The sequence below is a fragment of the Thalassobaculum salexigens DSM 19539 genome (genome assembly GCF_000423805.1).
In the GTDB taxonomy this organism is placed as follows: domain Bacteria; phylum Pseudomonadota; class Alphaproteobacteria; order Thalassobaculales; family Thalassobaculaceae; genus Thalassobaculum; species Thalassobaculum litoreum.
Genome location: NZ_KE384093.1, coordinates 633985 through 688809, shown reverse-complemented (window position 1 = coordinate 688809; position 54825 = coordinate 633985). Strand labels below are relative to the sequence as shown.

At 67.9% G+C, this 54825-nt stretch carries 59 protein-coding genes (2 of these 59 cut by a window edge); 15 read left to right on the top strand and 44 right to left on the bottom strand.

All coding sequences use genetic code 11. From position 1 onward, the window contains the following. The 14 genes from G578_RS0107545 to G578_RS25235 form a co-directional block, all read right to left on the bottom strand. Positions 1-762 carry the 5' portion of an HpcH/HpaI aldolase/citrate lyase family protein gene (locus G578_RS0107545; RefSeq protein ID WP_028793718.1) on the bottom strand. Its footprint begins 135 nt before the window's first position, so the window shows 762 of its 897 coding nt (coding positions 1-762); it begins with the start codon at positions 760-762; its stop codon lies beyond the left edge, outside the window. Then, positions 762-1970, bottom strand: coding sequence for a CaiB/BaiF CoA transferase family protein (locus tag G578_RS0107540; protein ID WP_038013845.1), 1209 nt, complete (start codon positions 1968-1970; stop codon positions 762-764). The genes G578_RS0107545 and G578_RS0107540 overlap by 1 nt, the downstream gene beginning before the upstream one ends. Positions 1971-2051: 81 nt before the next feature. Then, positions 2052-3152, bottom strand: coding sequence for a mandelate racemase/muconate lactonizing enzyme family protein (locus G578_RS0107535; RefSeq protein ID WP_028793716.1), 1101 nt, complete (start codon positions 3150-3152; stop codon positions 2052-2054). Between the two features lie 10 nt (positions 3153-3162). After that, the gene (locus G578_RS0107530) at positions 3163-3882 is read right to left on the bottom strand and encodes an SDR family oxidoreductase (RefSeq protein ID WP_028793715.1); all 720 of its coding nucleotides are present in this window, start codon (positions 3880-3882) and stop codon (positions 3163-3165) included. Next, positions 3879-4418: a hypothetical protein gene (locus tag G578_RS28275; protein WP_028793714.1), complete on the bottom strand. Its 540-nt coding sequence runs from the start codon at positions 4416-4418 to the stop codon at positions 3879-3881. Before G578_RS28275 ends, G578_RS0107530 begins: the two co-directional genes overlap by 4 nt. 197 nt (positions 4419-4615) lie before the next feature. Next, a complete protein-coding gene (locus G578_RS0107520) occupies positions 4616-5284 on the bottom strand; it encodes a dienelactone hydrolase family protein (protein ID WP_028793713.1) in 669 nt (222 codons plus the stop codon). 24 nt (positions 5285-5308) lie between these two features. Then, positions 5309-6412, bottom strand: coding sequence for a redox-regulated ATPase YchF (ychF, locus tag G578_RS0107515; protein ID WP_028793712.1), 1104 nt, complete (start codon positions 6410-6412; stop codon positions 5309-5311). Between the two features lie 4 nt (positions 6413-6416). Further along, positions 6417-7067, bottom strand: a complete 651-nt coding sequence (gene pth, locus G578_RS0107510) for an aminoacyl-tRNA hydrolase (protein WP_028793711.1) — start codon at positions 7065-7067, stop codon at positions 6417-6419. A 122-nt stretch (positions 7068-7189) separates the two neighbouring features. Beyond that, positions 7190-7867 (bottom strand): 50S ribosomal protein L25/general stress protein Ctc, encoded by a 678-nt coding sequence (locus tag G578_RS0107505; RefSeq protein ID WP_028793710.1) that lies wholly within the window; start codon positions 7865-7867, stop codon positions 7190-7192. Between the two features lie 115 nt (positions 7868-7982). Further along, positions 7983-8930 (bottom strand): ribose-phosphate pyrophosphokinase, encoded by a 948-nt coding sequence (locus G578_RS0107500; protein WP_028793709.1) that lies wholly within the window; start codon positions 8928-8930, stop codon positions 7983-7985. 102 nt (positions 8931-9032) lie between these two features. Beyond that, positions 9033-9677 carry a hypothetical protein gene (locus tag G578_RS25240; protein WP_139189095.1) on the bottom strand — a complete coding sequence of 215 codons (645 nt, stop codon included), beginning with the start codon at positions 9675-9677 and terminating at the stop codon, positions 9033-9035. A 67-nt stretch (positions 9678-9744) separates the two neighbouring features. Continuing rightward, entirely contained in the window at positions 9745-10563 is an 819-nt protein-coding gene (proC, locus tag G578_RS0107490; protein ID WP_028793708.1) for a pyrroline-5-carboxylate reductase, read from the bottom strand. A gap of 42 nt (positions 10564-10605) precedes the next feature. Next, complete coding sequence (locus tag G578_RS0107485) at positions 10606-11109, bottom strand: type III secretion system chaperone family protein (RefSeq protein WP_028793707.1); 504 nt, start codon at positions 11107-11109, stop codon at positions 10606-10608. 310 nt (positions 11110-11419) lie between these two features. Next, complete coding sequence (locus G578_RS25235) at positions 11420-11788, bottom strand: accessory factor UbiK family protein (RefSeq protein WP_038013840.1); 369 nt, start codon at positions 11786-11788, stop codon at positions 11420-11422. A gap of 150 nt (positions 11789-11938) precedes the next feature. On the opposite strand from G578_RS25235, the gene rfaD reads away from it, so the two are divergent. The 3 genes from rfaD (at position 11939) to G578_RS0107465 (ending at position 15020) form a co-directional block, all read left to right on the top strand. Then, positions 11939-12922, top strand: coding sequence for an ADP-glyceromanno-heptose 6-epimerase (gene rfaD / locus G578_RS0107475; RefSeq protein ID WP_028793706.1), 984 nt, complete (start codon positions 11939-11941; stop codon positions 12920-12922). Positions 12923-12941: 19 nt separating this feature from the next. Next, positions 12942-13766 (top strand): metallophosphoesterase family protein, encoded by an 825-nt coding sequence (locus G578_RS0107470; protein ID WP_028793705.1) that lies wholly within the window; start codon positions 12942-12944, stop codon positions 13764-13766. Between the two features lie 117 nt (positions 13767-13883). Continuing rightward, positions 13884-15020 (top strand): zinc-dependent alcohol dehydrogenase family protein, encoded by a 1137-nt coding sequence (locus G578_RS0107465; RefSeq protein WP_028793704.1) that lies wholly within the window; start codon positions 13884-13886, stop codon positions 15018-15020. A 53-nt stretch (positions 15021-15073) separates the two neighbouring features. Here the strand turns inward: G578_RS0107465 and G578_RS0107460 are convergent, their stop codons facing one another. From G578_RS0107460 to G578_RS25230, 7 genes are all read right to left on the bottom strand, one after another. Then, on the bottom strand, positions 15074-15685 hold the full coding sequence (locus tag G578_RS0107460) for a PAS domain-containing protein (RefSeq protein WP_028793703.1): 612 nt from the start codon (positions 15683-15685) through the stop codon (positions 15074-15076). A 357-nt stretch (positions 15686-16042) separates the two neighbouring features. Beyond that, the gene (locus G578_RS0107455) at positions 16043-16573 is read right to left on the bottom strand and encodes a nuclear transport factor 2 family protein (protein WP_038013835.1); all 531 of its coding nucleotides are present in this window, start codon (positions 16571-16573) and stop codon (positions 16043-16045) included. 353 nt (positions 16574-16926) lie between these two features. Then, on the bottom strand, positions 16927-18048 hold the full coding sequence (locus G578_RS0107450; RefSeq protein ID WP_028793701.1) for an FAD-dependent monooxygenase: 1122 nt from the start codon (positions 18046-18048) through the stop codon (positions 16927-16929). A 390-nt stretch (positions 18049-18438) separates the two neighbouring features. Further along, positions 18439-19329, bottom strand: a complete 891-nt coding sequence (locus G578_RS0107445; protein WP_028793700.1) for a LysR family transcriptional regulator — start codon at positions 19327-19329, stop codon at positions 18439-18441. 73 nt (positions 19330-19402) lie between these two features. After that, positions 19403-20374: a thioredoxin-disulfide reductase gene (trxB, locus tag G578_RS0107440; protein ID WP_028793699.1), complete on the bottom strand. Its 972-nt coding sequence runs from the start codon at positions 20372-20374 to the stop codon at positions 19403-19405. A 154-nt stretch (positions 20375-20528) separates the two neighbouring features. After that, on the bottom strand, positions 20529-22454 hold the full coding sequence (locus G578_RS0107435; protein WP_028793698.1) for a hypothetical protein: 1926 nt from the start codon (positions 22452-22454) through the stop codon (positions 20529-20531). An 84-nt stretch (positions 22455-22538) separates the two neighbouring features. After that, positions 22539-23537, bottom strand: coding sequence for a mitochondrial fission ELM1 family protein (locus G578_RS25230; RefSeq protein ID WP_038013832.1), 999 nt, complete (start codon positions 23535-23537; stop codon positions 22539-22541). Between the two features lie 129 nt (positions 23538-23666). On the opposite strand from G578_RS25230, the gene G578_RS0107425 reads away from it, so the two are divergent. After that, the gene (locus G578_RS0107425; protein WP_028793697.1) at positions 23667-24179 is read left to right on the top strand and encodes an Lrp/AsnC family transcriptional regulator; all 513 of its coding nucleotides are present in this window, start codon (positions 23667-23669) and stop codon (positions 24177-24179) included. Positions 24180-24393: 214 nt separating this feature from the next. Here the strand turns inward: G578_RS0107425 and greA are convergent, their stop codons facing one another. The 3 genes from greA to carA form a co-directional block, all read right to left on the bottom strand. Beyond that, on the bottom strand, positions 24394-24867 hold the full coding sequence (greA, locus tag G578_RS0107420; RefSeq protein ID WP_028793696.1) for a transcription elongation factor GreA: 474 nt from the start codon (positions 24865-24867) through the stop codon (positions 24394-24396). Positions 24868-24975: 108 nt separating this feature from the next. Further along, entirely contained in the window at positions 24976-28233 is a 3258-nt protein-coding gene (gene carB, locus G578_RS0107415) for a carbamoyl-phosphate synthase large subunit (RefSeq protein WP_028793695.1), read from the bottom strand. Continuing rightward, the gene (gene carA / locus G578_RS0107410) at positions 28233-29399 is read right to left on the bottom strand and encodes a glutamine-hydrolyzing carbamoyl-phosphate synthase small subunit (protein WP_028793694.1); all 1167 of its coding nucleotides are present in this window, start codon (positions 29397-29399) and stop codon (positions 28233-28235) included. The genes carB and carA overlap by 1 nt, the downstream gene beginning before the upstream one ends. 378 nt (positions 29400-29777) lie before the next feature. Here carA and G578_RS0107405 point away from each other — a divergent pair, with 378 nt between their 5' ends. Continuing rightward, entirely contained in the window at positions 29778-30233 is a 456-nt protein-coding gene (locus G578_RS0107405; RefSeq protein ID WP_028793693.1) for a GatB/YqeY domain-containing protein, read from the top strand. Positions 30234-30375: 142 nt separating this feature from the next. Here the strand turns inward: G578_RS0107405 and G578_RS0107400 are convergent, their stop codons facing one another. The 5 genes from G578_RS0107400 to G578_RS0107380 all read right to left on the bottom strand — a co-directional run bounded on the left by G578_RS0107400 (position 30376) and on the right by G578_RS0107380 (position 35494). Continuing rightward, the gene (locus G578_RS0107400) at positions 30376-30927 is read right to left on the bottom strand and encodes a cytidine deaminase (protein ID WP_051244241.1); all 552 of its coding nucleotides are present in this window, start codon (positions 30925-30927) and stop codon (positions 30376-30378) included. A 2-nt stretch (positions 30928-30929) separates the two neighbouring features. Beyond that, positions 30930-31373, bottom strand: a complete 444-nt coding sequence (gene hisI, locus G578_RS0107395) for a phosphoribosyl-AMP cyclohydrolase (RefSeq protein ID WP_028793691.1) — start codon at positions 31371-31373, stop codon at positions 30930-30932. Beyond that, positions 31370-32527 (bottom strand): M20 family metallopeptidase, encoded by a 1158-nt coding sequence (locus tag G578_RS0107390; RefSeq protein WP_051244238.1) that lies wholly within the window; start codon positions 32525-32527, stop codon positions 31370-31372. The genes hisI and G578_RS0107390 overlap by 4 nt, the downstream gene beginning before the upstream one ends. A 264-nt stretch (positions 32528-32791) precedes the next feature. Then, entirely contained in the window at positions 32792-33274 is a 483-nt protein-coding gene (locus G578_RS0107385; protein WP_028793689.1) for a peroxiredoxin, read from the bottom strand. A 78-nt stretch (positions 33275-33352) separates the two neighbouring features. Next, positions 33353-35494 carry a protein-disulfide reductase DsbD family protein gene (locus G578_RS0107380; RefSeq protein ID WP_028793688.1) on the bottom strand — a complete coding sequence of 714 codons (2142 nt, stop codon included), beginning with the start codon at positions 35492-35494 and terminating at the stop codon, positions 33353-33355. A 116-nt stretch (positions 35495-35610) separates the two neighbouring features. Here G578_RS0107380 and G578_RS0107375 point away from each other — a divergent pair, with 116 nt between their 5' ends. Beyond that, entirely contained in the window at positions 35611-36219 is a 609-nt protein-coding gene (locus tag G578_RS0107375; RefSeq protein ID WP_038013828.1) for a YqgE/AlgH family protein, read from the top strand. A gap of 118 nt (positions 36220-36337) precedes the next feature. On the opposite strand, the gene G578_RS0107370 is transcribed toward G578_RS0107375, so the two are convergent. From G578_RS0107370 to G578_RS0107360, 3 genes are read right to left on the bottom strand one after another with little or no spacing between them, the layout of a single operon-like run. After that, a complete protein-coding gene (locus G578_RS0107370; protein ID WP_028793686.1) occupies positions 36338-37027 on the bottom strand; it encodes a DUF899 domain-containing protein in 690 nt (229 codons plus the stop codon). Further along, positions 37024-37512 carry an SRPBCC family protein gene (locus tag G578_RS28270; protein WP_051244235.1) on the bottom strand — a complete coding sequence of 163 codons (489 nt, stop codon included), beginning with the start codon at positions 37510-37512 and terminating at the stop codon, positions 37024-37026. The genes G578_RS0107370 and G578_RS28270 overlap by 4 nt, the downstream gene beginning before the upstream one ends. Continuing rightward, positions 37509-37823, bottom strand: a complete 315-nt coding sequence (locus tag G578_RS0107360) for an ArsR/SmtB family transcription factor (protein WP_028793685.1) — start codon at positions 37821-37823, stop codon at positions 37509-37511. The genes G578_RS28270 and G578_RS0107360 overlap by 4 nt, the downstream gene beginning before the upstream one ends. A gap of 92 nt (positions 37824-37915) precedes the next feature. Between G578_RS0107360 and G578_RS0107355 the strand changes: the two genes are divergently transcribed. Beyond that, the gene (locus G578_RS0107355) at positions 37916-38527 is read left to right on the top strand and encodes a glutathione S-transferase family protein (protein WP_028793684.1); all 612 of its coding nucleotides are present in this window, start codon (positions 37916-37918) and stop codon (positions 38525-38527) included. A 3-nt stretch (positions 38528-38530) separates the two neighbouring features. After that, positions 38531-38890 carry a TfoX/Sxy family protein gene (locus G578_RS0107350; protein WP_028793683.1) on the top strand — a complete coding sequence of 120 codons (360 nt, stop codon included), beginning with the start codon at positions 38531-38533 and terminating at the stop codon, positions 38888-38890. Here G578_RS0107350 and G578_RS0107345 read toward each other — a convergent pair. Together G578_RS0107345 and G578_RS0107340 are read right to left on the bottom strand one after the other, a co-directional pair. Further along, positions 38887-39675 carry a class II aldolase/adducin family protein gene (locus G578_RS0107345; protein ID WP_038013824.1) on the bottom strand — a complete coding sequence of 263 codons (789 nt, stop codon included), beginning with the start codon at positions 39673-39675 and terminating at the stop codon, positions 38887-38889. The two genes, G578_RS0107350 and G578_RS0107345, sit on opposite strands and share 4 nt — an antisense overlap. A 38-nt stretch (positions 39676-39713) precedes the next feature. After that, positions 39714-40637 (bottom strand): LysR family transcriptional regulator, encoded by a 924-nt coding sequence (locus G578_RS0107340; protein ID WP_028793681.1) that lies wholly within the window; start codon positions 40635-40637, stop codon positions 39714-39716. Positions 40638-40773: 136 nt separating this feature from the next. On the opposite strand from G578_RS0107340, the gene G578_RS0107335 reads away from it, so the two are divergent. The 3 genes from G578_RS0107335 to G578_RS0107325 all read left to right on the top strand — a co-directional run bounded on the left by G578_RS0107335 (position 40774) and on the right by G578_RS0107325 (position 42838). Continuing rightward, positions 40774-41205, top strand: a complete 432-nt coding sequence (locus tag G578_RS0107335) for a DoxX family protein (protein ID WP_028793680.1) — start codon at positions 40774-40776, stop codon at positions 41203-41205. 77 nt (positions 41206-41282) lie between these two features. After that, positions 41283-42065, top strand: a complete 783-nt coding sequence (locus G578_RS0107330) for a DODA-type extradiol aromatic ring-opening family dioxygenase (protein WP_028793679.1) — start codon at positions 41283-41285, stop codon at positions 42063-42065. 17 nt (positions 42066-42082) lie between these two features. Continuing rightward, positions 42083-42838, top strand: coding sequence for an SDR family NAD(P)-dependent oxidoreductase (locus G578_RS0107325; protein ID WP_028793678.1), 756 nt, complete (start codon positions 42083-42085; stop codon positions 42836-42838). Positions 42839-42854: 16 nt separating this feature from the next. On the opposite strand, the gene upp is transcribed toward G578_RS0107325, so the two are convergent. From upp to G578_RS25220, 3 genes are all read right to left on the bottom strand, one after another. Next, positions 42855-43508, bottom strand: a complete 654-nt coding sequence (upp, locus tag G578_RS0107320; protein WP_028793677.1) for a uracil phosphoribosyltransferase — start codon at positions 43506-43508, stop codon at positions 42855-42857. A gap of 160 nt (positions 43509-43668) precedes the next feature. Then, positions 43669-43962, bottom strand: coding sequence for a 50S ribosomal protein L28 (gene rpmB / locus G578_RS0107315; RefSeq protein ID WP_028793676.1), 294 nt, complete (start codon positions 43960-43962; stop codon positions 43669-43671). A gap of 162 nt (positions 43963-44124) precedes the next feature. After that, positions 44125-44637 (bottom strand): Lrp/AsnC family transcriptional regulator, encoded by a 513-nt coding sequence (locus G578_RS25220; RefSeq protein WP_038013820.1) that lies wholly within the window; start codon positions 44635-44637, stop codon positions 44125-44127. 263 nt (positions 44638-44900) lie between these two features. Here G578_RS25220 and G578_RS30290 point away from each other — a divergent pair, with 263 nt between their 5' ends. Then, on the top strand, positions 44901-45356 hold the full coding sequence (locus G578_RS30290; RefSeq protein ID WP_084618743.1) for a ribbon-helix-helix domain-containing protein: 456 nt from the start codon (positions 44901-44903) through the stop codon (positions 45354-45356). A gap of 21 nt (positions 45357-45377) precedes the next feature. Here the strand turns inward: G578_RS30290 and G578_RS0107300 are convergent, their stop codons facing one another. The 3 genes from G578_RS0107300 to G578_RS0107290 form a co-directional block, all read right to left on the bottom strand. Continuing rightward, complete coding sequence (locus tag G578_RS0107300; RefSeq protein WP_028793675.1) at positions 45378-46253, bottom strand: TIGR01459 family HAD-type hydrolase; 876 nt, start codon at positions 46251-46253, stop codon at positions 45378-45380. A 26-nt stretch (positions 46254-46279) separates the two neighbouring features. Further along, the gene (locus G578_RS25210; RefSeq protein WP_139189339.1) at positions 46280-47365 is read right to left on the bottom strand and encodes an EAL domain-containing protein; all 1086 of its coding nucleotides are present in this window, start codon (positions 47363-47365) and stop codon (positions 46280-46282) included. A 140-nt stretch (positions 47366-47505) separates the two neighbouring features. Then, positions 47506-48579 carry a quinone-dependent dihydroorotate dehydrogenase gene (locus G578_RS0107290; protein WP_028793674.1) on the bottom strand — a complete coding sequence of 358 codons (1074 nt, stop codon included), beginning with the start codon at positions 48577-48579 and terminating at the stop codon, positions 47506-47508. A 140-nt stretch (positions 48580-48719) separates the two neighbouring features. Here G578_RS0107290 and G578_RS0107285 point away from each other — a divergent pair, with 140 nt between their 5' ends. From G578_RS0107285 to G578_RS0107275, 3 genes are read left to right on the top strand one after another with little or no spacing between them, the layout of a single operon-like run. Beyond that, positions 48720-49577 carry a branched-chain amino acid aminotransferase gene (locus tag G578_RS0107285; RefSeq protein WP_028793673.1) on the top strand — a complete coding sequence of 286 codons (858 nt, stop codon included), beginning with the start codon at positions 48720-48722 and terminating at the stop codon, positions 49575-49577. Between the two features lie 27 nt (positions 49578-49604). Further along, on the top strand, positions 49605-50285 hold the full coding sequence (locus G578_RS0107280) for a DUF1028 domain-containing protein (protein WP_028793672.1): 681 nt from the start codon (positions 49605-49607) through the stop codon (positions 50283-50285). Next, positions 50282-50602: a hypothetical protein gene (locus G578_RS0107275; RefSeq protein ID WP_028793671.1), complete on the top strand. Its 321-nt coding sequence runs from the start codon at positions 50282-50284 to the stop codon at positions 50600-50602. The genes G578_RS0107280 and G578_RS0107275 overlap by 4 nt, the downstream gene beginning before the upstream one ends. A 171-nt stretch (positions 50603-50773) precedes the next feature. On the opposite strand, the gene G578_RS0107270 is transcribed toward G578_RS0107275, so the two are convergent. The 4 genes from G578_RS0107270 to G578_RS0107255 all read right to left on the bottom strand — a co-directional run. Then, positions 50774-52369 carry a lysine--tRNA ligase gene (locus G578_RS0107270; RefSeq protein WP_028793670.1) on the bottom strand — a complete coding sequence of 532 codons (1596 nt, stop codon included), beginning with the start codon at positions 52367-52369 and terminating at the stop codon, positions 50774-50776. A 101-nt stretch (positions 52370-52470) separates the two neighbouring features. Beyond that, the gene (locus tag G578_RS0107265; RefSeq protein ID WP_028793669.1) at positions 52471-52893 is read right to left on the bottom strand and encodes a MarR family winged helix-turn-helix transcriptional regulator; all 423 of its coding nucleotides are present in this window, start codon (positions 52891-52893) and stop codon (positions 52471-52473) included. A gap of 7 nt (positions 52894-52900) precedes the next feature. After that, entirely contained in the window at positions 52901-54685 is a 1785-nt protein-coding gene (gene aspS / locus G578_RS0107260; protein ID WP_028793668.1) for an aspartate--tRNA ligase, read from the bottom strand. Between the two features lie 119 nt (positions 54686-54804). Then, on the bottom strand, positions 54805-54825 hold the 3' end of the coding sequence (locus G578_RS0107255; protein ID WP_028793667.1) for a hypothetical protein. The gene runs 1452 nt beyond the window's last position; only the last 21 of its 1473 coding nucleotides appear in the window; the start codon falls outside the window, past its right edge; its stop codon occupies positions 54805-54807.

Here is a 54825-nt window from a genome sequence, read left to right as displayed (position 1 = left end):
CTCGGCATTGGCGATCTCCTCCTCGCTCGGCGTGAAGGCGGCGTTCAGCACCGGGATCTGCGCCGGGTGGATGCCCATCCCGCCTTCCGAGCCGTTGCGCCGTCCCTGCTCCGCGCCGCGGCGGAAGGCGTCGAGATCGCTGAACTCGGCGATCGAACCGGGATAGCCGAGCGGGATGATGCCCGCCTCCCGCGCCGCCAGCCGCACCAGCGCATCATAGGGATCGAGCACGGCGGGGTCAGGCTCCGGCAGGCCGAGATCGGCGGCCATGTCCTCGCCCCCCAGGGTGATCGCCGCCACCCGCGGGCTGGCCTTGGCGATGGCCCGGGCCTCGTGCACGCCCTTGGCGGTCTCCACCAGCACGGCATAGCGCACATGGCCGACCGGCAGGCCCCGCTCGGCCTCCAGCTCGCCGACCACCTCGTCGATGGCGCGGATATGGTCGGCGCTGTCCACCTTGGGCAGGCAGAGCGCGTCCAGGCCCGGGATCACGGCGGCCTCCAGGTCGGCGATCGCCAGCCGCCAGGGCCGGTTGATGCGGACCATGACCTCGACCGTCCCCGCCTTGGCCACGGTGGCGATGGAGCCCGGCAGAGCCGCCCGTGCCTCTTCCTTGCGGTCCGGCGGGATCGAGTCCTCGACATCGAGGATCACCACGTCCGCACCGCGTTCGCCTGCCTTGGCGACGAAGCGGTCGGCATTGGCCGGGACGTAGAGCAGCGACCGCCACAGAGGTGCCGCGCGGGAAGATTCAGCGGTCATCAGATCAGTCCTTTCGCCCGCAGGGCATCGGTTTCGTGGCCGAGTGCGGGCCAGATTTCCTCGTTGTGCTCGCCCAGTTCCGGCGCCGGCGTGCGGAGCTGCGCCGGGCTGCCCGACATGCGCGGGATCACGTTGTGCATGGCGATCCGTCCGGCATCGGCATCCGGCATGGAGACGATGGCCTCCCGGTCGATCGGATAGGGATGTTCGGCGAGTTCGCCCACATCCGGCACCGCACCCACGGTGACGCCCGCCTCCTCGAAGATCGCCAGGTTCTCCGCCTGGGTCCGCTCGGCCATGAAGGCGCCGACGATGGGGTCCAGCTCGTGGCGGTTGGCGACCCGGTCGGTATTGGTGCGGAACCTCGGGTCGTCCACCAGATCGCCGCGGCCGATGGTGCGCAGCAACCGCTGCGCCATGGCCTGCATGGACGCGCTGAGCGCCACGTACTTGCCGTCCTTGCAGCGGTAGACGTTGCGCGGGGCCGACTGGTTCGACAGCGACCCGGTGCGTTCGGGGACCGTCTGCGTGAGGTCGTAATTGGCGACGATCGGGCCCAGCACCGAATGGACCGGCTCGAACAGCGACAGGTCGATCACCTGCCCCGGCCCGTTCTTCACCTCGATCTCGCGGATCGCGACCATGGCGGAGAAGGCGCCGTAGAGGCCGGCGATCATGTCGGCCAGGGCCAGCGGCGGCAGCACCGGCGGCCGGTCGGCGAAGCCGTTCATGGCGGCGAACCCGCTCATCGCCTCGACCAGCGAGCCAAAGCCCGGGCGATGCGACCACATCCCGTCCTGACCCCAGCCGGAGATCCGGATGATGATCAGGTTAGGGTTGCGCGCCAGCAGCACGTCCGGACCGAGCCCCATCTTCTCCAGCGTGCCGGGCTTGAAGTTCTCCACCAGCACCCGCGCCGAGGCGACCAGATCGAGCATCAGATCGATGGCGCCTTCCTGGCGGAAATTCAGGGTCACGCTCTTCTTGTTGCGGCAGATCACCTTCCAGTGGGTCGTGACCCCGGCGGTGTTCCAGGCCCGCAGGTCGTCGCCGCCGTCCGGCTTCTCGATCTTGATGACCTCGGCCCCGTGATCAGCCAGCAGATGGGTCACCGCGTTGCCCGCGACCAGGCGCGACATGTCGAGGACACGAATTCCATCCAGGGCGCCGGGAACGTCGCCCACCCACTCCTTCTCGACGCCACTCATGCGTCCATTTCCTCCAGATTCCGGATTATCGCGGCGGCGGAGAACCCGCCGACCCGTCTCAATCTCTTCAGCTTATGTTTTTCATCCCTGGGCCCGGCGGTCCAGTGCATACCTTTCCACCGCATCCGGATCGAACCGGAAGCCCAGACCCGGCACGTCGGGGATCAGCAGGTCGCCGTCCACCAGCTCAACCTGCTCGCTGAACAGCGGCCGGAACCAGGGCATGTGCTCGGCGTAGCTGATGTTCGACACCGCGCCGCAGATCTGCAGGCAATGCTCGGTGAACAGATGCGGGCTGACCGGCACGTCGTAGGACGCCGCCATGTTGGCGACGCGGATCCATTCGGTGATGCCGCCGACCCGCTCCAGATCCGGCATCAGCACGTCGGCCGACTTGCGCTCGAGCATGTCGCGGAAACCGTAGCGGCCGTATTCGGTCTCGCCGCTGGCGATCGGCGTGTCGATCTCCGCGGCCACCCGGGCCGAGCCCTCCAGGTCGTAGGCCTGCACCGGCTCCTCGAACCAGACCAGGTTGAAGTCCTCCAGCCGCCGGCCGAGGCGGATGGCATGGGGGACGCTCAGGCCCTGGTTGGCGTCCGCCATCAGGTCCACCTTCGGTCCGATAGCGTCGCGCACGACGGCGACCCGCTCGATATCCTCGCCGATATCCGGCTTGCCGATGCGCATCTTCATGGCCTGGAAGCCCTGGTCGAGGAAGTCGCGGGCCTGGGCCTGGAGTTCGGGGATCGTCATCGACGCCCAGAGCCCGCCCGAGGCATAGGTCCGCACCCGGTCGCGCCGGCGGCCGAGCAGGCGGGACACCGAGGCGCCGAGCGACTGGCCGAGGATGTCCCAGCAGGCCCAGTCGATCGCGGCGATGCCGAACAGCGACACGCCCTTATGGCCGAGGAAGTTGATCTCGCCCCACATCTCGTCGAACCGGGCGGTGGTGTCGCGCGGGTCCTTGCCGATCATCCGCTCGCCCAGCATCCGGGTGATGGCGTCGAGCACCGGCAGGCGGTGGGCGCCGATGGCCCAGAGATAGCTTTCCCCGGTGATGCCCTCGTCGGTGTCGAGCCAGACCAGCAGGCCGGCCACTCCCTCGATGCGATGGATGGCGGTGCCGATCGGTTTGTCGAACGGAATCTCGATGGCGCGGGTGCGCAGGCCGGTGATCTTCACGGGGGTCTCCTCAGACGTTCTGGCCGGACGGCAGGACCATGATCCGCGGGATCAGCACCGAGGCCGGCTGCTCCACCGCGAAAACCACCGCCCGGGCGACGTCGGCCGGGGTCAGCGGCTGCGGGACGCTTTGCGCGATCTCCGGTCGGACCTCGTAGTCGCGGTGCAGGTCGGTGCGCACCAGCCCCGGCTCGACCACCGCGACCCGGACGCCGGTTCCCGCCAGTTCCATGCGCAGGGATTCCGCCAGCGCCTCGACCGCGTATTTGGTCGCCGCATAGGGGCCGGCATTCGGCCGGGTCTTGGTGCCCAGCACCGAGCCGGTGAACAGCATGTCGCCGCCGCCGGCCTTCTTCATGTGACGCAGGGCGGTGTAGGCGAAGCGAAAGGTGGCGTCGATATTGACCCGCAGCATGTCGGACATCGCGTCCAGGTCGATGTCGTCGACCGGGCCGCTGGCGATCAGCCCGGCATTGGCGAAGGCGATATCCATCCGACCGAAGCGCGTCATCGCCAGATCGACCAGGGCGTCGGGTGTAGCCGGATCGGCGATGTCGCCGGCCAGCACGTCGCAGTTCGGCAGACGGGCGGCATGGGCCTGCAGGATCTCGCCGCGGCGGCCGTGCAGCACCAGCTTCACGCCGCGTTCGGACAGCGCCTCGGCGGTGGCGAGGCCGATCCCGCTGGTCGCGCCGGTGATGACGGCGACCTTGCCTTCAAGACCGCTCATGGTCCCTCCCTGGGTTTGGTTTGTTCTTTGAGCGGTGCCAGAATGGCCGAGATCAAGGGCTCGTGCCAACGCATGAACTGCGCGGTCTCGGCATCGATCTCGACGCGACCGGTCCGGCGGAAGGCGTCGGCGACCGGATCGAGCCGCGCGGCGAGCTCCACTGCCTCCGGCGACCCCTCCCGGCGCAGGGCGACGATCAGCATGCGCAGACGGGCCAACTCGCGAAAGCCGAGCAGATGGCCCGCGGCGCCGGCAACCATCGGCGGCGTCCACGGCCCCCATTCGGCGCGCAGCCGGTCGCTGACGACCGGGCCGGCCCCGTAACAGTCATACGCGCGGCAGATCGGGAAGCCTTCCGCCTCCAGGCGCTCGAAGACAGAGCAGCGGAAGTCGTCGTTCAGGTGACAGCAGACAGTATCGGACGCCTTGACGGCCGGAAACCCGGCCGCCGGCTGATGAGCAAGCGCGACGCAGCACAGACCAAAGCACTGGGCGCAGTCGGTCGGCCACCCGCCGTCCTCGGCACCTCTCCCCATGCGCCCATTCTAGAGCCAAATCCGACCGTATCGACTCATTTCATGATTCAATACGGTCGGTGAATTTGTCTCTAAAACAATAAGATCGAGCAGGTTCACGCACGCTGACGCGATCACGAAGCGATCCCGTCACCGCACGATCTGCTCTAGGCGGCAGGGGCAGTCGATGGAACCGGTTTCGAAGAGGCGGCGGGACCTCAGCCCATATGCTGCTTGAAGAACTCCAGGGTGCGCTCGCGGGCGATCTCCGCACTCTTCGGCTCGTAGCTGCCGCGGGCGTCGCAGTTGAAGCCGTGGCCGGCCGGGTAGACATGCACCGGCAGGTCCGGATGCGCCTGGCGCAGCTTCTCGACCTCATCCATCGGGATCGCGTGGTCCTGCTCGCCGAAATGGAAGATCACCGGGCATTTCGGCTGCAGGTCGACCAGACCGCCGATGCCGCCGCCGTAATAGCTGGAGGCGACGGAGAAGCCGTCGAGCTTGGTCGCGGCGAGCCAGGTCAGGGTACCGCCCCAGCAGTAGCCGACCACGCCGACCCGGCCGGCCGAGCGCACGGCATCGGCGGCGGCGGCGATGTCCAGCAGCGGATCGTCGTTGCCGACCTTGGCCCGGATCTCGCGGCCCTCGGTGACATCGTCCTCGTCATAGCCGAGGTCGATGCCCGGCTTGTAGCGGTCGTACAGGGCCGGACAGATCGCCAGATAGCCGTCCTCGGCAAAGGCGTCGGCCACGCTCTTCATGTGGCTGTTCACGCCGAAGATCTCCTGGATCACCACCAGGCCGCCGCGCGGCTTGCCGGACGGCTGGGCGAGGTAGGCGTCGAACGCGTGCCCGTCGGACGCCTTCAGCTTGAGCGTGTCGGCCATGAAGTTCCCCTCGGATAACTGTGATCAGACGTTGAAGCGGAAATGGAAGACGTCGCCATCCTGCACCACGTATTCGGAGCCTTCCACCCGCATCTTGCCGGCGTCCTTGGCCCCCTGCTCGCCGCCGGTGGCGACGTAGTCGGCGTAGGAGATGGTCTCCGCCCGGATGAAGCCGCGCTGGAAGTCGGTATGGATCTCGCCGGCCGCTTCCGGTGCCTTCGCGCCCCGGCGCACGGTCCAGGCCCGCGCCTCCTTGGGACCGACGGTGAAGAAGGTCAGCAGGTCGAGCAGCTTGTAGCCGGCACGGATCAGCTTGGTCAGCCCCGGCTCGTCCAGGTCCAGGCTGTCCAGGAACTCCCGCTTCTCCTCCGGATCGGTGAGCTGGGCGATCTCGGACTCGATGGCGGCGGAGATCACGACGGCTTCGGCCCCTTCGGCCGCAGCCTTCTCGGCCACCTTGGCGGACAGCGCGTTGCCGATGCCGGCATTCTCTTCCTCCACGTTGCACACGTAGAGCACCGGCTTGGCGGACAGGAGCTGCATCAGCTTGAACTGCCGGGTCTCCTCGGCGTCCAGGTCGGCCAGCATCAGCCGGGCCGGCTTGCCGTCGCGCAGCAGCTCGACCGCCTTCTGGGCCAGCGGCATCAGCGCCTTGGCTTCCTTGTCCTGGCCGCGTACCCGCTTCTCCAGCGCAACGATGCGCTTCTCCAGGCTCTCCAGGTCGGCGAGCATCAGCTCGGTCTCAACCGTCTCGGCGTCGCGGATCGGATCGACCGAGCCGTCCACATGGGTCACGTCGCCCTCGAAGCAGCGCAGCACATGGACGATGGCGTGGGTCTCGCGGATGTTGGCCAGGAACTGGTTGCCCAGCCCCTCGCCCTTGCTCGCCCCCTTCACCAGGCCGGCGATGTCCACGAACTCGATCTGGGTCGGCAGGATCTTGGCCGATTTGGCGATGCGCGCCAGATCGTCGAGACGCGGATCCGGTACCGCCACCCGACCGGTATTCGGCTCGATGGTGCAGAACGGGTAGTTCGCCGCCTCGGCCGCCGCGGTGGCGGTCAGCGCGTTGAAAAGCGTCGACTTGCCCACATTGGGCAGGCCGACGATGCCGCAGTTGAAGCCCATGGGCTCACGCTCCGTCGCTGGCTGGAGAGTCTTTCGGTGTGTCTGTCGTCTTGTCCGGCGCGGGTTTAGCCGGTTTCGGCGGCGGGGGGAACACGGCATGGGCCACCAGGCTCATGAACCGGGCCTCGTCGCCGCGCACCAGCTCGCCCACTTCCCGGGCCACCGCGTCGATCAGGGTCTCCAGCCACGCGCTCCGCTCCACCTTGGCGAAGTCGGAGAGCACGTAGCTGTGGACCTTGTTCTTGTCGCCCGGATGACCGATCCCGAGCCGCACCCGGCGGTAGTTCGTGTCGATATGCCGGTCGATGTCGCGGATGCCGTTATGGCCGCCGGAGCCGCCGCCGCGCTTCAGGCGCATCTTGCCGGGCACCAGGTCGAGCTCGTCGTAGAACACGGAGACCGCGTCCACCGGCAGCTTGAAGAACCGCACCGCCTCGCCGACCGAGCGGCCGCTCTCGTTCATGAAGGTCATCGGCTTCAGGGCCATGACCTTCTCGCCGGCGATCACGCCTTCGCTGGCCAGCCCCTGAAAGCGGGCGCGCCAGGGGCCGAAACTGTGGCGGCGGGCGATCTCGTTCACCGCCATGAAACCGATATTGTGGCGATTGCCTTCGTATTTCGGTCCGGGATTGCCGAGGCCGACGAACAGCAGCATGGGGAATCCTCGCGCTTCGGAAAGATCAGGCTGGTGATGCCATCCGGAGGCTCAAAATGCCAGCGCCCGCGATCCGGGGTCTGGATCGCGGGCGCCGAAGCTCATGCGGAAGGGCGCGGAGATCAGCTCTCCTCGCTCTCCTCCTCGCCCTCGCCCTCGGCCTCGTCCTCGGCTTCGTCCTCAGCCTTGGCTTCCTCGGCGGCGGCAGTCTCCTCGGCATCGGCCTCGGCGACGACGGTCGGCGCGGCGATGGTGGCGACGGTGAAGTCGCGATCGTCGATCACCGGCGTCGAGCCTTCCGGCAGCGCGATGGCGGAGATGTGCACGGAATCGCCGATGGCGAGACCGGTCAGATCAACGACCAGCTTCTCCGGAATGTTGTCGGCGCGGCAGTTCATCTCGACGGTGTGGCGCACGACGTTCAGCACGCCGCCACGCTTCAGGCCCGGGGCCTTGTCTTCGTTGATGAACTCGACCGGAACGTCGACGGTCAGTTCGCTGGTGGCCGACACACGCAGGAAATCGACATGCCAGGCGAAGTCGCTGACCGGGTGCTGCTGCAGGTCGCGCGGCAGGACACGATGGCTCTCGCCACCGACCTTCAGGTCGATCAGGTGCGAGAAGAAGCCCGGCTTTTTCAGAAGCTTGTCGAGCTCGCGCTTCTCCAGCTGAATGGGAAGCGGATCTTTCTTGTCGCCGTAGATAACGGCGGGAACGAACCCCTCGCGACGCGCAGCCCGGGCGGACCCCTTACCGACCCGATCGCGCACGCTGGCGTTCAACGTGGCAACGTCAGCCATGCTAGTCTCCTATGAAAAGCCCGGCCTCCAGGGGTGCCGGGCGGACAAGGCGGGGCGTATAGCGCGAAACCTCGCGCGACGCCACCCAAAACGGCAGCGGCCTGCCGGATCCAGCTCAGTTGAACAGGCTGGAGACCGAGCGCTCTTCGCTGATCCGCTGGATCGCCTCGCCCAGCAGCGGGGCGACGGTCAGCTTGCGGATGTTGTGCGCCACCCGCACCGCCTCGGTCGCCTGGATCGAATCCGTGGTGACCAGCGAGGTCAGCGGCGAGGAGGTCACGCGGGCGACCGCACCGCCGGACAGCACGCCGTGGGTGATATAGGCGTCGGCGGAGATCGCGCCGGCCTGGATCAGCGCCTCGGCGGCGTTGCACAGCGTACCGCCGCTGTCGACGATGTCGTCCACCAGCACGCAGCGCCGGCCGTCCACGTCGCCGATGATGTTCATCACCTCCGACACGCCGGCCCGCTCGCGCCGCTTGTCGATGATGGCGAGGTCGGCATGGATGCGGCTGGCCACTGCACGGGCACGCACCACGCCGCCCACATCGGGAGAGACCACGACCAGCGGCTCGTCGCCGTAGCGCGCCTTGATGTCGTCGATGAACACCGGGGCGGCGAACAGGTTGTCGGTCGGGATGTCGAAGAAGCCCTGGATCTGACCGGCATGCAGGTCGATCGTCAGCACCCGGTCGGCGCCGGCCTTGGTGATCAGGTTGGCGACCAGCTTGGCGGAGATCGGCGTGCGCGGGCCGGACTTCCGGTCCTGGCGGGCATAGCCGTAATACGGGATCACCGCCGTGATGCGGCGGGCCGAGCTGCGGCGCAGGGCGTCGAGCGTGACCAGCAGCTCCATCAGGTTGTCGTTCGCCGGATAGCTCGTGGACTGCACCACGAACACATCCTCGCCGCGGATGTTCTCCTGGATCTCGACGAAGACCTCCATGTCGGAGAACCGTCGGATATCCGCCTTGGTCAGCGGCAGGTTCAGATAGGCGGAGATGGCCTCGGCCAGGGGCCTGTTGGAATTGCAGGCCAGGATCTTCGGGGCGCGTGTCGACATGGACCTACCGACGAGGTAACGGGCGGGGCGAAAGCGCACCCAGGAAAAGCGGCGCGACCTTACCCAGCGTCATCCCGGCCCGCAAGTTAGAAGTCGGTTCGGTTACACCGCTTCCGGGGCATCGGCCGGCCCGTTAACCACCCGGGCCCCCGGTATGAAGGTGTTTGCCATCTCTTCGGCCCGGGCGAGATATCCGTCCAGCGCCTTCATGGTGACCGCCATATCCGGGCTGTCGTCCCGGTGCCAGACCCTCAGAGTCGCGAGCCACACCAGCGCGAGCCCCTTCACCTTCAACGGGCCGAAAGGCGGCCAGGTGCGCTCGCCGACCGCGTCCAGGGTGCGCGCCATGGAGCGGCCCAGGCTCGGCAGGCTGGCCAGGGCCGTGCCCAGATCGCGCGGCAGGCCGTCGAGAATCGACACGAACGCCGCCCGGTTGGCCGACACCACGTCCAGCCGCGCCATCAGCGCCTCGAACAGGCGGTCGCGCACCGGAATCGCCGGGTCGGTCGCGTCCTCGTCCAGGGCGGCCAGCATGCCGGCATCGACCCGGGCCGAGATCGCCGCCAGCAGTCCCGCCTTGCAACGCAGGGTGCGCCGCGCGGTCAGCGGATCGATGCCCGCGCGCGCGGCGGCTCCGGCCAGGGTCACCGACCGCCAGCCTTCGGTTCCGGCGATCTCCAGGGCCGCGTCCGCCAGGAGGTCGGCAGCCGTCGCGGGCTCACCCGCCATGTCGCTTGCGTCTGTCATACCGGTGAATATGTCTCCGCGCGGCCCGGCATCAAGACGCCGGCACCACCAAGCCGGTCTTCCGCGCTCAGCCGGCCAGTTCCTTCGAGCGCGCGGTGGCGGCGGCAATGGCGGCGTCGAAGATCGGCTGAATGCCGGTGCCTTCCGCCATCAGCACCTTCAGCGCTTCGGCCGTGGTGCCGCCCGGGCTGGTGACGTTGATCCGAAGCTGGGAGGCCTCCTCCGAGGACTGCCGGGCCAGCTCGCCGGAACCGGACACCGTCGCCCGGGCCAGACGCATGGCCATGACTTCGGGCAGGCCCGCCTTCACGCCGGCGGCCGCCAGGGTCTCGATCAGCAGGAAGACATAGGCCGGTCCGCCGCCGGACAGCGCGGTCACCGCATCGATCTGGTCCTCGGTCTCGGCCTCGACCGCCTCGCCGACCGCTTCCAGCAGCCGGTGCGCCTGGGCCTTCTGGGCCTCGCTCACATGGTCGTTGGCGACATAGGCGGTGATGCCCCGACCGACCGCGGCCGGGGTGTTCGGCATGGCCCGCACGATCGGTGCCGACGCACCCAGCTTCTTCTCGAAATAGCCGATGGTCTTGCCGGCGGCGATCGACAGGAAATAGGCGCCCGACCCGGTCAGCCTGGCCAGCGGAACCAGCGCCTCGTCCATCATCTGCGGCTTCACCGCCAGGATCACGACGCCCGGCGCCAGATCGTTCGGCAGGGCCTCGGCGCTGTCATAGACGGTCACGCCGTCGCGCCGGGCAAGATCGCCCATCGCCTGGGCATGGGGCTCCACGACATGCACGCCGCCGGCCGCCTCGCCGCTCTCCAGCCAGCCGGCCAGCATCGCTCCGCCCATCTTGCCGCAGCCGATGAGCACCAGGGGTTTGGACATTTCCTCAGCCTTTTCTTGTCAGCCTCCGTTGAGGAGAGGCTGTCAGGCCTCTCCCGCGACGTCGAGCATGGAGGCGGCCACCGCCTCCTCCGCCGTCTTACCGCCCCAGATCACGAACTGGAAGGCCGGGAAGAACCGTTCCGCCTCGTTCAGGGCGACCTCGACCAGATCCTCCATCTGCTCGACCGACACGCCGCCGGTGCCGCGCACCAGCAGGGTGTGACGGTACAGCGGCACGCCGTCGTCGGAGCCGAGATCGAAATGGCCGAGCCAGAGCTTCTCGTTCAGCAGGGTGAGCAGCACGCTGACCTCGCGCCGCTTCTCGACCGGGACCTTGCTTTCCAGCAGGCAGGAGAAATGCAGCGCGCCGAGGTCCTCCTGCCACAGGAAGTACAGTCGGTAGTCGCACCAGCGACCGGAGATCTCCACGGCCATCTCGTCAGATCCGGCGCGATCGAAAGCCCATTCGTTGGCCCCGACCAGCTCTTCGAGCAGATCCAGCGGATTCTGATGAACGACGGTGGAGTCGACATAGGTGACCGACATGGCGGAATGGTCCCCCTTTGGCGCGCGAACCGGCGCGTCGGGACAGCCCGGGGTCGGGAAAGAGCGGACGACACTCTGTTCAGGTCGGCCACATCTTGTGGTGTGGGCCGCCGAATCACCACGAGGAATAGCCTCACAAACTGGACTCGCGCATTCAACACAAGATTTTGCGTCAGCGAGATGCTTCACACTCGATATTCAGTGCGCGTTGGAAGCCATTGATATCGGAAGAAAAGCCGTTCGGCGAAAAATCGCGCCTACGCCCGCCGCGGTCGCCGCCACCCCGGCGTGCCGCCGGCAAAGCGGCGAATCACTCGTCTTTCGGCGGGGTATCGTCGCTCTTGGTCTTGCGCGTCGGCGTGCGTCGGGAGGCCGCCGTCGTGCGCCGCCGATCGCCGGCCGCGGCCTTGCGTTTCGGTGCCGGCTTCTTCGTCTCGCCCAGCTTCGCCTCGAGTTCGGCGATGCGGGCTTCCAGGGCCGCCTGCTCGCCGCGCGCCTTGGCGGCCATCGCCTCGACGGCTTCGAACTCCTCGCGGGTGACCAGATCCCGGTCGGCCAGGAAACGTTCGAACTGCTGATGGACGAGTTGCTCGATCTCGGCGCGCACGCCGGCGGCGGCGCTCAGCGCCCCGTTGGCCACCCGGGCGAGATCGTCGAACAAACGGCTGCGGGTCTGCATGGCTCACCTCCTGGATCATGTGGATATGTCACCGGCGGCCCGCGGGATCAAGCACGGGGTTGGCCGGGCCGCAAACCGTTGGGTCATGAGAACGCTTCGTGTAGCGTGTCGCCGAACTGAGATCCGTCCGTGCAGGAGCCTGTCCAAGCCATGATCATCGTCACCGGCGGCGCCGGTTTCATCGGGTCAAACCTCGTCGCCGGCCTGGAGGAGGCGGTAGGCGGGGACATCGTCGTGGTCGACCGGCTGGGCACCGACGACAAGTGGCGCAACATCGCCAAGCGCGACCTCGCCGCCATCGTGCCGCCGGAGGACATCTTCGCGTTTCTGGACGACCATCGCGGCGACGTGGAGGCGATCTTCCATCTGGGCGCCATCTCGGCCACCACCGAGCGCGATGCCGACCTGATCGTGCGCGAGAACATCACCCTGCCGACGAAGCTCTGGCACTGGTGCGCGGAGACCCGCACCCGGCTGATCTACGCCTCCTCGGCCGCCACCTATGGCGACGGCGACGCCGGGTTCGACGACGACGACAGCGCGGCGGGTCTGTCCAGGCTGCGGCCGATGAACGCCTATGGCTGGTCCAAGCACGCCTTCGACCGCCAGGCGGTGAAGCTGGCGGCGGCGGGGGTGCATCCGCCGCAATGGGTCGGCCTGAAGTTCTTCAACGTCTACGGCCCCAACGAGTACCACAAGGGCACGATGAAGAGCGTCGTCGCCCAGATCACCCCGAAGATCGCCGCCGGGGAGCCCGCCAAGCTCTTCACCTCGCATCACCCGGACTATCCCGATGGCGGCCAGCTCCGCGACTTCGTCTATGTGGACGATTGCGTACGGGTGATGCTCTGGCTCTTGGAGTCACCGAAGGTGAACGGCATCTTCAACCTAGGCACCGGCTCGGCGCGCAGCTTCGCCGATCTGGCCCGCGCCGTGTTCTCCGCCCTCGGCCAGGAGGAGCGGATCGAGTTCATCGACATGCCCGAGGCGATCCGCGACCGCTACCAGTACTTCACCCAGGCGCGCATGGACCGGCTGCGCGAGGCCGGTTACCCGGACCAGTTCACCACCCTGGAGGAAGGGGTGCGGCGCTATGTGAAGGGCTTCCTCACCTCCGACGACCCGTATCGCTGAGCGCCGGGGAGCGGGCCGGATGCGACTGCTGGCAATCGCCGATCTGCACCTGGCGGGGGCGATCAACCGCGAGGCGCTGGACGCCCTGCCGCCGCATCCCGACGACTGGCTGATCGTCGCCGGCGACGTGGCCGAACGGATCGACATGGTCGCCGATGCTCTGGCCCTGCTGGCCGACCGGTTCGCGAAGGTGATCTGGGTGCCCGGCAACCACGAGCTCTGGTCGCGGCCCAGCTCGGACGAACCGGTCGGCGCCGCCCGTTACGAGGCCCTGGTCGACCGTGCGCGTGCCCTCGGCGTCGTCACGCCGGAAGACCCCTTCCCGCTCTGGCCCGGCCCGCTGCCGCACGGGGTCGGGCGGTTGGCCGTCGCGCCGATGTTCCTGCTCTACGACTACAGCTTCCGCCCGGACGACGTGCCCCTGGACGCGGTGGTCGAATGGGCGGAGGAGACCCACAACGTGTGCAGCGACGAGATCCTGCTGTCGCCCGCCCCCTTTGAAAGCCGCATCGCCTGGTGCCACGACCGGCTGGCGCGGACGGAGCGGCGGCTGCGGGCGGAAATCCCCGCCGGCACCCGCACCGTGCTGGTGAACCACTGGCCGCTGCGCCGCGACCTCGTGCGCATCCCCCGCGTGCCGCGTTTCACCCCCTGGTGCGGCACGGTGCGGACCGAGGACTGGCACGCCCGCTTCGACGCCTATGCCGTGGTGACCGGCCATCTGCACACGAGACGCACCGACATGCGCGGCGACACCCGCTTCGAGGAAGTGTCGCTCGGCTATCCCCGGCAATGGGACCACGCACGCGGCATCGCCCCCTATCTGCGCACGATCGTCGGCTGAAGGCTGAAGCACGGTCGGCGTTTCCGTGGCTTGGCGGGAGGCGGCGGACCGCGATAGGCTCGCACACAAACCCACCAAGCATCGACGCCTGTCCAGGGCGCCCGGAGGAAAATTCAGATGAAGATGCGTGCCTGCGTCCTGCGCGAGATCGGGGCAGAGATGCCCTATGCCAAGAGCGTCCCCCTGGCCATCGAGGAGGTGGAGCTGGATCCGCCCGGTCCGGGCGAGATGCTGGTCAAGATCATCGGCGCGGGTCTCTGCCACTCCGACCTGTCGGTGATCAACGGATCGCGTCCCCGGCCGCTGCCCGTAGTGCTCGGCCACGAAGGGGCCGGCGAGGTCGTGGAAGTCGGCCCCGGCATCCGCGACATCAAGGCGGGCGACCCGGTCGTGTTCCAGTTCTCCGCCTCCTGCGGCCGCTGCATCCGCTGCCTGGAAGGCCGGCCGCAGATCTGCGAGGCCCATGCCGTGGCCCGCGCCAAGGGCGACCTGATGGGCGGCGGCAAGCGCCTGAAGAACTCCACCGGCGCGCCGATCAACCACCAGACCGGCGTGTCCTGCTTCGCCGAATACGCCGTGGTCGACCGCGGCTCGGTGGTGAAGATCGACAGCGACATCCCGCTCGAGACCGCAGCCATCTTCGGCTGCGCGGTGATGACCGGCGTGGGGGCGGCCCTGAACGCCGCCCGCGTCGCACCGGGCGACAAGGTCGCGGTCATCGGCCTCGGCGGCGTCGGCTTCTCGGCCATGCTCGGCGCCATTCTCGGTGGGGCGGCCCAGGTCATCGCGGTGGATATCAATCCCGCCAAGCTCGGCCTCGCCCGCCAGCTCGGCGCCCATCACACGATCGACGCCCGCGAGCCGGACCATGTCCAGCAGATCAAGGACCTGACCGGCGGCGGTGTGGACGTGTCACTGGAAGGGGCCGGCGTGATCCCGGCGCTGAAGACCGGCTACGACATCCTGAAGACCGGCGGTCAGCTCGTCACCGTCGGCCTGTCGCCCCAGGGCGCGGACTTCCCGATCCCGGCGGCCGATCTGGTCAGCCGCGAGATCGCCGTGCGCGGCAGCTACATGGGCTCCTGCGTGCCGGTGCGCGACATCCCGAAATATCTGGAAGCGTTCCGCCAGGGCCGCCTGCCGGTCGACCGGTTGATCGGCGAGCATGTGGGCTTCGACGGGGTCAATGCCGGCTTCGACAAGCTGGTGTCGGGCGAGGCGGTACGCCAGATCCTCACCCCCCACGCGGCCTGAGGTCGCCGCATGCGTCCGGGCCGGGTCGTCCTGGCCCGGACCGGCCCTGCTAATCAGCGCTGCAGGCGCGGCACATTGCCGACCAGCAGCCGGTCGATCTGTCCGTCGGCATTCGCAAAGGGCAGGATCAGCCGCTCCCACTGGGCGTGGAACTGGGCGAGCCGCGACCGGTGGAAGGTGTACAGCGGCTCGCGCCGGATGCAGACAGCCTTGTACGTCGCCATGAAATAGGCCGCGACCAGGGGCGACGGCACGTCCCAGACCCGCTTGCCGGTCATCTCGGTCTTCGAGTAGTCGACGATCCGAGAGCCGTAGACCCGGTAGAGGAAGTCGCTTCCACCGTCCATCGGTTCCATCAGCATGACGTAGCCGAGGGCCGGCACGAGATCCATGGCGTCGATCCCGCTCGACAGCGGCAAGTCATCGCCGCGCTTTCGCTCGATCCAGTAGCGCCGCAGGAACCCCAGGATGTCGCAGGACAGTTCCGCCTGATCCGGCGACCAGACCAGTTCGGGAGCGTTGCTGTCCATGGTGTCGAACAGCCGGTCGAGCTCGCGGCGATCGCCCTCCACCAACCCGGTCGCCACCCGTTCCGCTTCCAGGCGCATGTCGCGCGCCGGAGCCTCGCCGAGAAAGGCACCGGGCCAGCTCTCACGAAGCGCCATAATTGCGTTGTTATCTCGAATGGACACCGACCTACCTGACTCAGATGCCGTACCGACCGGGGCCGCTGCCGCCGGCACAGGCCCGGCAGCTACATGTGGCCTCGCCTGATAACGAGTGACCTTTGATGTGCACCTATGGTTCTTTTTAAAGGTTAAGGCGGATTTATGAAGAAACGGTTAGCCCCGAACGCGCGCAATCGTAGCCGCAGCCCCTCTTGGGGACCCGGCAGGCCTCCAGGCTGTCCGGCACCGAAGCGTCGCGATGGTCACCCAAGGGCGACGTGTAAGGCATGAGGTGCGGCCCGCCCGTCGGTCACCCCAGTCGGTCACCACGGAAAGGCTCCGGACGCCTCGGCCTCAGCCTTCGTTGAAGAACGGGTCGGGGGTGGAGGGGTTACGCAGCTTGGCCGCGGCTCCCGCACCGGCTACCGGCAGCCCTGTCGGGTCGATGAGGCCGAGCTGCACCAGCACGTTCGCCTGGTCCCACAGGATGTGCTCATAGGAGACCTTGCCGTCTTCGATGCCGACGATCACCACGAACACAACCTCGACCTTCTTGCCGGTCGGTTCGACCCCCGGAAGCATCCAGTCCATCTTCGTCGTATGACTGAAGGAGATGATGAGTTCGTCGATCAGACGCTCCTCGCTGTAGGTACGCGAGATGGTCTCGAACGTCACGTCCGGCGGGAAGAACTGACCGATCAACCGATTGGCATAGAACGTCCGCACACCATCCGTCCCCTGGCCGCCCACCATCGTCGGGATGTTCACGAGGTGCGGATTCGGGGACATGGTGGCCAGCGTCTTGTCGAGATCGCCCGCCAGCTCGGCGTCCATGTGCGCATTGAAGACAGCATCGAGTTTCTTGATAAGTGCCGGATCGGTCATAATAGGCGCTCCAGTTGCGCTGATTCCGGGAATGACGCTGCCAGCTAACGCTGTGGCGAGACCGGCAACAACGACTCGTCTTTGTTTGTCCATGATGTCTTTTACGCCCACGTCCGAAGTCGTTCCATTAATATTTCTGGTATGGATTCTTAACGATATCCGATGGATTTTTGCAAAACAGTAAAGACAGGTAGTAGACGGTGAGCCTGCCCCAAGTCGATCGGGCCGGCTGTGCAAGGGGCGACTGGGATGGTCTGAAGGCCGGCGGGCGTACAGACTGCGATCTCGATGCGGCCGTCCCAGGGCCGCGGGATCGGGTATTTGGCCAGCCGGCTCGGCTCCGGTTGGGGGCCTCAGGCAAGCCCTCGACGCATGAGCGCGTGCTTGATCGGCGTGACGCGGGACAGCATGCCCAGCCCCACCTGGCGCGCCAGACGCCCCGGAAGCGACGTATCGGTGGCCACCCCGGCGAGCATGCCCACCGCCGCCAGACGACCGGGCAGGTCGAAGCGGCGCCGGCGGGCATAGCGGGAGAGCACGTCGCTGCCGCCGATATCGCCACCCGTGCGCACCGCGTCGCTCAGCACGTCCGCCAGGGCCAGCACGTCGCGCACCGCCAGGTTCCATCCCTGGGCGCCGATGGGGGGAACGGTGTGGGCCGCCTCCCCGACCGCGACGACGCGGCGACGGACGGGTGCGGGCGCCCAGCCAAGCGACACCGGAAAGACCACCAGCGGCGCGGCCAGGCGGATCGCGCCATAGGCCGGCTGGCGCATCCGGGCGGACGCCTCGATCGCCGGGGCGCCGGCGGTCGCGAGCCGCTGGATTTCGGCGGTCGGGGCGATGGAGATCAGCGAGCCCTCCCGGCCTCCGACCGGGATCACGGTGATCGACCCGGTATCGTCATAGCGCTCGATGCAGAGCCCCTGATGGGGGGCGTCCAGTTCGACCGGCGCGCAGAGGGCGCTCAGACCGAGCGGCCGCCGCCACATGCGGATGCGCGCCGCCTCGCGGGTCGGCGAGCGGACGCCATCGGCGGCGATCGCCAGCCGGGCGGAGATCTGGGCGCCGCCCTCGGTGAGGACAAAGACACGGCCGGGACCGTGACGGACCCCGACGACCTTGTCTTCCACCCGGTGCGCCGCCGGCATGAGCGCGACGAGATCGCCGATCGGCAGGTTGAGGGCGAGATAGGGGGTGTCGACCTCCGCCGCCGAAAACCGCTCCGCGGTAAGCCCGAACGGTCCCACGGATTCGATGAGCATCGTCGGCAGCGGCGTCGCCTTCGGCCGGACGTCGATCCCGAGGCGGTCCAGGCCCTCGACGCTGGACGGCAGCAGGGCCGTGGTGCGCGGATCGGTCCCGTGCGCGTTCGCGGGTGCAACGACGACGGCATCAAGGCCCAGCGCGCTCAGGACCCTGTAAGCGAGACGGCCGGTAGGCCCGTCTCCAACGATGACTGCGTCGACCTGCATCCGTGCGCTCGCGTCCCGAACTATCCGTTTCGAGGGATATGGGTCCGGGATCCGCGGGAGCAAAGGTCTGGTCGACGTCCACGATCTATCGATCGACGGCGGGAACGGTGTCCGAAACGATCATTCGGGCCGGATATCGATCGGAGGCTATGTGCCTGTCGCACATAAAAAAACTGCCGGGAACACGAGGTTCCCGGCAAGTTGAACAGGGAGGCTTCACGTCTGGGAGACGTGGGATCCCGAAGGACCCCGCTCCGAGCGGGGGGCTCGGAGGCGATGCTGCAACGCAACATCGCGATGACCATGAAATAGGCATTCGCCGCCGCGGCGACCACATCAAAATGGTCACTTCCGCTATGCGGTTTTTGCATAGCTTGGTTTGCGAATTTTTCAGAATTGCGACTTGGCAACTTCCTGGATGAGGAAATCTCGCAGCACCATGATGCGCTTGGAGTGCCTCAGTTCCTCGGGATAGACGAAGTAAGTCGGCACCTGCGGTCCCTCAAGATCGGGGATGACGCGGATCAGCCCCACATCTTCGCGGGCCATGTAATCGGGCAATGCTGCAATGCCGAGACCGGTTTGCACTGCACGGTACATTGCAAAATAATTGTTCAGCCGGACCACATTCACATGCCGGCCGCGATGCCCGACGGCGGTGTCCAGCAGCCAGTTGACGTTCGGAAACGGCGGATGGGCGGTCTCGCCGTAGATCACCAGCCGGTGGGCGGCCAGATCGGCCGGCGTCTTCGGCAGGCCGTGCTTGGTGAGATACTCCGGCGAAGCGTAGAGATGGAACTTGATGGTCTTCAGATGGCGCTGGATCAGATCGGGCTGGCGCGGCGGGGTCAGACGGATCGCCACGTCGGCCTGGCGCATCGACAGGTCGAGCTCGCTGTCGTTCAGGATCACGGTCAGGCCGATCTCCGGATACAGCTCCAGGAACCCGGCCAGACGCGGCGCCAGCCAGTTGGAGCCGAGCGCCACCGTCGTGGTCAGCCGCAGCGGCCCCTTGGGGCTGTCCTTGCCTTCGGACAGCAGGGCCTCGGTGGTGGCCAGCTTGGCGAAGACGTCGCGGGCGGTCTGGTACAGCACCTCGCCCTGCTCGGTCAGGATCAGGCCGCGGGCGTGGCGGTGGAACAGCGGCAGCTTGAGGCTTTCCTCCAGCGCGCTGATCTGGCGGCTGACCGCCGACTGGCTGAGATTCAGGGTCTCGCCCGCATGCGTGAAGCTGCCCGCTTCGGCGACGGCATGAAATACCCTGAGCTTGTCCCAGTCCATCGCCCGACCACGCTTCGACCTGATTCCCGTTCCTGTCTACACGATCCGGCGCGAAGAAGGAACGCGAAGGGGCCTATTCGGCGGCGGCCGCATGGGCCGCATCTTCAAGCGCGGCCACATATTTCTCCGATTCCAGCGCCGCCATGCAGCCCATGCCGGCCGCGGTGACCGCCTGGCGGTAGACCTTGTCGACGCAGTCGCCGGCGGCGAACACGCCGGGAATCGACGTCCGGGTCGAACCGGCTTCGGTGATCAGGTAGCCCTCCTCGTCCAGCGGCAGCGCGCCCTGGAAGGGTTTGGTCGCCGGATCGTGGCCGATGGCGACGAACAGGCCGTGGGCGGCGATGTCGGTGGTCTCGCCGGTCTTCACGTTCTTGATCCGCACCGCCTCGACGCCGTCCATCGGGCCGGCGCCGCCGAGAACCTCGTCGACCACGCTGTCCCAGACCATCGTGACCTTCGGGTGGCGGAACAGCCGGTCCTGCATGATCTTCTCGGCCCGCAGGGTGTCGCGGCGGTGCACCAGGGTCACCGTCCGGCAGATATTGGCGAGGTACAGCGCCTCCTCCACGGCGGTATTGCCGCCGCCGACCACGACCACGTCCTTGTCGCGGTAGAAGAAGCCGTCGCAGGTGGCGCAGGCCGACACGCCGCGGCCGTTGAAATGCTGCTCGCTCGGCAGGCCGAGCCAGCGCGCCTGGGCGCCGGTGGCGATGATGACGCTGTCGGCCAGATAGGTATCGCCCTGGTCGGTCATGCAGCGCAGCGGCCGCGAGGTGAAATCGACCGAGGTGACGATGTCATAGGCGATCTTGGTGCCGACATGCTCGGCCTGCTTCTGCATCTGCTCCATCAGCCAGGGACCCTGGATGACGTCGGCGAAGCCCGGATAGTTCTCCACTTCGGAGGTGATGGTCATCTGGCCGCCCGGCTGCAACCCGGCGAGCAGCATCGGCGACAGGTTCGCGCGCGCGGTATAGATGCCTGCGGTCAGTCCCGCGGCACCCGCGCCAACGATCAGAACCTTCACCCGGTGCTCGGCCATGCCATCCTCCTTGTCTCGATGCAGGCAAGATAGGCGGCCCGGCCCCCGGTCTCAACCGGCGCGGCGGTCAATTCGCCGGGACCGGCCGTTCCAGCCAGCGCGGCACGCCCCGGCGGCCGCACCTCCGTCCGGTCCGGGCGCGCGACTCCGCGCCTCAGAAGCCGAACATGTGATCCAGCGAGAAGGACACCCCGTCGCGGATCAACCCGTGATAGCCGAACAGCCGGCAGGTCGTGTCGCGGATCAGCACATAGCCGCCGTCGCCCGCCTTCTCCAGATCCGCGCCGGAGAACATTTCGCTCGCCCGCCAAAGCCGCGAGCCGCCGCAGGGGATCGCCATCGTGGCGCGGGCGATCTCCACCCCGTCGGCGCCGGTCAGGACCAGCACGGTCTCCGACGTCGGGTGCCAGGGGTTGGAGGCGGCGTAGATCAGGTGGCACATCGAGTCCACACCACCGCCCGCCATGCCGTTGCCCAGGCGCAGGAACAGCCGCGTCGACAGGCCGGGCGGCGGGCCGCCATAGCTCTGCGGCTCGTTCTTGTAGGTCATGACCGTGTTGAAGACATGGGCGCCGAAGCTGGTGTCGGCGGCGTGACCGCTCTCGGTATCCTCGTAGCGGAACAGCCCGTGCAGCCAGCCGTCGGCGGCGTCCTCTCCGCCCTGGGAGAAGTCGTAGATGAATTCCAGGTGGCCGTAGCCGGACGGCAGGGCGGCGCCGCCCATCAGCTCGACCGCCTCCAGCGCCACGCTGTCGGACCGGTCGAGCACGCCGAGGGACCGCCGGGCAACCTCGGTGCCGTCGGCATCGATCAGCAGGGCGGCGATCGGCTGCTTCTGCTGTCCCCGGGTCATCGGGGTCGGCAGGGCGAAGGTGCGGTAGCGGTCCACCGGCAGGACCGGGGCCGGAAGGATATAGGCCTTGCCCAGATGCTTCATGGCGCCGGGGATCGACGGGTCGCCCGTCAGGTCGGTGCGCTCCACGTTCACATGGGCGATCCGGTTGCGGCGGTTGCCGGCGACGATCTCGTAGCGCGGCCGCACCACGTGCTTGCCGGCGCGCAGCTCGAACTGGGCCGGCCAGACCGCGTCCGGGAACAGCGCGGCCGGATCGACGGAGATGGTGCCGAAGCCGGGGACCGGCCGGTCGATGGCGCGGCTGTCGTCGTTGCCCATCAGGTTCAGCGCCATGGATCCGGCGGGTGCGGCGTTCGGATGGGCGTTCTGCAGCCACAACACGATCCGCTCGCCCGGATTGGCCGCCGGCAGACCGGCGTAGTAGTCGGCCGGCCAGGCGTTGGCGTCATGGGTGCAGGACAGCTCTTCCGGCGCGTCGCCATAGGTGTCGACGGCGTATTTCACCACGTCGTGGCCGCGCGCGCCGAGCGCATGGATGAACAGGGTGCCGGCGAACTCGCCCAGGCCGAAGCGGGCGCGGATCTCCGCACTGTCGAGAATGATCCCGGCCGGCCCGTCGGGCAGGTCCTGCTCCCAGGTGGCGAGCACCTTGCCGTCGGCGTCGAACAGGCGCAGCCACAGCCGCATGCCCTTGGCGCCGTAGCCGCTCCAGTAGTTCGCCGTCACCAGACGCGTGTGCCGCCCGCCACCGTCGCGCAGGAAACCGTGGTTGATGGCGAAGTTCAGCGGGTCGAGATACTTGCGGGTATTCGACAGCATGGCGTCGGGCAGCCGCGCGTCGTCCAGGGTGACGACCCGCATGCCCGGCGGCAGCAGATGGCGGATATGGTCGACCAGCCGGGCGCTGTCGAAGGCCGGGATCAGCAGGGTCGGCGCGGTGCTGGCGCCGATCTCCGCCACAGGTTCGGGCGTGTAGCCCATCACCTTGGTGTCGAGCCGTTCGACCGCCTGCACATAGACCGTGTCGATCGTCAGCGCGCTGACGTCGTGCAGTTCGGCGAAGGTCTCGAGGTGGCCCAGGGGATCGTAGAGCGCGACCGGTCCCCTGCCCTTGATGTCCGCCAGCAGGGCCGCGATCTTCTCGGCGGTGAGCGGGTGGCCGACCGCCTTGAAGAAACTGAAGCCGCCGACCTGGTTGGAGAAGGTATCGATCTTGAGCGCCATGGCTCCACGCCGTCGCTGTTTGCAGGGTGCCCCCAATGCCTGACGACATAGCCGAACGGCCAGGGCGGAGCAATGCGCCGCACTCTATCGCAGCGATTGCTCCGGCCGATCGGCCATCCGCGCGGCCAGGCGCTCCGCCAGGATAGCACCGACCCGGGAGGTTTCGCGCAGGGGCTCGTAGGTCCAGCTCTCCAGATGGCCGGCGAAGGGCCGGGTATAGCCGTCGGCCCGCAGCCGCTCATGGAACGCCGCCAGGCGGCCGGTCTCGGGCTCTATGGTGGCCACATGCACCGGCTTGCCGGTGGCGCAGGCTTCCGACGCCATGTTGACCGAGTCGGAGGTCACCACCAGGGCATCGCACAGGTGCAGGAAAGCCAGATAGGGGTTCTCGCCCCGGCCGGTCCACACCACGCCGGGGAGGTCGGCCAGGCCCTGGGTCAGCGCCTTGCGGGTCGCCTCGTCGGTCCGCCGCGAACAGGCGACCAGCAGCGAGCCGCCGCTGCTCTGCGAGAGCCCGCGCAGCTCGGCGACGAACCGGGCCACCGCGTCGGCCGAGAACTCGTAGCGCTTGTTCGAGCCGCCGACATTCACCGCGATCAGCGGGCGCGGCAGGTCGGCCACCTCGGTCAGCCAGGGCTTGGCCGCCTCGGCCAGTTTCTCCGGCGCCTGCGGATTGAGCGCGCCCAGGGTGGTGACGACGTTATCGCCGCGCGCCGGGTCGTGCTCGGGCACGATCAGCATGTCGAAGTGCCGGGGATCGATCCGCGGATCCTGGATATGCGCCAGGAACGGCCGCCCGCCGGCCCGACGCCGAACCGCCAGGGCCGCCCCCGCCGTGCGCCGGCCGCAGGAGATCACCACGTCGGGCCACGGCTCGGCGATCGGGTCGCCGCCCGCCGTCGCCGCCACCCCCGGCAGCGTCCCGGCCACCGGCAGGGCGCGCAGCAGCCAGCTCGGATGGATCCGCTTGATCACCGGCGTCAGGCCGGCCGCGTCGGCGAGGCCGAGGCACTGGATGCGCATGCCGACCGTCCCGTCGGTCAGGATCCAGCACAACGTCTGCGTGTCGGCACCGACGCTCATGTCGCCAGATATCGAAAGAAAATGACAGATTTACGCAATGATCTTGCTTGCCCTATTCGAATCGGATATACGCACGCCATCGTTTCTACGCTGACTGTCAGACATTTCAATCGTTCCCCCGGAGCCCATATGCGACGTGTGAAACTTGATCGCATCGACCGCCGTATTCTGCGCGACCTTCAGGACAATGGCCGGATGACCAACGTCGAGCTGGCCAACCGCGCCGGCATCTCGGCGCCGCCCTGTCTGCGACGGGTGCGGGCGCTGGAGGAAGCGGGTTTCATCCGGGGATACCATGCCGAGGTGGCGCCTGAACACCTCGGTTTCACGGTCACGATCTACGCCCATGTGGGGCTGACCAGCCAGGCCGAGGCGGACCTTGCCCGCTTCGAGCAGATGGTCGGCCAGTGGCCGGAAGTGCGCGAGTGCCACATGCTGATGGGCGAGGCGGACTTCCTGCTGAAGATCGTCGCCAAGGACTGGGACGCCTTCCAGCGTTTCCTGACCTCCAAGCTGACCCCGGCGCCGCTGGTCTCCAACGTGAAGACCGCGCTGGTGATCCGCACCCGCAAGCGCCTCCCCGGCGTGCCGATCGACGAGGCGCCGGAGGACGACGACGAGGATGAGGTCGAGGAGGGGTAATCCGCTCCTCTCCACCTTCCCCTGCTGTCATCCCGAACTCGTTCCGGGACCTCGCCTGTTCCCAACGCCCACCGGTCCCGAAACGAGTTCGGGATGACGAGGGTGAGGTGATTGGGGGGAAGCGGCTAGGGGACGTGAAAACGCAAACAGCCGCAAAAACGCACAATGCCCCGGACCGAAACCCGGGGCATCGCGTTAGGCATATGCCCGACCGCTATTGAATCGCGATCGACAAAATCTCCAGGCTCTTCGAGCCCTTCGGGGTCGAGACCTCGACGGAATCGCCCACGCGCTTGCCGATCAGGGCCCGGGCGATCGGCGAGGAGGTCGAGATGAAGCCGCGCGCGATGTCCGCCTCGTAGGGCCCGACGATCGTGTAGGCGGTCTCCTCGTCCGTCTCCTCGTCCGCGACCTCGACGGTCACGCCGAAGGTCACGGTCTCGCCCTTCAGCTTCTTCGGGTCGATGACCTCGCAGCGGCTGATGACGTCCTCCAGCTCGGCGACCCGCCCCTCTATGAAGCTCTGGCGCTCGCGCGCGGCGTGGTACTCGGCGTTCTCGGAGAGATCGCCGTGTTCCCGCGCCTCGGCGATCGCCTTGATCACCGCCGGTCGCTCCACGGACTTCAAGTTCTTCAGTTCATCCGTCAGACGGGCATGCCCCTCTGCGGTCATCGGCACCTTTTCCATGGGCTCGTCGCCTGCTCAAACCTATCCTACCACCCGTTCCGGACGCCACGCGGGGCTCACTCTGGATCGGAAACCACGACCGGTTGCCAGACCCGCCCCCCGGGACAGTCAGAACGATCCGGTGAGGTAGGTCTGAAGCGGGGTCACTTCAAGGTGTCCGTCCCGCATTGCTGCGATGGCCCGGACAGCGGCACGCGCCCCCTCAACAGTCGTATAGTAGGGAATGTTGTGCGTTAGGGCGGTGTGACGCAAGCTGAAACTGTCCCGAATGGCCTGTGCACCCTCGGTGGTATTTATCACCAAGTCGACATGGCCCGAGAGCATGTTATCGACAATGTGCGGCCGTCCCTCGAGCACTTTCTTTACCCGGTGACTGTCGATGCCCGCGTCTTTCAGTACATCGGCGGTGCCCGTGGTGGCCATGATACTGAAGCCGAGGTCGTCGAGCGCCTTGGAGATCTGAACGATCGCCGCCTTGTCGGCATCCTTCACCGAAATGAAGACGACACCGCCGTCCGGCAGCACCGTGCCGGCGGCGAGCTGCGACTTGGCGAAGGCGCGCGCGAAGCTCTTGTCGATGCCCATGACCTCGCCGGTCGACTTCATCTCCGGGCCGAGGATGATGTCGGTACCGGGGAAGCGGGCGAAGGGGAACACCGCCTCCTTCACCGCCACATGCTCGGGATCCCTGGTCGGCAGGGTGAAGGCGCTCAGCTTCTCCCCCGCCATCACCCGGCTGGCGATCTTGGCGATCGGCACGCCGGTGGCCTTGGCGACGAAGGGCACCGTGCGCGAGGCGCGCGGGTTGACCTCCAGGATGAACACCTCGCCGTCGCGCACCGCGAACTGGATGTTCATCAGGCCGACCACGTTCAGGCCCTTGGCCAGCATCACCGCCTGGCGCTTGACCTCGTCGATCACCACCCGGTCCAGCGAGACCGGCGGCAGCGAGCAGGCGCTGTCGCCCGAATGGATGCCCGCCTCCTCGATATGCTCCATCACCCCGGCGATGAAGACGTCGGTGCCGTCGGCGACCGCATCCACGTCGATCTCGGTGGCGTTGCGCAGGAAGCTGTCGATCAGCACCGGGTTCTTGCCGGACACCACGACCGCATTGCGCATGTAGCGGCGCAGGCCCTCGGGCTCGTGCACGATCTCCATCGCCCGGCCACCCAGCACGTAGGACGGGCGGATGACCACCGGATAGCCGATCTGCTCGGCGATCTTCTCCGCCTGCTCGGTGGAGGTCGCGGTGCCGTTGGCCGGCTGCATCAGCTCCAGGCGCTGCAGCAGCTTCTGGAACCGGTCGCGGTCCTCGGCCAGATCGATCGCGTCCGGCGAGGTGCCGAGGATCGGGATCTGCGCCTTCTCCAGCGCCGCGGCCAGCTTCAGCGGGGTCTGGCCGCCGAACTGCACGATGCAGCCCATGACCTGGCCGTTGGCCTGCTCGCCGTTGACCAGCTCGATCACGTCCTCGGCGGTCAGCGGCTCGAAATACAGCCGGTCGGAGGTGTCGTAGTCGGTGGAGACGGTCTCCGGGTTGCAGTTGACCATGATGGTCTCGAACCCGGCATCCGACAGGGCATAGGCCGCGTGGACGCAGCAATAGTCGAACTCGATGCCCTGGCCGATCCGGTTCGGACCGCCGCCCAGGATGATGATCTTCTTCGCGTCGGTCGGCTCCGCCTCGTTCTCCGGGGCACCGCCGCCGATGCCGATCTCGTAGGTCGAGTACATGTAGGGCGTGGAGGACGGGATCTCGGCGGCGCAGGTGTCGATCCGCTTGAACACCGGGCGCACGCCGAGGCCGCGGCGCCGGGCGGAGACCACCTCCTCGTCATGGTCGGTGATCTGGCCGAGCCTCGCGTCGGAGAAGCCCATGGACTTGATCTTCTGCCAGCCGGCGACGTCCGAGGGCAGGCCGTCGGCTTCCAGCCGCTTCTCGGCGGCGATGATCTCGGCCATGCGCTCCAGGAACCACGGGTCTATGTGGCAGGCGCGGTGCACCTCCTCGACCGACAGGCCGACGCGCAGCGCCTGGGCCACCTTCAGCAGCCGGTCCGCCGTGGCTTCCGACAGTTCCGCGGTGATCGCCTGGCGGTCGACCTCGCCGTCCTCGGTACCCTTGAGCTCCACCGGGTCGAGCCCGACCAGGCCGGTCTCCAGCCCGCGCAGGGCCTTCTGCAGGCTCTCGTGGAAGGTCCGGCCGATGGCCATGACCTCGCCGACCGACTTCATCGAGGTGGTCAGCCGGGCATCGGCGCCGGGGAACTTCTCGAAGGTGAAGCGCGGGATCTTGGTGACCACGTAGTCGATGGTCGGCTCGAAGCTCGCCGGCGTGTTGCCGGTGATGTCGTTGTCCAGCTCGTCCAGGGTGTAGCCGACGGCCAGCTTGGCGGCGATCTTGGCGATCGGGAAGCCGGTGGCCTTCGAGGCCAGCGCCGAGGAGCGCGACACCCGCGGGTTCATCTCGATGACGATCTGCCGGCCGGTCGCCGGGTCGATGGCGAACTGCACGTTGGAGCCGCCGGTCTCCACCCCGATCTCGCGCAGCACCGCGATGGAGGCGTTGCGCATGCGCTGATATTCCTTGTCGGTCAGCGTCAGCGCCGGGGCGACGGTGATGCTGTCGCCGGTATGGACGCCCATCGGGTCGACGTTCTCGATGGAGCAGATGATGATGCAGTTGTCCGCCTTGTCGCGGACCACCTCCATCTCGAACTCCTTCCAGCCCAGCACGCTCTCCTCGATCAGCACCTCGTTGGAGGGCGAGAGGCGGATGCCGTTGCGGACGATCTGCTCGAATTCCTCGCGGTTATAGGCGATGCCGCCGCCCTGGCCGCCGAGCGTGTAGGACGGGCGGATGATCGCCGGCAGTCCGACATGCTCCAGCGCCTCGTCGGCGTCGTCGAAGTTGTTGATCAGCCGCGAGCGCGGGGTGTCGAGACCGATCGCGGTCATCGCCTCGCGGAACTGCTGGCGGTCTTCCGCCTTCTCGATGGCCTTCAGGTCGGCGCCGATCAGCTCGACCCCGAACTTCTCCAGCGTGCCGTCATGGGACAGCGCGCGGGCGGTGTTCAGCGCGGTCTGGCCGCCCATGGTCGGCAGCAGGGCGTCGGGACGCTCGCGCTCGATGACCTTGGCGACCATCTCCGGGGTGATCGGCTCGATATAGGTGGCATCGGCCGTGCCCGGATCGGTCATGATCGTCGCCGGGTTCGAGTTCACCAGAATGACCCGGTAGCCCTCGTCCTTCAGGGCCTTGCACGCCTGGGTCCCGGAGTAATCGAACTCGCAGGCCTGACCGATGACGATCGGCCCGGCGCCGATGATGAGGATGGAGGAGATGTCTGTACGTTTGGGCATTAGCCGAGGAGCTCCCGGAACCGGGCGAAGAGGTAATGGCTGTCCATCGGGCCCGGCGAGGCTTCCGGATGGTACTGCACGCTGAAGATCGGCTTGCCGTCGACCTTGATGCCTTCCACCGAGCCGTCGAACAGCGAGCGGTGGGTGACGGTCACGCCGTCGGGCAGGCTGGCCTCCATGACGACGAAGCCGTGGTTCTGGCTGGTGATCTCCACCTTCCCGGTCTCCAGATCCTTGACCGGATGGTTGGCGCCGCGGTGGCCCATATGCATCTTCTCGGTCTTGGCCCCCAGCGCCAGGGCCAGCATCTGGTGGCCGAGGCAGATGCCGAAGATCGGCTTGCCGCTGTCGATCAGCTTGCGCAGCTCCGGCACCGCGTAGATGCCGGTCGCCGCCGGGTCGCCCGGGCCGTTGGCGAGGAAGATGCCGTCCGGGCCGTGGCCCAGGATCTCGTCCGCGGTGGTGCTGGCCGGCACCACCGTCACCCGGCAGCCCTGGGCCGCCAGGTTGCGCAGGATGTTGCGCTTGGCGCCGTAATCGACGGCGACCACGTGCTTCTTAGGCTCGGTCATGGTGCCGTAGCCGTCGCTGCGGCCGTCATCGGCAAACCCCCACAGGGTGGTGTCCCAGGTGTAGGTCTGGGTGCAGGACACCTGCTTGGCGAGGTCCATACCCTCCAGCCCCGGCCAGTCGGCGGCCAGCTTCTTCAGCGCCTCGATGTCGAATTTGCCGTCCGGCGAGACGCAGAGCGCGCCGTGCGGGGCGCCGATGTCGCGGATCCGCCGGGTCAGCCGCCGCGTGTCGACGCCGGCGATGCCGGGCAGGTCGTGCGACTTCAGCCAGTCGTCGAGGCCGCGCTCGGCGCGGTAGTTCGACGGGTCCGTGATATCGGCGCGCAGCACGCATCCCAGGGCTGCGGGCGACACGGTCTCGTGGTCATTGACGTTGGCGCCGACGTTGCCCACATGGGGAAACGTGAAAGTGATGATCTGGCCGGCATAAGACGGGTCGGTCAGGATCTCCTGGTAACCGGTCATCGAGGTGTTGAAGACCACCTCGCCGACCTTGGTGACAGCGGCGCCGAAGCCGCGACCGAAGATCGCCGTCCCGTCCGCCAGAACCAGAACCGCCGTTGCGTCGTGAGGGATGGCGGCAGGATCGGTCATGCGGTGTCTCCGGGTCAGGCGGTTACCGAGAGGGCGGTCGTCACCCGTCGCGCCGCGGGAGTATATCCCCAAGCTTTGGGGAGCCCAAACGGCGGTCGGACGGAGGCGGCCAGTCGGTAAATTGGCCGGGTGATACGCGAGGAACGACGGTACGTCAAGCCGTAACATACGGAAAAGTCCGTTGTTTTTCAAATGGTTAGAAAATCATCTCGGCATTGCAACATGAAACCGGATCGTATATTGTCGCCGCTTCCGTACAGATCAGCCGGCGGGACCCGGCCTCCGATCTTACGGCGAACGGGCGACGACGGCCGGCACGGCCCCCGCCAGATTCTGGGCCAAAGTGCCGGACTCACTCGGTTTCTGGGGAGAAACTGAATGTTGCGCGAACAGCTTAAGAGTGCGTTGAAGGATGCCATGCTCGCGAAGGATCAGCGGGCTGTCTCTACCGTGCGTCTGATCCTCGCGGCCCTGAAGGACCGCGACATCGCCGCGCGCGAGAAGGGCAATCTCGACGGAATCGACGACGCGGAAACCCTGGCCATGCTCAGCACGATGGTGAAGCAGCGTCAGGAATCGATCCGGCTCTACGAGGAAGGCGGGCGCTGCGAGCTCGCCACCCAGGAGCAGGAGGAAATCGACGTGATCCGCCGCTTCATGCCCACCCAGTTGGAGGGCAATGAGCTGGTCTCGACGATCGACAGCACCATAAAGGAAATCGGGGCGGCCGATCTGAAGGACATGGGCAAGATCATGTCCACGCTGAAGCAGCGCTATCCGGGCCGCATGGACTTCTCCAAGGCCTCCGGCATCGTGCGCCAGCAGCTGGTGTGAGCCGGACCCCGGTCTGACCGGCGGCGGGGCTCCCGCTCCGCCGCACGGAACGTCCGGATGGCGGGAGGCGCCGTGGTGCCTCCGCCTCCTCCCTCCTCCTCTCGTCATCCCGAAACAAGTTCGGGATGACGGGGGTGTGCGGTCAGGATTGCCCCAGGCTGAACCCGTAGGGCAGCAGCCGGTCGAGGTCGAACACGTCGCCCAGCGCGCCCGCGCCACCACCGTCGACCACCACCAGCGTCTCCGGATCGCGGTTCCCGAACTCGTGGATCACCTGGCGGCAGAGGCCGCAGGGCGAACGGTCGGCCACCGGTGCGTCCAGGGTCGCCACGCAGCTCACCACCAGTAGCTCCAGTTTGCGGAATCCCAGGGAGGCCGCCTGGGTCAGCGCCGTGCGTTCGGCGCAGATCGTGCCGCCGTAGCTGGCATTCTCCACATTGGCGCCGGTGATCGCCCGGCGCTGCGGATCGTCGGCCATGATCAGCGCCGCGCCGACCCGGAAGCGGGAATACGGCGCGTGGGCCCGCGTCGCCACGTCCCGGGCGGCATCGCGCAGCCGGCCGATCTCCGTCGGATCCACCCAGACCGTCTTTTCCGGAATCGCCCGGCCCGGCACGGTCAGCCGGCCGAGGGGGGTCGGCGTGGTCGCGTCGGGCCGGTCCACCGCCGGCAGCACCAGCGCGACGCGGCTCACGGTCAGGGCTCCCCGTAGACCGCGTGCGGGTCGTAGGCCTTGTCGCCGGTGACCTCTAAGGCCACCCCGTCGCCAGTCTTCACCACCCGTCGGTAGAAGCAGCTCTCGTAGCCCACATGGCAAGCGCCCGGTCCGACCTGCTCGACCAGCAGCAGAACCGTGTCCTGGTCGCAGTCGAACCGGACCTCCTGGACCCGCTGCACATGGCCGCTGCTCTCGCCCTTGCGCCACATCTTCGCCCGCGAGCGCGAGTAGTAATGCGCTTCGCCGGTCTCGATGGTGGCGGACAGGGCCGTGGCGTCCATCCAGGCCATCATCAGCACCGAGCCGGTCGCCGCATCGGCGGCGACGGCGGGGATCAGCCCGTCCGCCCCGAATTTCGGGGCGAGCGCGCTGCCTTCCTCGATGGCTCTCGTGTCGCCGCGGTCGGCGAAAGTGACCGTCATGTCAGCCCTTCCAGCAGCCGGACCCACATCTTTGCCCGCGGCACGAGGGAGGAGATGTAGACCTGTTCGTTCAGAGTATGCGCGCCCTCACCGTCGGCGCCCAGGCCGTCCAGGGTCGGCACGCCCAGGGCGGAGGTGAAGTTGCCGTCCGAACCGCCGCCGGTCAGCGCCGTGCTCTCCAGCACCAAGCCGCTCTCGGCGACGACTTCCCTGGCCAGCTCGAACAGGCTCCAGTTGGCGTCGTTCAGCTCGTAGGGCGGGCGGTTCATGCCGCCGGTGATCTCGATGGTGACGTCCGGGTCGCGCGGCTTGCGGTCGAGGATCTTGGCGGTGATCTCCTCGCCGTCGGCGGCATTGACCACCCGCAGGTCGATTTCGGCCGTGGCCACCCGCGGCACCACGTTCACGCCGGTGCCGGCGCTGACCAGGCCGACATTGGTGGTCACGCCGCGGTCGTAGTCGGTGAGGCCCTCGATCTCCAGGATGTGGTGGGCGAGTTCCTTGACCGCGCTGCGGCCGTCCTCGTGCTTGGCGCCGGAATGGGCCGGGCGGCCGGTGATGGTCATCTCGAAGCGGCCCACGCCCTTGCGGGCGGTGACCAGCTTGCCGCCGTCGCGGGCCGGCTCGGTGACCAGCACGTATTTCGCCTTCTTCGCCTCGGCCTCGATCACCGCGCGGCTGGTCGGGCTGCCGACCTCCTCCTCGGCGACGAACAGGAAGCTCACCGGCAGGGCGGTGCCGGCGCCCATGCGGCGCAGGTGGCGATAGGCGTAGTACGGCAGAAAGGCGCCGGCCTTCATGTCGTAGATGCCGGGACCGTACAGGCTGTCGCCCTCGCGGCGGATCCTGTTGCTGTCGTCCTTGGTGCCGACCGGGTGGACGGTGTCCATGTGGCTGAGCACCAGGATGCTCGGCACGTCCTCGGTCCAGTCCGGGGTGCGCACGATCAGGTGGTCGCCGAAGCCGTCCTTGCCCGGGACACGCTCGACCGAGCAGCCGGTGCCCTCCCACTGGGTCTGGATCTTGTCGGCCAGCTTGTTGACCCGCGCGGCGTCATAGGTCGGCGTCTCCATCTCCACCCAGTCGAGGATACCGTCGATGATCTCCTCCTGGTCGATGGCGGGCTCGTTATCGCGGGTGGCGGCGGTGCTCATGGGGGCTCCGGGTCGGGTGAAACGAAGCGACCACATCTGCCGGACCGGGGACGCAAAGGCAATGCGCAAACGGCCCACGACGTTCATTCCTTTGCCGTCCGGCGCGCGTGAGACGGGCGGAGAGTGGCCCCCGGCGTCCCGGCGGGCTGATGGCTGGATCCCGGCGCAGGGCCGGGAAGACGACAACAGCGGGAAGCCAAAAGAAAAAGGGGCGACCCGAAGGCCGCCCCCTGTCCTGCGATCTGTCCGGCGATCCGGTACGGATCAGAGATGCTTCAGCACGTTCTCGGCGCTGGACACGTCGTAGGCGCCCGCGTCCTCGACGAAGAGCTGGGAGACCGTGCCGTCCTCGACCACCATCGCATAGCGCTGCGAGCGCACGCCGAGGCCGCGCTCGGTCAGGTCGAGCTCCAGGCCGATGGCCTTGGTGAACTTGGCCGAGCCGTCGGCCAGCATCACGACCTTGCCGTCGGACGCCTGGTCCTTGGCCCACACGCCCATCACGAACGGATCGTTCACCGCGACGCAGGCGACCGTGTCCACGCCCTTGGCCTTCAGCGCGTCGATGTTCTGCACGAAGCTCGGCACGTGCTGGGCGGAGCAGGTCGGGGTGAAGGCGCCCGGCACAGCGAACAGCACCACCTTCTTGCCCGCGAACAGCGCCGCGTTGTCCAGGGTGTCGATCCCGTCGGCCGTCTTGTGCTGCAGCCCGACGTCCGGAAGCTTGTCGCCAACCTTGATGGTCATCACCGTCTCTCCCTGTGAGGAACCGGACCGATCGTGGCCGGTCCATTTGGAACTGATGGTTCCCTAAATAGGCCGGTTCTAGCGCGAGTCCAAGCCGGCGGTTCGCGCGCCGCCGCCGGCCCGGTCGATCGCCTCCTTCACCGCCGCCGCCGACAGCAGTTCCGGCAGGGCGATCCCCTCGGGCGCCGCCGGGCCGTAGACCGCGTTGAACGGGATGCCGTAGCGCCCGAAGGAGGCCAGATAGTCGGAGATCGCCGGGTCGGGATTGGTCCAGTCCGCCTGCATCGCCGTCACGCCGCCGCCCGACAGCAGGCCTGCCGTCGGGTCGGTCTCCAGCACGAGCTGCTTGTTGACCTTGCAGGTGATGCACCAGTCGGCGGTCACGTCGACGAAGACCACCGCCCCTTCGGCCACCATCCGGTCGATCTCGGCCCGGTCGAAGGCTTCCCAAGCGATCGTCCGATCCGGTTGCGTGCCGGCCGGACGTCCGGAGCCGCCCCCCGGTGCGTGGGTCACACCGGCAACGGCGAGCACCGCGGCCAGGAGAGCCGCCCCGGTGAGCCCCGCCCCGCCCCGTCCGGAACGGTGCAGGAGGGCGAGCACCACGGCGCCGGCCACGAACAGCCCCGCCACCGCCAGCACGCCGGTCTGGCCGATCTGCACCGCCAGCACGGTCAGCAGCCACACGCCGGTCGCCAGCAGCGCCAGGGCCAGGATCCGCCGGAAGGTCACCATCCAGCGTCCCGGCCGCGGCAGGGCCCGGGCGATCGACGGCACGGCGGCGACCGCCAGATAGGGGAGTGCCAGGCCGATCCCCATGATCGCGAAGACGGTCAGGATCTCCGCCGGGCCGCGCGCCAGGGCGAAACCGACCGCCGTGCCGAGGAACGGCGCCGAACAGGGCATGGCCAGCAGGGCGGCGAAAGCGCCGGTGAGGAAATGGCCGACCAGCCCCTTGCCGTGTGCGCCCTCCGCCGGCAGCCGTCCGCCGAAATCGGCCAGGGCGCGCGGCAGGGCGACCTCGAACCAGCCCCAGAGATTGGCCGCGAACAGCAGGACCACGGTCGCCATCGCGGCGAGGAACAGGGGCTGCTGGAACTGGATGCCCCAGCCGACCGCCACGCCCGCCGATTTCAGCCCGGCGAGGATGCCCGCGAGCAGCACGAACGAGGCGACGATCCCCGCCGCCGAGGCCAGGAAGCCACGCCGGATCGCCCCGCGCTCCGCCCCGCCGTAGTTCAGCACCGAGACCAGCTTCAAGGACAGGACCGGCAGCACGCAGGGCATCAGGTTGAGGATCAACCCGCCCAGCAGCGCGAAACCGAGCACCGCCCACAGATCGGCCGCACCCGCCGGCGCCGCCCCGGCGGCCACCGTCAGCGGCCGTTCCACGAAACGGTCGCCATCCACCAGGGTCAGACGCAGGTCCGCCCCGTCGAGCCGGGCCTCGCCCCGGGTTCCGACCGGCACACGGACCGTCGCCGCCCGGGCGCTGTCGGACAGGGTGATCTCCGGCAGGCCGTAGGACAGCCCCTCGGGGCCTTCGGGGAAGACATCCAGGGAGTTGATCGGCTCGGCCGAAGTGACGGTCAGCACCAGGGTCGGGCTCTGCGGATCGCCCGCGGCCCAGGCCGACACCACGTCCAGGCCCACGCCCGGCAGGTCGCGCGGCACCTGCGCCGTCCAGCGGTTCAGCAACTGGGTGAAGGCCGTGGGCTCCGCCGGGCCCGCCGGCAGGTCGAGGCTCAGCGTTGCCTCCAGCGGCACGCAGATCTCGCTGCAGGCGAGTGCGTTGACCTGGGCCGTCAGGGCGAGCGGTGCGCCGGACCGCGCCAGCCGGGCGACAATCGGATAGACCACCTGATCCTTGTAGCCGAAGGTCTCCAGGCCGAAGAGGGAGAAGCGGTGCGGGACCGGATAGAGGGTCTGCGTCCCCGCCAGATTGTCGGAGCCGTCCCAGGTGACCTGCGGCGGGTAGCCGGCGTCGCCGGCCGAGCGCCAGTAGACCTTCCAGCCTTCCGCCAGGCGGAACTCCAGCCCCAGCGGGATCTCTTCCCGCCCTTCGGTGCCGGCCACCGCGGAGATCAGACGAATATCGGCGAACTCGGTGCTCACCCAGGGCGAGGCGGGCTGGGCCACGGCCGGGCCGGCGGCGATCGACCCCACGGCCGACGCCAGGAGGGCGAGGAGGATGAGCAACTGGCTGGCACGAAATTTCATCACAGGCCCGTCCGGCTCACTTTGAAGTCACAGCGAGACCCCAATATAGTAGGCGACGGCCACGGGGAACGTCACAACCGCGGGACCAATGGTCGCGCGGGCAGTGGAGGACAGGAATGGACCCGGACGATTTCATCCAGTCAGACGAGACGAAGGACGAGGCCGAGGGCTATCTGACCGGGCAGCTTCTGATCGCGATGCCGGCCATGCGCGACCCCCGTTTCACCCGCACCGTGATCTATATGTGCGCCCATAACGACCAGGGTGCGATGGGGCTGGTGATCAACCGGCTCGTCGGGTCGATCAAGTTCGCCGACCTGCTGGAGGAACTGGAGCTGGAGAGCGCACCGGTCGATGCCAGCCACTATCCCACGATCCATTTCGGCGGCCCCGTGGAGACCGGACGCGGCTTCGTGCTGCACAGCGACGACTATCTCCGCGACGACAGCATGCCGCTCGAGGACGGTCTGGCACTGACCGCGACGGTCGATATCCTGCGCGACATCGCGCTGGGCTCCGGTCCGCGCAGGGCGATCCTGGCGCTCGGCTACGCCGGCTGGGGACCGGGCCAGCTGGACGGCGAATTACAGGAGAACTCCTGGCTGTCGGTCGAGAGCGACCCCGACCTGCTGTTCGGTGCCGCGCTCGACGACAAGTGGGACCGGGCGCTGGCCAAGCTCGGCATCAGCGCCTCCCTGCTGTCGACCGATGCGGGTCACGCCTGACGCGCCTAGAGAAAATCACGATCGGATGGAAACATCTGCTCGTGGGAATTTGCTTTATCTGTAATGGGTTATCTAGCGATTCACGGTACAGATCGTTTCGATCTGAACCGATCGCGCTCTAATACTCGTCGCGCCGCCGCAGCCAGCTCATGCCCCGACCGCCCTCGTCCCGGCCCTTCGGCGTCAGGTCGAGCAGACGATAGGCGCCGTTGATCGCCTCCACGCCCCGGCCGTAGGTCGAATAGGCATGGGCGACCCCGCCATCCTCCAGCCGGATGAAGATACTGATCCCCGGCATCTCGTCGTTCGGCACGGCGTCGGTGTAGTTGTAGCCGCCGGCCGACCCCGCCTGCATATCCGGGAAGGTCACGCCGAAATCGCGGCTGAACGCCCCATCCACGGCCGACACCCAGTCGAAGCGCCAGCCCATCCGCGCGCGATACGCCTGCAGCCGGTCCAGCGGCGCGTTGGAGGTGCACAGGAACCGGGTGTCCCGGGCAGCGAGGTGGACGTCCACACCGTCGAAATTATCGGCCCAGAACGAGCAGCTCTTGCAGCCCTGCTCCCAGTCCGCGCCGAGCATGAAGTGGTAGACGGCGAGCTGTCCCTTGCCGGCGAACAGGTCGGCCAGGGTCTCGCGGCCCCGTACGGTGTCGAACAGATACTCCCGCTCGATCCGCACCCAGGGCAGCGCGCGCCGCTTCTCCGCCAGCGCGTCGCCGGCCCGCATATGCGCCTTCTCCTCGGCCAGGAGCGACCGACGCTCGGTCAGCCATTGGGCGCGGTCGACGATCCGGTGCAGGGTCATAGGACGGCCTCCTTCTCAAGCAGGGCGTGGATCGAGCCGAAGCTCGCCGACCAGCCGGAGCCGACCCCCTTGCGGGCGTCCTCCCTCCGGATGGCCGCGTGGGTCAGGCGCACGAAGGTGCCCTCCTCGGCCGGCTCGAAGGTTACGGTCACCTCGGACTCCGGCGTGACCTCGACCCGACCGTCAGCGAATTCCCGCTCGTGGCACCAGGTGAAGACCAGCCTGCGGTCCGGCTCCACCGTCACATAGGTGCCGCGCAGGGCGTCGCGGGACACCTCGGTCGGTGGCATGGTGAATTTCCAGGCCCCGCCCTCCCGCACGTCGGTCTCGATCGCCGCCATGCTGTGCGGCGCCTGGCCGAACCAGGCCTTCAACTCCGCCGGGTCGGTCCAGGCCCGGAACAGCCGCGACGGCGACGCCCGGAAGGTGCTCTCCACGATGACGGGATCGCTGCCATGGGGCGATTTCAGGAACGGCAGGCTCATGGGTTCTCCTCCAGGTACCGGGCGAGGGCGTCGAACCGGCCTTCCCAGAACGTCTGGTACGTCTCCAGCCATTCGGCCGCCTGTTTCATCGGCGCCGCCTCCAGGCGGCAGTAGCGGGTGCGCCCGCGCTTGCTGACGCGGACCAGCCCGGCTTCCGACAGCACGCGGACATGTTTCGACACCGCCGTCTGCGACATCTCGAAGGGTTCCGCGATCTCCGACAGGGCGGCTTCGCCCCTGGTCAGACGGGCGAGGATTGCGCGCCTTGTGCCATCGCCGAGGGCGGCGAAGGTCTGGTCGAGCTGGGTCATCGGGTCGGCCCTCTAAAGTCAACTTATTGGTTGACTATATCGATCGATCCATAATAGTCAACCGATCAGTTCACTTTTTATGGAGGCTTCCGATGATGCTGTACTCGCATCCGATGGCGCCCAACGCGTTGCGTACCCTGGTGTTCCTGGCCGAGAAGGGGATCGAGGTGCCGATCGAGCCGGTCGACCTGATGGCGGCGGAGACCCGCACCCCCGCCTTTCTGAAGAAGAACTCCCTGGGCGAGATCCCGGTCCTGGAACTGGACGACGGCACGCTGATCGCCGAGAGCGTGGCCATCTGCCGCTACTTCGAGGCAGCGCATCCCGAACCGTCGCTGATGGGGGCGACACCCGTGGAATCCGCCCAGGTGGAGATGTGGAGCCGGCGCATGGAGCAGCAGATCCTCGGCCCGATCGCCCAGGTCGGGCTGCACACCCACGAGTTCTTCGCCGAGAAGGTCGAGCAGGTGCCCGCCTACGCGGAGACCCAGGTCCGGCTCATGGCCAAGAAATGGGCCTGGCTGGACGCCGAACTGTCTGACGGCCGCACCTTCGTGTGCAACGACCGGTTCTCGATCGCCGACATCACCGGCATGGCCGCCCTGCATATCTGCGACTTCTTCGGCCACCCCGTGCCGGAGGGCGTGCCCAACGTGAAACGCTGGGAGACCGCGATGCGCGCCCGACCGAGCTGGAAGCGCTGAGCCATGGCCGTCGATGCCGAGCTCAACGAGCGCCTGCGCGCCGCGCTCGACGGTATTCCGTGCATTTCCGAGAAGCCGATGATGGGCGCGACCTGCTTCTTCCATCACGGCAACATGCTGGGCGGCGCCGACCGGTCGAAGACCGGGGAGCGCCGCTTCCTGTTCCGGGTCGGCCCGGAGGGGACCGCGAAGGCGCTGTCCCGCCCCGGCGCCCGGCCAGCGGAGCGGGGCGCACGGGTGATGCGGGGCTTCGTCTTCGTCGATCCGGAGAGCTGCGACGCCCGGGCGCTGGAAGGCTGGATCGACCTGGCGATGGACTACGTCTGGGCGCTGCCTGCCAAAGCGCAGCCGCTCAAGATCTAGTTTGCGAAGCTGGGGTCCTTGCGCTCCATCATCCGCACCAGGGCCGGCCATTCGATCGGATCGACCGTGCCGATATTGGCCGCGCCCTTCTCCCACTGCTGTGCTGTGTGCTCCGCCACATGGGCCGGCGGGCGGGCGGGTTTCATGCCCGACGCCATCACCTCCATCTGCAGCCGGCAGGCGCGTTCCAGGTAATAGATCCGCCGGAACGCCTCGGGCACCGAACGGCCGCAGGTCAGCAGGCCGTGGTTGCGCAGGATCATCGCGTTCCTTTCGCCCAGATCGGCGACCAGCCGCTCGCGCTCGTTCAGGTCGGTCGCCATGCCTTCCAGCTCGTGATAGGCGATCCGGTCGTGGAACTGCAGTGACTGCTGGTCCAGCGGGATCAGCCCCTCCTGAGTTGCCGCGACCGCGCAGCCGGCCCGGCTGTGGGTGTGGATGATGCAGCGCGCGTCCGGCCGCGCGCCGTGAATGGCGGAATGGATCACGTATCCCGGCCCGTTCACCGGGTAATCGTCCTCGTCCAGGGGCGTGCCGTCGATATCGACCCGCAACAGGTTCGAGGCGGTGATCTCCGTGTAGTGCCGTCCGAAGCCGTTGATCAGGAACACGTCCTTGCCGTCAACCTTGTACGGCAGCTTCGCCGTGATGTGGTTGAACACCAGGTCGGCCATGCCGAAATGCTCGACCAGCCGGTAGCAGCAGGCGAGGTCGACGCGCAGCTTCCACTCCTCCTCGGAGACAGCGCCTTGGCGGCGGTCGGGGGACAGGGCGGTGACGGACATGGCGAGCCTCCCGGATCGATTTTTCGGTTTCCCGCAGTCTATCGAGGGGACTGATCGCCGTCGATCCGCCAGGGCGGCACCCGCCAGACCTCCGACAGATAATCGATGAACACCCGGATCTTGGCCGAGACGTGCCGGCTCTGGTGATGCACCGCGTGCACCGCGATCTCCGGCGACCGCCAGTCGGTCAGCAACGGCACCAGGGAGCCTCCGGCGAAATGCGGACCGAGCACGAAATCCGGCTGCAGCACAATGCCGGCACCGGCAATCGCCGCCTCGGTCAGCACCTCGCCGTTATTGGCCGACATGGGGCCACGAGGGCGGATGCTCGCCTCCTCCCCCGCCGCGTTGGCGAAGCGCCAGGACGGCCCCTCCGCCGAATAGGCGTAACCGAGGCAGGCATGATCGATCAGGTCGGACGGGTGCCGGGGCGTGCCGCGCAGCGCCAGGTATTCCGGCGACGCGGCCAGATGCAGGCCGACCGGCGCCACCCGCCGGGCGACCAGGGTGGAGTCGGTCAGCCGGCCGATGCGCACGGCCACGTCGTATCCCTCCTCCAGCAGATCGACCACTCGGTCGTTCACCGTCAGGTCCACGGACAGGTCCGGATAGCGGCGCAGGAACGGCGCGATCGTCGCCGCCAGATGGGTGCGGGAGAAGGAGACCGGCCCGTTGATCCGCAGCAGCCCGGCCGGCGCCAGCCGCTCGCCCCGTGCCTCGGTCTCCGCCACCTCGAAATCGTGCAGCAGGCGCCGGGCCCGCTCCAGGTAGCGGCGGCCCGCATCGGTCAGCCGCACCCGCCGGGTGGTCCGCTCCAGCAGCTTCACGCCGAGCCGGTCCTCCAGCGCCTGAACGTGCTTGCTGGCCATGGCGCGGGACAAGTCGAGCCGGTCGGCCGCCACCGAGAAGCTCTCGGCCTCGGCGACGGCGATGAAGGTCGAGAGAAGGGCAAACCGATCCATTGTTAATTATGATGAGACAATCATTTTCAAACTGCACCAATTATTTTCCGCATTAACCATCGTATCTCTGTCTCACGAAACACGGCGGGGGCCCGCCTCCAAGATCGGGGCCGCCACATCAGAGATGGAGAACACCATGTATGACACCATCGACGCCCGCACGGCGCCCTATGCCGCCCTGCTCCTGCGCGTCACCCTTGGCGTCGCCTTCGTCGCCCATGCCGGCCTGAAGGTCTTCGTCTTCACCATTCCGGGCACCGTCGGCTACTTCGAGAGCATCGGCTTCCCGGGCTTCTTCGCCTACCTGGTCATCCTGGCCGAGACCGGCGGCGGCATCGCCCTGATCGCCGGCGCCTATACCAGGCTGATCTCGCTGCTGCTGGTCCCGGTGATGATCGGCGCCCTGCTGCAGCACACCGGCAACGGCTGGCTGTTCACCGCCGAGGGCGGAGGCTGGGAGTATCCGGCCATGTGGCTGGCACTGCTCTTCGTCCAGGCCGGGCTCGGTGACGGCGCCTATGCGGTGAAGCTGCCGCGGCCGGCGATCCTTAGCTCGACCGCCGCCTGACCCCTCCCCGTACCGCCATCCGAATGGGGGCTCGGCTGCTCGACGGCCGGGCCCCTTTTGTTTAGGAGAAAAGAACCATGACACCGCTTCCCGCGATCTTCGTCAGCCACGGCTCTCCGACCCTCGTGCTGGACGACGTGCCGGCCCGCGACTTCCTGCGCGGCCTCGGCGCGGACCTGCCGCGGCCGCGTGCCATCGTCGTTGTCAGCGCCCATTACGAAGCCCGCGGCGTGCGGGTGAACACGTCCGCCCGGCCGCGGGTGATCCACGACTTCTACGGCTTCCCCAAGGCGCTGTACGAGATGGACTATGCGGCACCGGGCGATCCCGCTCTGGCCGCAGATATTCTGCGCCGGCTGCGCGATGCCGGGCTGGACGCCACGGGCGACGAGGGCTGGGGCTTCGATCACGGCACCTGGGTGCCGCTGACCCTGATGTATCCGGACGCCGACATCCCGGTGGTCGCCGTCTCCGTCGACCCCGATGCCGGACCGGAGCATCACCGATGCCTCGGTGCCGCCCTCGCGCCGTTGCGCGACGACGGGGTGCTGATCCTCGGCTCCGGCGCCTTCACCCATAACCTGGGCGAGCTGCGCCGCGGCGGTTGGGCCGAGCTGGACGCGCCCGACTGGGTGACCCGCTTCGTCGACTGGACGGCCGGCGCGATCGAAGACGGCCGCAGCGACGACCTGCTGCACTATCGCGACCGCGCACCCGACGCCGTGCGCAACCACCCGACCGAGGAGCACTTCCTGCCGCTCTTCGCCGCCCTCGGCGCCGGCGGCTCCGGCACGGGCCGGCGCCTGCATGCCAGCACCGTCTTCACCGTCCTCGCCATGGACGCCTACGCCTTCGGCTGACGAAAGGAACCCGCCCGATGACCGAGATCACCCGCCGCGTCCTGATCACCGGTGCCGCCTCCGGCATCGGCGCCGCCACCGCCCGGCGGCTGGCCGGTCCCAGCACCGCATTGCTGCTGCACACCCGCGGCAATGCCGACCGGCTGGAGAGCGTGGCGGGGGAGCTTCGGGACACCGGATCGGTCGTGGAGACCATGCTCGGCGATCTGGCCGACCGCGATCTGTCCGCCGCGCTGGTCGGCCGGGCGGCGAAGGCGTTCGGCGGTCTCGACGTGCTGATCGCCAATGCCGGATGGGCGCGCAACGTGCCGCTTCTCGACTCGACCCTGGAGCAGCTTGAGACGCCGGTGGACGCCATCGCCCGCGGCTTCGCCCTGATGGCCCAGGCGGCGGCCCCGCATCTGAAGGCCAGCCCCTGCGGCCGGGTGGTCGCGGTCTCCGCCTTCGGCCCGCATGTCTACCGGCCCGGGGTGATGACCTTCCCCGGAACCGCCGCCGCCAAGGCCGCGCTGGAGACCCATGTCCGCTCGCTCGCCTTCGAACTGGCGGCGCACGGAGTGACGGCGAACGCCGTGGTCCCGGGGTTCATTCAGAAGGATGCCGGCACGAACCGCGCCGTCACCCCCGACGCGGCGACCAAGGTCGAGGCGCAGATCCCCATGGGCCGGCTCGGCACCCCCGACGAAGTGGCCGCCGTGATCGTCTTCCTGCTGTCGCCGGAGGCCGGCTACGTCACCGGCCAGCTCATCCACGTGAACGGCGGGCTGGTCTGAGTCGCGACCGGGGGGCTTACTCGGTCGTGCCGAACAGGCGGTCGCCGGCATCGCCCAGGCCCGGCACGATATAGGCCTTCTCGTTCAGCTTTTCGTCCAGGGCGGCCACATAGATCGGCACGTCCGGATGATCCTGGTGGAACCGGCGCACCCCCTCCGGAGCGGCGACCAGCGCCATGAAGCGGATGCGGCTGTCCGGCACCCCGTGCGTGTTCAGCACGTCGGCGGCATGGCTGGCGGAATTGCCGGTCGCCAGCATCGGATCGACCAGCACGAAGACCCGCTCCTCCGCCGCCGGCAGCTTGACCAGGTATTCCACCGGCTCATGGGTCTTGGGGTCGCGGTAGAGGCCGACATGACCCTCATAGGCGGTCGGGATCAGCTCGCGCAGCCCGTCGACCATGCCGAGGCCGGCGCGCAGCACGCCCACCATCACCAGCCGCGGCTCGGCCAGGGTCGGCGCCTGCATGGTCGCCACCGGGGTCTCGATCTCGCGGGTGGTCGCCTCCAGGGTGCGCGTGACCTCATAGCCGAGGAACAGCGCGATCTCCTTCAGCAGCACCCGGAACTTCGAGGTGGACGTCTCCTTCTCGCGCATGATGGTCAGCTTGTGCTGGACCAGCGGGTGATCGACGACGAACAGATTCGGAAAGGCGGGATCGGTCTTCATGGCATCGACTCTCGGCTCGGGCAGACATCACGGGACAGCATAACTTTTGCGCCCGGTATAGGCGACCGCACACGAAAACGCCCGCCTTTTCAGGCGGGCGCGGTACGCGACTGGGAGACCCCAGAATGGACTAAGCTAGAAAGGATCAGGCCGGAAAGGATCAGGCGGCAGCCTTCGCCTCGGCGGCGAGGATGCGCTTCTTCAGGCGGCGCGCCTCCAGCGACAGCTCGGACGCCCGGGCCGACTTCAGGAACGCGTCCAGACCGCCACGGTGCTCGACGGTGCGCAGGGCGCCGGTCGACAGGCGCAGGCGGACCATCTCGCCCAGCGCGTCGGACAGCAGCGAGGTGTCCTGAAGGTTGGGCAGAAAACGGCGACGGGTGCGGTTGTTCGCGTGGCTGACGTTGTTGCCGGTCAGCACACCCTTGCCAGTAAGATCGCAGCGACGGGCCATGACACGTTCCTCGACATTCTTTCCTGGCCCCGCCCGGACGCATCCCGCGGCGATCGGCCCACGTAAAACAGCGGCGTCGCCGGACTAAAGGCGACGCGAGGCGCGGGATATACGTGAGGCCGGCTGAGGCGTCAAGCGTCGAGACGCCCTGCCGGCCCGGTTTCAGGCGGTTTCCTCGTAGGCCATCGGCGGCAGCATCGGTCCGGTGCGCACGCTCGGCCCCGCCAGGACCATCTTCGACTTCACCGGCGAGGACAGCACGATGGACGTGGTGGTCTCGCCATAGGTCCGCAGCTGGGCGATCACATGCTCCAGATGGGTCATCGAGGAGACGATGACCTTGATCATGTAGCTGTCCTGCCCGGTGATGTGGTGGCACTCCTGCACCTCGGACAGCGTGTGCGCCACCGTGGCGATGCGGCCGTGATTCTCACCGATGGTCTTCAGATGGACGAAGGCGATCGTCGGATAGCCGAGTTTGGACGGGTCCACCATGGCACGGTAACCGGTGATGACCCCGGTATCCTCCATCCGGCGCACGCGTTCGGCGATGGCGGGAGAGGACAGCCCGACCCGTCGGCCGAGCTCGCTATAGGAGAGGCGTGCATCCTCCTGCAGGACCCGCAGGAGCTGCCACCCGACCTTATCCAATTGAGCGTCCACGTCACCGGCCATCAGCGTTTCTCACTGGTTATGACTTGATTTGTCCTGTCGCCGCGCGACACCAACAATTCAGCAAGTTTTTGATGAATTTCAAGTTGTTGTGAAAATACGCGAATCTCCGTCGGGCGGCAAGCGCGCCAGCCGGCCCTGACGTCAGGGGCGACGCCCTCAAATGGCGGGACAACTCCTATGGCGCGTATTTCAAAATCCGTATTGCACCCACGGTGGCACCATGCAATCGTGTGCAACTTGCATGCGGTAGTGTGCATTTTTGTATGCGCCGCGGCGGAGAAACAAGGCGTATGCATTTGACCTGCCGACGGTATTTCCTGCCCGTCGGCCTTTCCCGAGACCAGAAAGAGACAGCGGACGTGACGAAGGAGTTGAGCCGGAACCGGCAACGTAGAAACGTCACCCTAGGTTCCCGGCGGACAAGCGTCAGTCTGGAAGAACAGGTGTGGGACGGGCTCACCGAAATCTGCCGCCGGGAGGAGGTCGGGCTGGACGAGCTCTGCACGGCGGTGGAGATCCGGCGGGTCGATTCGTCGATGTCCTCGGCCCTGCGAGTCTTCCTGCTGACCTATTTCCGTCACGCCGCCGAGCTGCTGGAGATGCCGCAGCGCTCCCAGCCTAGTCTCGGCCAAGCCCCTCAGGCCGCGTTCCCCGGCCTGCTGGAGGCCACCATGGACCGCTTCCACGCCGAACAGAAAAGCGCCGCCGGCAAGACATGAGGCTCGAGGCTGGGCCTCCCCCTACCAGGTCAACCGCGCCGCCACATAGGTCGGCATCGCGCCCGGCTCCGCCAGGAACGCCTCGACGCCCGCACGGTCGAGCTCGCCGTCGCGCAGCAGGCGCTCGTGGTGGATGCCGTCGGCCAGCAGCAGCGACGCCATGCCCGCGGCGTCGGCGCCGGCGATATCCGTATGCCGGTTGTCGCCGACCATGATCAGCCGGCCGCCGGGCGCGCCGAGCAGCTCGGCGGCGCGCAGGAACACCGGCGCGTGGGGCTTGCCGTGGTAGTGCACGCTGCCGCCCAGCGCCTCGTAGCGGGCCGCCATGGAGCCCGCATGCATCTTCAGCCGGCCCTGGTCGAAGACCGCGAGGTCGGGATTGGCGCAGATCATCCCCAGCCCGCGCTCGGCCGCCTCGGCCAGCCGGTCCTCGTAGGTCTCGACCTGGTCGAACTCTCCGGCCGGCCCGGCGTTCAGGATCCAGTCCGCCTCTTCCAGACGCTCGACCAGGGTGAACCGGGTGCCCGGCAGGATGTCGCCGAAGCGGTCCGGGGCGAAGGTGTAGACCCGCGATCCCAGCCCGGCGTGGAACGCGTCCAGACCGTCGATCAGATAGCGCCGCGCCTCGCCGCCCGAGGTGATCACCACCCGGTACAGGTCGCCCGGAATGCCGAGCCCGGTCAGCCGCTCCTCCACCACCGCGGTCTGGCGCGGCGAATTGGACATGATGGCGACCGGGACGCCGCGCGCCGCCAGGTTCTCCAGCACGTCGCGCGCGCCCGCGAACACGGCCCCGCCGTCGTAGATCGTCCCCCAGACGTCGAAGATCCAGCCGTCGTAACGGTCGGCAAGGGCGGACACGCCGTCGGCCAGGATCTCGGCCGCGTTCTGGGTCATCGGGACACTCTCTCGCTTGGTGGTCGCTACTTCTTGTCGACGAGGGGACGGGGTTCGCCGAAGAGGTATCCCTGCCCGAAATCCACCTTCAGTTCCAGCAGATCGAGCAGCATGTCCTCGCTCTCGATCTTCTCCACGATCAGGTCCATCGCGTAGCGGTCGAGCGCGCCCTTGAACGAGCGCATGTCGAGCACCGGATCGTCGCCGCGGGCCATCTCGTGCAGCAGATGGGCGTTGACCTTGACGTAGCGGAAGCCCTGACCCGACAGCTCCTCCAGGTCGAGGTCCAGGTCGTGCACCTGGTCGAGGGAGAAGCGGTAGCCGACGCCGCGCAGGCGCTGCAGGTTCATCCGGGTGATGTAGTCGCCGGCGGCAATGCTGGCGTAGTCGAACTCGAAGACCAGGGTCTCGGCGAGCTGCCGGTTCTCCGCCATGAAGGTGATGAAGTCCTGGAAGAAATCGACATCGGTCAGCGAGGCGTTGGAGATGTTGCAGAAGAAGCCGACATCCAGGTGATCGCGCCGGGCGCGGCGCACGAGCTGCACGCAGCGCACCAGCAGCAGGTTGTCGATCGCCGCCACCAGCCCGGCCTGTTCGGCGACGGGAATGTACTGCTCCGGCGTGATGACCGAGCCGTTCGGCAGGATGATGCGCGAGAAGCACTCGTAGAATCGGCGCTTGCGCTGGGGCAGGCTGACCACCGGCTGCAGGTAGAGCTCGACCGCCTCGTCGCGCAGCGCCTGTTCGATCGCCGCCAGGAGCTCCTCGCTCTCCATCATGACGACCTGGCCGCCGCGCGCGCCGGTGGGCACGGCGACGACCGTGTCCGACTTGCCCGGCGCCGATATCGCGCCGCCCGCGCTGTCCTTGCGGCCGGCGAGCTGCTTCAGCAGACCCTGCAGCACCTTCAGCTCGCCGGAGAGGCGCTCGGCATCGGGCAGGTCGTCCAGGCGGTCGCGCAGGGTTTCGACCTCGGCCCGGGCGAGCTCGGCCTCCTCCTGCAGGGCGGCGACGCGGCGGACCACCTCGCGCAGGCGCCGCTCGGCCCGTCCGGCGGCAAGCCGTCCGGCGATGGCGATGTGCCAGGAGATGAAGATCCCGGCCAGCAGCACCAGGACCACCGGACCGGAGGCGAGCAGGTACGTCTCCGCCGCCCAGGCGGCGGCACCGGCGGCTCCGAGATAGACCAGGGCGATCAGGATGTGACCGATGATGACCTGCTCCCTCGGCTGGCGATGCGCACGCGTTGTCCTCAGCCGCCGGCCAACTCGGCCGCGTCGACGCCGACGGCCTCGCCGATGGCGGCATAGCCGTCGGCCGCCATGCGGGCGGCGAGATCGTCCCGGATCCGCCGGAACAACCCTGGTCCGTTATACACCAGGGCCGAGTAAAGCTGCACAAGCGAGGCGCCGGCCCGGATCTTGGCATAGGCCGTCTCGCCGCTCTCCACCCCGCCGACGCCGACCAGAACCAGCCGGTCCCCGGCCAGCAGGCGGGCGCGGGCCAGCACCTTGGTGGACGGCGCGAACAGCGGCCGGCCGGACAGCCCGCCGGTCTCCCCGCGCGACGGCGACCGCAGCGACTCGGGACGGGCAATGGTGGTGTTGGAGATGATCAGCCCGGCCACCCCGGCGCGCACGGCGGTCTCGACGATGGCTTCCAACTGTCCCTCGGCCAGGTCCGGGGCGATCTTCAGCAGCACCGGCGGTCCGTTCGGCCCGCAGGCGGTCGCCCGCGCCGCCATCACCGCGTCCAGCAGCCGGCCCAGCGCGCCCTCGCCCTGCAGGTCGCGCAGGCCCGGGGTGTTCGGCGAGGACACGTTGATCGTCAGGTAATCGGCCAGGGGTGCCAGCATGCGGACGCCGTAATCATAGTCCTCGACCGGATCCGCCGTGTCCTTGTTGGCGCCGACATTGACGCCGAGGATGCCGGCGTGCCGGGCATGGCGCGCCAGACGCCCCGCCGCGGCGTCGAGACCATCGTTGTTGAAACCGTTGCGGTTGATCACGGCCGCGTCCTCCGGCAGCCGGAACAGCCGCGGCCGCGGGTTGCCCGCCTGGGGACGCGGCGTGATGGTCCCGACCTCGACCGCACCGACGCCCAGGTTCAGCAGGGCATGCCAGCATTCGGCACTCTTGTCGAAGCCGGCGGCGAGGCAGACCGGATGCGGGAAATCCAACCCCAACAGGCGCTGCGACAGGCCCTGCGGCGGGGCGGAACGGTCCACGGGCGCGATCCCGGCCGCCAGCGCGCGGACGGTGGCACGGTGGGCGGTTTCCGGATCGAGACGCCGCAGGAGCGGCAGGGCGAGATCGAACATCGACATGGCGCGAGACGGTAGTCGGTGCTCCGGCGCCTCACAAGCATTCGAATGGGAAACAGCGCGGGTGACGGTGGCGCGTTGGCAAGCCCGCATCGGGCGGGCTAAGGTCGGTCCAAACAACACATCATCGACGGAGCATTCCGATGGCCACGCCTCCCAAGGCCTTTACCTACGTGGACCAGGATCAGAGCTGGCACGAGGGCAACCCCATGGTTCTCGGTCCGATGACCCAGTCGACCTGGCTCGGCAGCCTGGTGTTCGACGGCGCCCGGTGGTTCGAGGGCACCATTCCGGACGTGGACCAGCACTGCGAGCGCGCCTGCCGCAGCGCCCGCAACATGCTGCTGGAGCCGAAGATCCGGCCGCAGGAGATCGTCGAGCTGATCAAGGACGGCGTGTCCAAGTTCGACGGCAGCACCGCGCTCTACCTGAAGCCGATGTTCTGGGCCGATGGCGGCTGGATCTACCCGGATCCGGACACCACCCGCTTCATGCTGACGATCTACGAGAGCCCGCTGCCGGAGGATACCGGCTTCAGCGTGAACATCTCCGAGAAGGTCCGGCCGATGCCGACCGCCGCGCCGGTCGACGCCAAGGCCGCATGTCTCTACGCCAATGCCGGCCGCGCCCTGAAGCTGGCCCACGAGGCGGGATACGACAATTGCGTGGTGCTCGACCCGATCGGCAACGTCGCCGAACTGGCCACCGCCAACCTGTTCTTTGCCAAGGACGGCGAAGTCCACACGCCGATCCCCAACGGCACCTTCCTGAACGGCATCACCCGCCAGCGCGTGATCAAGCTGCTGACCAAGGCCGGCTACAAGGTGCATGAGCGGGTGGTGACCACCGGCGAGCTGATGGAGGCCGACGAGATCTTCTCCTGCGGCAACCACGGCAAGGTCATGTCGATCACCAAGATCGTCGACCGGGCGCTGCAGCCGGGGCCGATCACCGCGAAGGCGCGGGAGCTTTACTGGGCCTATGCCCATGGCGATGCTTAACCCCGACGCCAGACCGCAGGCAACACCATGACCTTCACCGTTGGCGGCCTCTGCCGCCGCACCGGGCAGTTCGGCACCGCGCTGTCCACCTCCTCCATCGGGGCCGGCGGGCGCTGTCCGCACGCCGCCCCGGGGCTCGGCCTAGTGGTGACCCAGGCCCGCACCGATCCACGCCTGGGTCCGCTCGGCCTCGACCTGCTGCGCGGCGGCCGCAGCGCCGAGGAGACGGTGGCCGCCATCGTCGCCTCCACCCCGCACAGCGCCTGGCGCCAGCTCGGCGTGCTGACCGCCGACGGCGAGGCCGCCGTGTTCACCGGCGAAAGCTGCGCCCGGCCGGCCGACGGGCTGGTGCTGGGCGACGGGTTCGTGATCGGCAACTGGGTGAGGAGCGAGGCGGTCCTGGCCGGCATCGCCGCCGGGTTCGAGACCGATCCCATGGCGGAACTGGCCGACCGGCTGATCCAGGGGCTTGAGGGCGGCGAGGCCGAAGGCGGCGAGCTCGACCCGCTGCAATCGGCCGCCCTTGTCGTCTGCGATCCGGGCTATACCTTCCCGATCATCGATCTTCGGATCGACAACTCGCCGACCCCGATCGCCGACCTGCGCCGCACCTGGGAGCGCTGGCGCGAGATCATGGACGGCTATCTGCTGCGCGCCGTCGATCCGGCCGCCGCCCCCGACACCCGCAGCCTGGAAGGCCACGCATGATCCGCCCGCCCGCCCCCATCGTCGCTGTCGCCGCCCTGCTTCTCGCGCTGACCGCCTGCGGCGGGCTGGAGAAGGCCCGCCAGATGCCGCAGGACGAGATCGCGGCGATGTCCGACGAGGAAGTCTGCGGCTATCTCTCGACCTTCGCCTACAAGGGCCGCATGCCCGAGGCCTGGGAGAACGAGGCGGTGCGCCGCGGCCTGACCCGATGCATCGACGAGGGCATCAAGAAGCGCGCGGTCGACAACAAGATCGACCGCAGCAAGCCGATCCTCTGCCCGCAGGGCCAGAGCACGCAGGACTCGCGCTGCTGGTGAGGTCACCCGGTCGGCCCTTAGCCGTTCTCGTCATCCCGGATCGCCCCCGGGCCTGACCCGGGGCGAGGCCGGGACCCAGCCGCCCGTGCCAGGGTCCCGGGCAGATCCCGGATCAAGTCCGGGCTCTCCCGGGATGACGGTATTGAGAGAAAGAAGGAAAAGGCGGCAGCCTCAGGCCGCCATGTCCTCGCCCTTCAGCGCCTTGTCCAGCAGCGCCACCGTCTCCGCCACGCCGTACAGCGCGATGAACGAGCCGAAGCGCGGGCCCTGGGACTGGCCGAGCAGCGTCTCGTACAGCGCCTTGAACCAGTCGCGCAGGTTCTCGAATGCATGGCGCTTGCCGACCTCGTAGACCTCGGTCTGCAGGTCCTCCGCCGAGGCGTCGGCCGACATGCCGTCCAGCACCGCCTTCAGGTCCTCCAGCGCCGCCCGCTCCACCTCGGTCGGCGCGCGGTACTGCTTCGCCGGCCGCACGAAGTCCTGGTAGTAGCGCACCGCGTAGCCGACCAGCGTGTCGAGCAGCGGGTTGGCCTCCGGGCTGGCGTCCGGCGCGTAGCGGCTGACATAGCCCCAGACCACGCTCTTCTCCTCGGCGTGGCACACACTGGCCAGGTTCAGCAGCAGCGAGAACGACAGGCCGGAGCTCTCCGGCGCCGGCGGCTGGCCGTTATGGATGTGCCAGACCGGGTTTTCGATACGCTTGTCGGTGTCCTCGTCGGGGAACTTGGACAGGAACGTCAGGTAGTCGTCGACGGTCTTGGGGATCACGTCGAAATACAGGCGCTTGGCCCGGCGCGGCTGCTGGTACATGTACAGCGCCAGACTGTCCGGCGGGCCGTAGGTCAGCCACTCCTCGACCGACAGGCCGTTCCCCTTGGACTTGGAGATCTTCTGGCCGTCGGCGTCGAGGAACAGCTCGTAGTTGAACCCCTCCGGCGCGGGCCGGCCGAGGATCTTGGTGATCTGGGACGACAGCTTGACCGAGTCGATCAGGTCCTTGCCGGCCATCTCGTAATCGACGCCCAGCGCGTACCAGCGCATCGCCCAGTCGCACTTCCACTGCAGCTTGCAGTTGCCGCCGGTGACCGGGACGCTCATCCGCTCGCCGGTCTGCGGGTCGTCGTAGGAGACCGTGCCGGCCTCGACGTCCTTGTCGACGATCGGCACCTGCAGCACATGGCCGGTGCGCGGGCAGACCGGCAGGAACGGCGAATAGGTCGCCCGCCGCTCGGGGCCGAGGGTCGGCAGCACCACATTGGTCACCGCGTCGTAGTTCCGCAGCACCTGCAGCAGTGCTTCGTCGAACCGACCCGAGGTGTAGCACTCGGTCGCCGAGTAGAACTCGTACTGGAAGCCGAAACTGTCGAGGAAGCCGCGCAACCGGGCGTTGTTGTGGTGGCCGAAGCTCTCGTGGGTGCCGAACGGATCGGGGACGCGGGTAAGCGGCATGTTCAGGTAAGGCGCCATCGCCTCCTGATTGGGGATGTTGGTCGGCACCTTGCGCAGCCCGTCCATGTCGTCGGAGAAGGCGACGAGCTTGGTCGGGATGTCGCTCATCATCTGGAAGGCGCGGCGCACCATGGTGGTGCGGGCGACCTCGCCGAAGGTGCCGATATGCGGCAGGCCCGACGGGCCGTAGCCGGTCTCGAACAGGACGTAGCCCTTTTCCGGCGGCGCGTCCTTGTACCGCTCGACCAGTTTGCGCGCCTCCTCGAACGGCCAGGCGCGGGCGTTCGTGGCGAGTGTGCGCATCGGGTCGGCGGACATCGGATCGGCTCCTTCGGAAGGATGTGAAAAAACGCGCGGAAGCTACGGCGCACGCGGGCCGGGGTCAATGAAGAGGTGGACGACGCGGCTTGGGAAGCCGGTCAGGAGAGCTTGGCCAGCATCTCGAGGAACTTCCGCCTGTCCCCGGCATCGAGCGGCTCCAGCGTCCGCTCGGTCACCCGCATGCCCAGCGCCGTCACCTCACGCACCAGTTCCTGGCCCTGCTCCGACAACCGAAGCTTGGTGCGGCGCTTGTCGTCGGGGTCCGGCTCGCGGGTGATCAGACCGCGCTCTTCAAGCCGGCGGATCACCCCCTGGATGGTGGCCGGGTCCATCGCCGTCATGCGGCCGAGCGCGTTCTGGCTGGCCGCCCCCTCCTCCGCCAACATGGCCAGCGCCGCCCATTGGGTCGGGGTCAGGCCGGCCTGTTCGAAGGTCTCCAGGAAGATCTGGGTGGCGCGCTGGTGGGCCCGGCGCAGCAGATGGCCGATCTGGTCCTGCAGAACGTAGGAACGACCGGCCACCGGACGCTCAGCCCTCCGACTTGGGTGCTGCCTTCGGCGGCAGGGCCAGCTTGATGTGCAGGTCGCGGAGCTGTTCCGGACGCACCTCGCTCGGCGCGTTCATCATCAGGTCCTCGGCCCGCTGGTTCATCGGGAACAGGATGACCTCGCGCAGGTTCTGCTCGCCGGCCAGCATCATCACGATACGGTCGATGCCCGGGGCGATGCCGCCATGCGGCGGGGCGCCGAACTTGAAGGCGTTGATCATGCCGGCGAACTTGTCGTCCACGACCTCCGGGCCGTAGCCGGCGATCTCGAACGCCTTGTACATGATCTCCGGGCGATGGTTCCGGATGGCGCCCGAGGACAGCTCGACGCCGTTGCAGACCACGTCGTACTGGAAGGCGAGGATATCCAGCGGATCCATCGTCTCCAGCGCCTCCATACCGCCCTGGGGCATGGAGAACGGGTTGTGCGAGAAGTCGATGACGCCGGTGGCCTCGTCGGCCTCGTACATCGGGAAGTCGACGATCCAGCACAGCTTGAAGACGCCCTTCTCGACGATGTCGAGATCGGCGCCCAGCTTCAGGCGGGCCTGGCCGGCGAGCTTGGCCGCTTCGAGTTCCTTGCCGCCGGCGAAGAAGATGGCGTCGCCGTCGCCCATGCCGGTGATCGCCTTCAGCGCCTCGATCTTCTCGGCCGGCAGGCGGTTGGCGATCGGGCCGCGGGCCTCGCCGTCGCCGAAGATCATGTAGCCGAGACCCGGCGCGCCCTGGCCCTGGGCCCAGGAGTTCATGCGGTCGCAGATCGCGCGGCTGCCGCACTTGGGACCCGGAATGGCGCGGATCACGCCGCCGCCCTCGACCAGCTTGGCGAAGATCGCGAAGTCGGAGCCGCGGAAGATCTCGCTGACATCGGCGATCTCGATCGGAATCCGCAGATCCGGCTTGTCGGAGCCGTATTTCAGCATCGCCTCGCGGTACGGGATGCGCGGGAACGGATCCGGCACGGTCCAGTCGGAGAATTCCTTGAACACGCCCGCCAGCACCGGCTCGACGGCGGCGAACACGTCCTCCTGCTCGACGAAGCTCATCTCCAGGTCGAGCTGATAGAACTCGCCCGGCGAGCGGTCGGCGCGGCTGTCCTCGTCGCGGAAGCAGGGGGCGATCTGGAAGTACCGGTCGAAGCCGGACACCATGATCAGCTGCTTGAACTGCTGCGGCGCCTGGGGCAGCGCGTAGAACTTGCCCGGGTGCAGCCGCGACGGCACCAGGAAGTCGCGGGCGCCCTCCGGCGAGGACGCGGTCAGGATCGGCGTCTGGAACTCCATGAAGCCCTGCTCGACCATGCGGCGGCGGATGGAGGAGATCACCTTGGAACGCAGGATGATGTTGTTGTGCACCCGCTCGCGGCGCAGGTCGAGATAGCGGTAGCGCAGCCGCGTCTCCTCGCCGGCATCCTCGTCGGAATTGACCTGCAGCGGCACCTGGTCGGCGGCGGACAGCACCTCGAAATCGTCGATCCGGACCTCGATCTGGCCGGTCGGCAGCTTGGTGTTGATGGTCTCGTCGCTGCGCTTTACCACGCGGCCGGTGATGCACACCACGCTCTCCAGCCGGTACTTCTCAACCTGCTGGAAGGCCGGGTCCTCGACATCGGTGACGCACTGGGTGATGCCGTAGTGATCGCGCAGATCCAGGAACACCAGCTGACCATGGTCGCGGCGGCGGTGGATCCAGCCGGACAGGCGGACGGTCTCGCCGACATGGGTGTCGCGAAGGTCGGAACAGGTGTGGGTGCGATAGCGGTGCATGATGGCGTCAACAGTGCGTAGCGGGAAACGGCCGCCACGTTGCACGCAGCGTCGGGAAGGTCAAGAGAAACGCCGCTGCGGACCGCGCGAAGACACCGGGATATGCGTGACCGGACGGCTCATCCCTCGGCCGGCGTCAG

Bases quoted from the DNA above. Each gene is read 5' to 3' on its own strand.
- greA (WP_028793696.1), bottom strand. From the start codon at position 24,867: ATGGAAAAGGTGCCGATGACCGCAGAGGGGCATGCCCGTCTGACGGAT.
- hisI (WP_028793691.1), bottom strand. From the start codon at position 31,373: ATGACGGTCACTTTCGCCGACCGCGGCGACACGAGAGCCATCGAGGAA.
- G578_RS0107370 (WP_028793686.1), bottom strand. From the start codon at position 37,027: ATGACCCTGCACCGGATCGTCGACCGCGCCCAATGGCTGACCGAGCGT.
- G578_RS0107275 (WP_028793671.1), top strand. From the start codon at position 50,282: ATGATCCGCCCGCCCGCCCCCATCGTCGCTGTCGCCGCCCTGCTTCTC.
- upp (WP_028793677.1), bottom strand. From the start codon at position 43,508: ATGAAGACCGATCCCGCCTTTCCGAATCTGTTCGTCGTCGATCACCCG.
- G578_RS0107360 (WP_028793685.1), bottom strand. From the start codon at position 37,823: ATGACCCAGCTCGACCAGACCTTCGCCGCCCTCGGCGATGGCACAAGG.
- G578_RS0107285 (WP_028793673.1), top strand. From the start codon at position 48,720: ATGGCCACGCCTCCCAAGGCCTTTACCTACGTGGACCAGGATCAGAGC.
- ychF (WP_028793712.1), bottom strand. From the start codon at position 6,412: ATGGGCTTCAACTGCGGCATCGTCGGCCTGCCCAATGTGGGCAAGTCG.
- G578_RS0107355 (WP_028793684.1), top strand. From the start codon at position 37,916: ATGATGCTGTACTCGCATCCGATGGCGCCCAACGCGTTGCGTACCCTG.
- G578_RS0107530 (WP_028793715.1), bottom strand. From the start codon at position 3,882: ATGAGCGGTCTTGAAGGCAAGGTCGCCGTCATCACCGGCGCGACCAGC.
- rpmB (WP_028793676.1), bottom strand. From the start codon at position 43,962: ATGGCCCGTCGCTGCGATCTTACTGGCAAGGGTGTGCTGACCGGCAAC.
- G578_RS0107505 (WP_028793710.1), bottom strand. From the start codon at position 7,867: ATGGCTGACGTTGCCACGTTGAACGCCAGCGTGCGCGATCGGGTCGGT.
- G578_RS25220 (WP_038013820.1), bottom strand. From the start codon at position 44,637: ATGGCCGGTGACGTGGACGCTCAATTGGATAAGGTCGGGTGGCAGCTC.
- proC (WP_028793708.1), bottom strand. From the start codon at position 10,563: ATGTCCAAACCCCTGGTGCTCATCGGCTGCGGCAAGATGGGCGGAGCG.
- trxB (WP_028793699.1), bottom strand. From the start codon at position 20,374: ATGGCCGAGCACCGGGTGAAGGTTCTGATCGTTGGCGCGGGTGCCGCG.
- G578_RS0107465 (WP_028793704.1), top strand. From the start codon at position 13,884: ATGAAGATGCGTGCCTGCGTCCTGCGCGAGATCGGGGCAGAGATGCCC.
- carB (WP_028793695.1), bottom strand. From the start codon at position 28,233: ATGCCCAAACGTACAGACATCTCCTCCATCCTCATCATCGGCGCCGGG.
- G578_RS0107445 (WP_028793700.1), bottom strand. From the start codon at position 19,329: ATGGACTGGGACAAGCTCAGGGTATTTCATGCCGTCGCCGAAGCGGGC.
- G578_RS0107385 (WP_028793689.1), bottom strand. From the start codon at position 33,274: ATGACCATCAAGGTTGGCGACAAGCTTCCGGACGTCGGGCTGCAGCAC.
- G578_RS28275 (WP_028793714.1), bottom strand. From the start codon at position 4,418: ATGGGGAGAGGTGCCGAGGACGGCGGGTGGCCGACCGACTGCGCCCAG.
- G578_RS0107335 (WP_028793680.1), top strand. From the start codon at position 40,774: ATGTATGACACCATCGACGCCCGCACGGCGCCCTATGCCGCCCTGCTC.
- G578_RS25235 (WP_038013840.1), bottom strand. From the start codon at position 11,788: ATGCAGACCCGCAGCCGTTTGTTCGACGATCTCGCCCGGGTGGCCAAC.
- G578_RS0107375 (WP_038013828.1), top strand. From the start codon at position 35,611: ATGGACCCGGACGATTTCATCCAGTCAGACGAGACGAAGGACGAGGCC.
- G578_RS0107350 (WP_028793683.1), top strand. From the start codon at position 38,531: ATGGCCGTCGATGCCGAGCTCAACGAGCGCCTGCGCGCCGCGCTCGAC.
- G578_RS0107345 (WP_038013824.1), bottom strand. From the start codon at position 39,675: ATGTCCGTCACCGCCCTGTCCCCCGACCGCCGCCAAGGCGCTGTCTCC.
- G578_RS0107330 (WP_028793679.1), top strand. From the start codon at position 41,283: ATGACACCGCTTCCCGCGATCTTCGTCAGCCACGGCTCTCCGACCCTC.
- rfaD (WP_028793706.1), top strand. From the start codon at position 11,939: ATGATCATCGTCACCGGCGGCGCCGGTTTCATCGGGTCAAACCTCGTC.
- G578_RS0107470 (WP_028793705.1), top strand. From the start codon at position 12,942: ATGCGACTGCTGGCAATCGCCGATCTGCACCTGGCGGGGGCGATCAAC.
- G578_RS0107380 (WP_028793688.1), bottom strand. From the start codon at position 35,494: ATGAAATTTCGTGCCAGCCAGTTGCTCATCCTCCTCGCCCTCCTGGCG.
- G578_RS0107460 (WP_028793703.1), bottom strand. From the start codon at position 15,685: ATGGCGCTTCGTGAGAGCTGGCCCGGTGCCTTTCTCGGCGAGGCTCCG.
- G578_RS0107290 (WP_028793674.1), bottom strand. From the start codon at position 48,579: ATGTCGATGTTCGATCTCGCCCTGCCGCTCCTGCGGCGTCTCGATCCG.
- G578_RS0107405 (WP_028793693.1), top strand. From the start codon at position 29,778: ATGTTGCGCGAACAGCTTAAGAGTGCGTTGAAGGATGCCATGCTCGCG.
- G578_RS0107455 (WP_038013835.1), bottom strand. From the start codon at position 16,573: ATGACCGATCCGGCACTTATCAAGAAACTCGATGCTGTCTTCAATGCG.
- G578_RS0107390 (WP_051244238.1), bottom strand. From the start codon at position 32,527: ATGAGCACCGCCGCCACCCGCGATAACGAGCCCGCCATCGACCAGGAG.
- G578_RS0107485 (WP_028793707.1), bottom strand. From the start codon at position 11,109: ATGTCGGTCACCTATGTCGACTCCACCGTCGTTCATCAGAATCCGCTG.
- pth (WP_028793711.1), bottom strand. From the start codon at position 7,067: ATGCTGCTGTTCGTCGGCCTCGGCAATCCCGGACCGAAATACGAAGGC.
- G578_RS30290 (WP_084618743.1), top strand. From the start codon at position 44,901: ATGCGCCGCGGCGGAGAAACAAGGCGTATGCATTTGACCTGCCGACGG.
- G578_RS0107450 (WP_028793701.1), bottom strand. From the start codon at position 18,048: ATGCAGGTCGACGCAGTCATCGTTGGAGACGGGCCTACCGGCCGTCTC.
- G578_RS28270 (WP_051244235.1), bottom strand. From the start codon at position 37,512: ATGAGCCTGCCGTTCCTGAAATCGCCCCATGGCAGCGATCCCGTCATC.
- G578_RS0107270 (WP_028793670.1), bottom strand. From the start codon at position 52,369: ATGTCCGCCGACCCGATGCGCACACTCGCCACGAACGCCCGCGCCTGG.
- G578_RS0107280 (WP_028793672.1), top strand. From the start codon at position 49,605: ATGACCTTCACCGTTGGCGGCCTCTGCCGCCGCACCGGGCAGTTCGGC.
- G578_RS25240 (WP_139189095.1), bottom strand. From the start codon at position 9,677: ATGACAGACGCAAGCGACATGGCGGGTGAGCCCGCGACGGCTGCCGAC.
- G578_RS0107540 (WP_038013845.1), bottom strand. From the start codon at position 1,970: ATGAGTGGCGTCGAGAAGGAGTGGGTGGGCGACGTTCCCGGCGCCCTG.
- G578_RS0107340 (WP_028793681.1), bottom strand. From the start codon at position 40,637: ATGGATCGGTTTGCCCTTCTCTCGACCTTCATCGCCGTCGCCGAGGCC.
- G578_RS0107500 (WP_028793709.1), bottom strand. From the start codon at position 8,930: ATGTCGACACGCGCCCCGAAGATCCTGGCCTGCAATTCCAACAGGCCC.
- G578_RS0107325 (WP_028793678.1), top strand. From the start codon at position 42,083: ATGACCGAGATCACCCGCCGCGTCCTGATCACCGGTGCCGCCTCCGGC.
- G578_RS0107435 (WP_028793698.1), bottom strand. From the start codon at position 22,454: ATGGCGCTCAAGATCGATACCTTCTCCAACCAGGTCGGCGGCTTCAGT.
- carA (WP_028793694.1), bottom strand. From the start codon at position 29,399: ATGACCGATCCTGCCGCCATCCCTCACGACGCAACGGCGGTTCTGGTT.
- G578_RS0107425 (WP_028793697.1), top strand. From the start codon at position 23,667: ATGCGACGTGTGAAACTTGATCGCATCGACCGCCGTATTCTGCGCGAC.
- G578_RS25230 (WP_038013832.1), bottom strand. From the start codon at position 23,537: ATGAGCGTCGGTGCCGACACGCAGACGTTGTGCTGGATCCTGACCGAC.
- G578_RS0107300 (WP_028793675.1), bottom strand. From the start codon at position 46,253: ATGACCCAGAACGCGGCCGAGATCCTGGCCGACGGCGTGTCCGCCCTT.
- aspS (WP_028793668.1), bottom strand. From the start codon at position 54,685: ATGCACCGCTATCGCACCCACACCTGTTCCGACCTTCGCGACACCCAT.
- G578_RS0107520 (WP_028793713.1), bottom strand. From the start codon at position 5,284: ATGGCCGACACGCTCAAGCTGAAGGCGTCCGACGGGCACGCGTTCGAC.